57 protein-coding genes, 7 tRNA genes and 1 riboswitch (2 of these 65 only partly in view) are annotated in these 54955 nt (G+C 63.8%); of the genes, 26 read left to right on the forward strand and 38 right to left on the reverse strand.

Annotated elements, in window-relative coordinates:
• The 6 genes from trpB to hisI form a co-directional block, all read right to left on the reverse strand.
• Positions 1–607, reverse strand: the 5' portion of a protein-coding gene (gene trpB, locus ACIPY2_RS06675; protein WP_400265573.1) for a tryptophan synthase subunit beta. The gene continues 761 nt to the left of window position 1, outside the view; only the first 607 of its 1368 coding nucleotides appear in the window; its start codon is at positions 605–607; the stop codon falls past the left edge of the window.
• Positions 608–717: 110 nt separating this feature from the next.
• Positions 718–1536, reverse strand: a complete 819-nt coding sequence (gene trpC / locus ACIPY2_RS06680) for an indole-3-glycerol phosphate synthase TrpC (protein ID WP_400265574.1) — start codon at positions 1534–1536, stop codon at positions 718–720.
• A 2-nt stretch (positions 1537–1538) separates the two neighbouring features.
• Positions 1539–1811, reverse strand: coding sequence for an HGxxPAAW family protein (locus tag ACIPY2_RS06685; protein WP_400265575.1), 273 nt, complete (start codon positions 1809–1811; stop codon positions 1539–1541).
• Between the two features lie 128 nt (positions 1812–1939).
• The gene (locus ACIPY2_RS06690) at positions 1940–2545 is read right to left on the reverse strand and encodes a Trp biosynthesis-associated membrane protein (protein WP_400265576.1); all 606 of its coding nucleotides are present in this window, start codon (positions 2543–2545) and stop codon (positions 1940–1942) included.
• Positions 2542–4125 (reverse strand): anthranilate synthase component I, encoded by a 1584-nt coding sequence (locus ACIPY2_RS06695; RefSeq protein ID WP_400265577.1) that lies wholly within the window; start codon positions 4123–4125, stop codon positions 2542–2544. The genes ACIPY2_RS06690 and ACIPY2_RS06695 overlap by 4 nt, the downstream gene beginning before the upstream one ends.
• Before the next feature lie 54 nt (positions 4126–4179).
• Positions 4180–4596 (reverse strand): phosphoribosyl-AMP cyclohydrolase, encoded by a 417-nt coding sequence (hisI, locus tag ACIPY2_RS06700; protein ID WP_400265578.1) that lies wholly within the window; start codon positions 4594–4596, stop codon positions 4180–4182.
• Positions 4597–4685: 89 nt separating this feature from the next.
• Here hisI and ACIPY2_RS06705 point away from each other — a divergent pair, with 89 nt between their 5' ends.
• Complete coding sequence (locus ACIPY2_RS06705; RefSeq protein WP_400265579.1) at positions 4686–5330, forward strand: TIGR03085 family metal-binding protein; 645 nt, start codon at positions 4686–4688, stop codon at positions 5328–5330.
• Between the two features lie 77 nt (positions 5331–5407).
• Here ACIPY2_RS06705 and hisF read toward each other — a convergent pair whose 3' ends face one another.
• The 15 genes from hisF to ACIPY2_RS06780 all read right to left on the reverse strand — a co-directional run bounded on the left by hisF (position 5408) and on the right by ACIPY2_RS06780 (position 17249).
• Positions 5408–6184 (reverse strand): imidazole glycerol phosphate synthase subunit HisF, encoded by a 777-nt coding sequence (hisF, locus tag ACIPY2_RS06710; protein ID WP_400265580.1) that lies wholly within the window; start codon positions 6182–6184, stop codon positions 5408–5410.
• Positions 6185–6226: 42 nt separating this feature from the next.
• Positions 6227–7087: an ATP phosphoribosyltransferase gene (gene hisG / locus ACIPY2_RS06715; RefSeq protein ID WP_400265756.1), complete on the reverse strand. Its 861-nt coding sequence runs from the start codon at positions 7085–7087 to the stop codon at positions 6227–6229.
• Between the two features lie 114 nt (positions 7088–7201).
• Positions 7202–7465, reverse strand: coding sequence for a phosphoribosyl-ATP diphosphatase (locus ACIPY2_RS06720; RefSeq protein WP_018778638.1), 264 nt, complete (start codon positions 7463–7465; stop codon positions 7202–7204).
• Positions 7466–7572: 107 nt separating this feature from the next.
• Positions 7573–8058 (reverse strand): 6,7-dimethyl-8-ribityllumazine synthase, encoded by a 486-nt coding sequence (gene ribH, locus ACIPY2_RS06725; RefSeq protein ID WP_400265581.1) that lies wholly within the window; start codon positions 8056–8058, stop codon positions 7573–7575.
• Between the two features lie 18 nt (positions 8059–8076).
• Entirely contained in the window at positions 8077–8781 is a 705-nt protein-coding gene (gene ribA, locus ACIPY2_RS06730; protein ID WP_400265582.1) for a GTP cyclohydrolase II, read from the reverse strand.
• Positions 8778–9488: a 3,4-dihydroxy-2-butanone-4-phosphate synthase gene (ribB, locus tag ACIPY2_RS06735; protein ID WP_400265583.1), complete on the reverse strand. Its 711-nt coding sequence runs from the start codon at positions 9486–9488 to the stop codon at positions 8778–8780. Before ribB ends, ribA begins: the two co-directional genes overlap by 4 nt.
• On the reverse strand, positions 9485–10156 hold the full coding sequence (locus tag ACIPY2_RS06740; RefSeq protein WP_400265584.1) for a riboflavin synthase: 672 nt from the start codon (positions 10154–10156) through the stop codon (positions 9485–9487). Before ACIPY2_RS06740 ends, ribB begins: the two co-directional genes overlap by 4 nt.
• Entirely contained in the window at positions 10156–11232 is a 1077-nt protein-coding gene (gene ribD, locus ACIPY2_RS06745; protein ID WP_400265757.1) for a bifunctional diaminohydroxyphosphoribosylaminopyrimidine deaminase/5-amino-6-(5-phosphoribosylamino)uracil reductase RibD, read from the reverse strand. Before ribD ends, ACIPY2_RS06740 begins: the two co-directional genes overlap by 1 nt.
• 38 nt (positions 11233–11270) lie before the next feature.
• On the reverse strand, positions 11271–11963 hold the full coding sequence (pnuC, locus tag ACIPY2_RS06750) for a nicotinamide riboside transporter PnuC (protein WP_400265585.1): 693 nt from the start codon (positions 11961–11963) through the stop codon (positions 11271–11273).
• Positions 11964–12048: 85 nt separating this feature from the next.
• Positions 12049–12204, reverse strand: a riboswitch (FMN riboswitch).
• Between the two features lie 79 nt (positions 12205–12283).
• Positions 12284–12958, reverse strand: coding sequence for a ribulose-phosphate 3-epimerase (rpe, locus tag ACIPY2_RS06755; RefSeq protein ID WP_400265586.1), 675 nt, complete (start codon positions 12956–12958; stop codon positions 12284–12286).
• Between the two features lie 46 nt (positions 12959–13004).
• Entirely contained in the window at positions 13005–14546 is a 1542-nt protein-coding gene (locus ACIPY2_RS06760; protein ID WP_400265587.1) for an RsmB/NOP family class I SAM-dependent RNA methyltransferase, read from the reverse strand.
• A complete protein-coding gene (fmt, locus tag ACIPY2_RS06765; protein WP_400265588.1) occupies positions 14543–15463 on the reverse strand; it encodes a methionyl-tRNA formyltransferase in 921 nt (306 codons plus the stop codon). The genes ACIPY2_RS06760 and fmt overlap by 4 nt, the downstream gene beginning before the upstream one ends.
• The gene (def, locus tag ACIPY2_RS06770; protein ID WP_400265589.1) at positions 15460–16032 is read right to left on the reverse strand and encodes a peptide deformylase; all 573 of its coding nucleotides are present in this window, start codon (positions 16030–16032) and stop codon (positions 15460–15462) included. The genes fmt and def overlap by 4 nt, the downstream gene beginning before the upstream one ends.
• Before the next feature lie 92 nt (positions 16033–16124).
• Positions 16125–17015 carry a cytochrome gene (locus ACIPY2_RS06775; protein WP_400265590.1) on the reverse strand — a complete coding sequence of 297 codons (891 nt, stop codon included), beginning with the start codon at positions 17013–17015 and terminating at the stop codon, positions 16125–16127.
• 162 nt (positions 17016–17177) lie between these two features.
• Positions 17178–17249 (reverse strand) — tRNA-Val (locus ACIPY2_RS06780).
• Between the two features lie 261 nt (positions 17250–17510).
• Between ACIPY2_RS06780 and ACIPY2_RS06785 the strand changes: the two genes are divergently transcribed.
• From ACIPY2_RS06785 to ACIPY2_RS06825, 9 genes are all read left to right on the forward strand, one after another.
• Positions 17511–17583: transfer RNA gene (locus ACIPY2_RS06785), tRNA-Gly, on the forward strand.
• A gap of 45 nt (positions 17584–17628) precedes the next feature.
• Positions 17629–17699: transfer RNA gene (locus tag ACIPY2_RS06790), tRNA-Cys, on the forward strand.
• A 38-nt stretch (positions 17700–17737) separates the two neighbouring features.
• A tRNA-Val gene (locus ACIPY2_RS06795) sits at positions 17738–17812 on the forward strand.
• A 55-nt stretch (positions 17813–17867) separates the two neighbouring features.
• Positions 17868–17940: transfer RNA gene (locus ACIPY2_RS06800), tRNA-Gly, on the forward strand.
• A 24-nt stretch (positions 17941–17964) separates the two neighbouring features.
• Positions 17965–18039, forward strand: a tRNA-Val gene (locus ACIPY2_RS06805).
• A gap of 54 nt (positions 18040–18093) precedes the next feature.
• A tRNA-Gly gene (locus ACIPY2_RS06810) sits at positions 18094–18169 on the forward strand.
• Between the two features lie 172 nt (positions 18170–18341).
• A complete protein-coding gene (locus ACIPY2_RS06815) occupies positions 18342–19796 on the forward strand; it encodes an amino acid permease (protein WP_400265591.1) in 1455 nt (484 codons plus the stop codon).
• A gap of 85 nt (positions 19797–19881) precedes the next feature.
• Positions 19882–20115, forward strand: coding sequence for an antitoxin (locus tag ACIPY2_RS06820; protein WP_400265592.1), 234 nt, complete (start codon positions 19882–19884; stop codon positions 20113–20115).
• Positions 20116–20258: 143 nt separating this feature from the next.
• Positions 20259–21458, forward strand: a complete 1200-nt coding sequence (locus ACIPY2_RS06825; protein WP_400265593.1) for a benzoate/H(+) symporter BenE family transporter — start codon at positions 20259–20261, stop codon at positions 21456–21458.
• Between the two features lie 83 nt (positions 21459–21541).
• On the opposite strand, the gene zapE is transcribed toward ACIPY2_RS06825, so the two are convergent.
• Entirely contained in the window at positions 21542–22579 is a 1038-nt protein-coding gene (gene zapE / locus ACIPY2_RS06830; RefSeq protein ID WP_400265594.1) for a cell division protein ZapE, read from the reverse strand.
• A 209-nt stretch (positions 22580–22788) separates the two neighbouring features.
• Here zapE and ACIPY2_RS06835 point away from each other — a divergent pair, with 209 nt between their 5' ends.
• From ACIPY2_RS06835 to ybaK, 3 genes are read left to right on the forward strand one after another with little or no spacing between them, the layout of a single operon-like run.
• The gene (locus tag ACIPY2_RS06835; protein WP_400265595.1) at positions 22789–23715 is read left to right on the forward strand and encodes a sulfurtransferase; all 927 of its coding nucleotides are present in this window, start codon (positions 22789–22791) and stop codon (positions 23713–23715) included.
• Positions 23716–23752: 37 nt separating this feature from the next.
• Positions 23753–24220 (forward strand): SufE family protein, encoded by a 468-nt coding sequence (locus tag ACIPY2_RS06840; protein WP_400265596.1) that lies wholly within the window; start codon positions 23753–23755, stop codon positions 24218–24220.
• A gap of 4 nt (positions 24221–24224) precedes the next feature.
• Positions 24225–24722, forward strand: coding sequence for a Cys-tRNA(Pro) deacylase (ybaK, locus tag ACIPY2_RS06845; RefSeq protein WP_400265597.1), 498 nt, complete (start codon positions 24225–24227; stop codon positions 24720–24722).
• On the opposite strand, the gene ACIPY2_RS06850 is transcribed toward ybaK, so the two are convergent.
• A complete protein-coding gene (locus ACIPY2_RS06850; protein ID WP_400265598.1) occupies positions 24719–25984 on the reverse strand; it encodes an alpha/beta hydrolase family protein in 1266 nt (421 codons plus the stop codon). The two genes, ybaK and ACIPY2_RS06850, sit on opposite strands and share 4 nt — an antisense overlap.
• 122 nt (positions 25985–26106) lie before the next feature.
• On the opposite strand from ACIPY2_RS06850, the gene ACIPY2_RS06855 reads away from it, so the two are divergent.
• The 9 genes from ACIPY2_RS06855 (at position 26107) to ACIPY2_RS06895 (ending at position 36145) form a co-directional block, all read left to right on the forward strand.
• Positions 26107–26598: a hypothetical protein gene (locus ACIPY2_RS06855; protein ID WP_400265599.1), complete on the forward strand. Its 492-nt coding sequence runs from the start codon at positions 26107–26109 to the stop codon at positions 26596–26598.
• A gap of 14 nt (positions 26599–26612) precedes the next feature.
• Entirely contained in the window at positions 26613–27053 is a 441-nt protein-coding gene (msrB, locus tag ACIPY2_RS06860; RefSeq protein WP_400265600.1) for a peptide-methionine (R)-S-oxide reductase MsrB, read from the forward strand.
• 185 nt (positions 27054–27238) lie between these two features.
• Positions 27239–28606, forward strand: a complete 1368-nt coding sequence (locus ACIPY2_RS06865) for a DUF6421 family protein (RefSeq protein WP_400265601.1) — start codon at positions 27239–27241, stop codon at positions 28604–28606.
• Entirely contained in the window at positions 28606–29340 is a 735-nt protein-coding gene (locus ACIPY2_RS06870) for an SDR family NAD(P)-dependent oxidoreductase (protein ID WP_400265602.1), read from the forward strand. The genes ACIPY2_RS06865 and ACIPY2_RS06870 overlap by 1 nt, the downstream gene beginning before the upstream one ends.
• 22 nt (positions 29341–29362) lie before the next feature.
• Positions 29363–30463 carry a threonine aldolase family protein gene (locus ACIPY2_RS06875; protein WP_400265758.1) on the forward strand — a complete coding sequence of 367 codons (1101 nt, stop codon included), beginning with the start codon at positions 29363–29365 and terminating at the stop codon, positions 30461–30463.
• A 60-nt stretch (positions 30464–30523) separates the two neighbouring features.
• The gene (locus tag ACIPY2_RS06880; protein ID WP_400265603.1) at positions 30524–31183 is read left to right on the forward strand and encodes a DUF3000 domain-containing protein; all 660 of its coding nucleotides are present in this window, start codon (positions 30524–30526) and stop codon (positions 31181–31183) included.
• 59 nt (positions 31184–31242) lie between these two features.
• Positions 31243–32568: an HRDC domain-containing protein gene (locus ACIPY2_RS06885; RefSeq protein ID WP_400265604.1), complete on the forward strand. Its 1326-nt coding sequence runs from the start codon at positions 31243–31245 to the stop codon at positions 32566–32568.
• A 170-nt stretch (positions 32569–32738) separates the two neighbouring features.
• Positions 32739–34004, forward strand: a complete 1266-nt coding sequence (locus tag ACIPY2_RS06890) for a thiolase family protein (protein ID WP_400265605.1) — start codon at positions 32739–32741, stop codon at positions 34002–34004.
• Complete coding sequence (locus ACIPY2_RS06895; protein WP_400265606.1) at positions 34001–36145, forward strand: 3-hydroxyacyl-CoA dehydrogenase NAD-binding domain-containing protein; 2145 nt, start codon at positions 34001–34003, stop codon at positions 36143–36145. The genes ACIPY2_RS06890 and ACIPY2_RS06895 overlap by 4 nt, the downstream gene beginning before the upstream one ends.
• 128 nt (positions 36146–36273) lie before the next feature.
• Here the strand turns inward: ACIPY2_RS06895 and ACIPY2_RS06900 are convergent, their stop codons facing one another.
• The 8 genes from ACIPY2_RS06900 to ACIPY2_RS06935 all read right to left on the reverse strand — a co-directional run bounded on the left by ACIPY2_RS06900 (position 36274) and on the right by ACIPY2_RS06935 (position 47253).
• Positions 36274–37251 (reverse strand): aldo/keto reductase, encoded by a 978-nt coding sequence (locus ACIPY2_RS06900; RefSeq protein WP_400265607.1) that lies wholly within the window; start codon positions 37249–37251, stop codon positions 36274–36276.
• A 52-nt stretch (positions 37252–37303) separates the two neighbouring features.
• The gene (locus tag ACIPY2_RS06905; protein WP_400265608.1) at positions 37304–37537 is read right to left on the reverse strand and encodes a hypothetical protein; all 234 of its coding nucleotides are present in this window, start codon (positions 37535–37537) and stop codon (positions 37304–37306) included.
• A gap of 44 nt (positions 37538–37581) precedes the next feature.
• Positions 37582–38142, reverse strand: a complete 561-nt coding sequence (locus tag ACIPY2_RS06910) for a hypothetical protein (protein ID WP_400265609.1) — start codon at positions 38140–38142, stop codon at positions 37582–37584.
• A complete protein-coding gene (locus ACIPY2_RS06915) occupies positions 38139–38666 on the reverse strand; it encodes a DUF402 domain-containing protein (RefSeq protein WP_400265759.1) in 528 nt (175 codons plus the stop codon). Before ACIPY2_RS06915 ends, ACIPY2_RS06910 begins: the two co-directional genes overlap by 4 nt.
• A 38-nt stretch (positions 38667–38704) precedes the next feature.
• Positions 38705–40678 (reverse strand): 1-deoxy-D-xylulose-5-phosphate synthase, encoded by a 1974-nt coding sequence (gene dxs, locus ACIPY2_RS06920; protein WP_400265610.1) that lies wholly within the window; start codon positions 40676–40678, stop codon positions 38705–38707.
• Between the two features lie 205 nt (positions 40679–40883).
• A complete protein-coding gene (gene acnA, locus ACIPY2_RS06925) occupies positions 40884–43691 on the reverse strand; it encodes an aconitate hydratase AcnA (RefSeq protein ID WP_400265611.1) in 2808 nt (935 codons plus the stop codon).
• Between the two features lie 212 nt (positions 43692–43903).
• Positions 43904–45280: a class I SAM-dependent RNA methyltransferase gene (locus ACIPY2_RS06930; protein ID WP_400265612.1), complete on the reverse strand. Its 1377-nt coding sequence runs from the start codon at positions 45278–45280 to the stop codon at positions 43904–43906.
• Positions 45277–47253 (reverse strand): APC family permease, encoded by a 1977-nt coding sequence (locus tag ACIPY2_RS06935; protein ID WP_400265613.1) that lies wholly within the window; start codon positions 47251–47253, stop codon positions 45277–45279. Before ACIPY2_RS06935 ends, ACIPY2_RS06930 begins: the two co-directional genes overlap by 4 nt.
• 113 nt (positions 47254–47366) lie before the next feature.
• Here ACIPY2_RS06935 and ACIPY2_RS06940 point away from each other — a divergent pair, with 113 nt between their 5' ends.
• Entirely contained in the window at positions 47367–48038 is a 672-nt protein-coding gene (locus tag ACIPY2_RS06940) for a potassium channel family protein (RefSeq protein ID WP_400265614.1), read from the forward strand.
• Positions 48038–48769 carry a potassium channel family protein gene (locus ACIPY2_RS06945; RefSeq protein ID WP_400265615.1) on the forward strand — a complete coding sequence of 244 codons (732 nt, stop codon included), beginning with the start codon at positions 48038–48040 and terminating at the stop codon, positions 48767–48769. Before ACIPY2_RS06940 ends, ACIPY2_RS06945 begins: the two co-directional genes overlap by 1 nt.
• Here ACIPY2_RS06945 and ACIPY2_RS06950 read toward each other — a convergent pair.
• From ACIPY2_RS06950 to dut, 4 genes are all read right to left on the reverse strand, one after another.
• On the reverse strand, positions 48736–49500 hold the full coding sequence (locus ACIPY2_RS06950; RefSeq protein ID WP_400265616.1) for a DUF3159 domain-containing protein: 765 nt from the start codon (positions 49498–49500) through the stop codon (positions 48736–48738). The two genes, ACIPY2_RS06945 and ACIPY2_RS06950, sit on opposite strands and share 34 nt — an antisense overlap.
• Complete coding sequence (locus ACIPY2_RS06955; RefSeq protein WP_400265617.1) at positions 49497–49757, reverse strand: hypothetical protein; 261 nt, start codon at positions 49755–49757, stop codon at positions 49497–49499. Before ACIPY2_RS06955 ends, ACIPY2_RS06950 begins: the two co-directional genes overlap by 4 nt.
• 106 nt (positions 49758–49863) lie before the next feature.
• Positions 49864–50607, reverse strand: a complete 744-nt coding sequence (locus ACIPY2_RS06960) for a DUF3710 domain-containing protein (protein WP_400265618.1) — start codon at positions 50605–50607, stop codon at positions 49864–49866.
• Positions 50608–50739: 132 nt separating this feature from the next.
• Positions 50740–51261, reverse strand: a complete 522-nt coding sequence (gene dut, locus ACIPY2_RS06965) for a dUTP diphosphatase (protein ID WP_400265619.1) — start codon at positions 51259–51261, stop codon at positions 50740–50742.
• Between the two features lie 89 nt (positions 51262–51350).
• On the opposite strand from dut, the gene ACIPY2_RS06970 reads away from it, so the two are divergent.
• Positions 51351–51845 (forward strand): DUF3093 domain-containing protein, encoded by a 495-nt coding sequence (locus tag ACIPY2_RS06970; protein WP_400265620.1) that lies wholly within the window; start codon positions 51351–51353, stop codon positions 51843–51845.
• 31 nt (positions 51846–51876) lie between these two features.
• Here ACIPY2_RS06970 and ACIPY2_RS06975 read toward each other — a convergent pair whose 3' ends face one another.
• On the reverse strand, positions 51877–52176 hold the full coding sequence (locus tag ACIPY2_RS06975) for a DUF4193 domain-containing protein (RefSeq protein WP_400265621.1): 300 nt from the start codon (positions 52174–52176) through the stop codon (positions 51877–51879).
• Between the two features lie 290 nt (positions 52177–52466).
• Between ACIPY2_RS06975 and sepH the strand changes: the two genes are divergently transcribed.
• On the forward strand, positions 52467–53849 hold the full coding sequence (sepH, locus tag ACIPY2_RS06980; RefSeq protein ID WP_400265622.1) for a septation protein SepH: 1383 nt from the start codon (positions 52467–52469) through the stop codon (positions 53847–53849).
• Positions 53850–53860: 11 nt separating this feature from the next.
• Here sepH and ACIPY2_RS06985 read toward each other — a convergent pair whose 3' ends face one another.
• Both ACIPY2_RS06985 and ACIPY2_RS06990 read right to left on the reverse strand, forming a co-directional pair.
• Positions 53861–54568 carry a thymidine kinase gene (locus tag ACIPY2_RS06985; protein WP_400265623.1) on the reverse strand — a complete coding sequence of 236 codons (708 nt, stop codon included), beginning with the start codon at positions 54566–54568 and terminating at the stop codon, positions 53861–53863.
• On the reverse strand, positions 54561–54955 hold the 3' end of the coding sequence (locus ACIPY2_RS06990; protein WP_400265624.1) for an alkaline phosphatase family protein. Its footprint extends 805 nt past the window's final position; only the last 395 of its 1200 coding nucleotides appear in the window; the start codon falls outside the window, past its right edge — the gene reads right to left on this strand; the stop codon is at positions 54561–54563. The genes ACIPY2_RS06985 and ACIPY2_RS06990 overlap by 8 nt, the downstream gene beginning before the upstream one ends.

Genomic DNA, 54955 nt, shown 5'->3' on the forward strand with positions numbered 1-54955 from the left:
CAACCCAGTCGCGCAAGGCGTCGTTGATCGCGTCCTTCAAGGTCTGCGAACCGTTGGTCACGGGGACCACCGTGGCGCCCAGCAACTGCATGCGCGCTACGTTCAACGCCTGGCGGCGGCAATCTTCGGCCCCCATGTACACCACGCACTCAAGGCCCAGCAGCGCTGCGGCCGTGGCGCTGGCTACACCGTGCTGGCCCGCACCGGTCTCGGCGATCACGCGGGTCTTGCCCATGCGCTTGGCGAGGAGTGCCTGGCCAAGGACATTGTTGATCTTGTGCGAACCGGTGTGGTTGAGGTCTTCGCGCTTAAGGAAGATCCGAGCGCCGCCGGCATGCCGGGAGAACCGCTTGGCTTCCGTCAGCAGGGACGGTCGGCCGGAGTAGTTCTTGTTGAGGTCCTTCAGTTCCGCAAGGAAGTCAGGATCGGCCTTGGCCTTTTCGAAGGTGTCCTGGACTTCATCCAAAGCGGCGATGAGCGATTCGGGCATCCAGCGGCCACCGTACTTACCGAAGTACGGCCCGGCGGCGTTGCGCAGCGAAATGCCGCCTTGCAGGAATGCGTCAGCCGCATTCTCGTCCGAGCTGGCTGTTGGCGCGTCCACCATCAGTCTCACCGTCCTGTTCCAAGTAGTTCAATGGGTAGTCGCGTGCCACAGGGCAGCCGCAGGCGTGTGCCCGGGCTGCCTTGTGGCTGTCGCCGTGCTTCAGGTGGTGCTTAGTTCCTGACGGCGATGGCGGCAGCGCCTGCTGCCTTGAATTCAGTGATGCGTTCGCGCGGAGTCCGGTCGCTCACCAACGCCTCGCCCACCAGGATGGCGTTCGCGCCGCTGGCCGCGTAATGGGTAACGTCGTCGGCAGTACGGACGCCGGATTCGGCGACCACTACCGCCTCGGCCGGAATCAAACCGGCGAGCGACCCGAAAACCGAACGGTCGACGTCGAGCGTCTTGAGGTTCCGGACGTTCACTCCGATAATGCGGGCCTTCGCCGCCACGGCGCGTTCAATCTCCTGCTCCGTGTGGGTTTCCACCAGGACGTTCATCCCGAGTTCGTGGCTCAGGGCACTGTAGTCGGCAAGTTGGGCATCCGAGAGTGCAGCGACGATCAACAGGATCAGGTCCGCACCGTGGGCACGGGCTTCCCAGATCTGGTACTCGTCCACCGTGAAGTCCTTGCGAAGCAAGGGGATTTCGACGGCGGCGCGAACGGCATCGAGGTCCGGCAGCGAACCGCCGAACCGGCGCTGTTCGGTCAGCACGCTGATGACGGAAGCACCGCCGTCGGCGTACTGCACCGCCAGCGACGCCGGATCGGCAATCGGCGCGAGGTCGCCCTTGGAAGGGCTCCGGCGCTTGATTTCTGCGATGACTTTGAGCTCGTTGCGGACATCCGAGGGACCACCCAGGGCTGTCCAAGCGTCCAGTGCAGGGCTTACCGACGCAACTCGGTCCTTGAGCTCAACCGGCGAGACGAGGCGGCGCCGGGCGTCCATATCCTCCTTGACGCCGGCAATGATGTCATCAAGAACGGTCACGGTCAGTGGCCGTTGTTCTGCAGCTTGCTGCCACCCACTCCGTAGCCGGCCTTGCGCATGGCCCAGCCAACAATGAGGCCGATGACCATTACGACCAAACCACCAATGAAAATGGGGGTGCTGGCGATGACGAAAGCGATGGAGGAAATCAGGGCGCCAACGAGCATCACAATGACGCAGGTCCAGGCAGCCGGGCTGTTGCCGTGGCCAATGGCGTCAGCGTGGCTGGCCATCTTGGACTCTGCTTGGTTTGCGGACACGGTGGTTTTGCTCATGTGGAATCTCCTCAGGATGAATACTGCTTACATTCTGCCATTTATTGGCGCGACCCGGGACATCGCGCCACGTCACGGAAGGCGTGTGCTCTTTTGTTGCACTAGGCCTGCCAAACACCTGCCGCCCCCTAAGTGGGGTCTTCTCCGCGGGAAAGACTGTCCCAGCTGTCGATCTCGTCCACGGGACCTGCGCCGCGCTCCTTGCCGTTGCGGCCGGCGTCGTATTTGGTCCGCGTCTTCCAGTACCGCCCCGCGATGGGGAGCAGGACGCCGCACGCTGCAAGCAGGGCTCCGGCAACAACAGCCAGGACCGGGAAGACCGTGGTCGAAACAGCAGCCTGGCCGCCGGAGACGCCGGTGGCAGCTGCGATTGAACCTTGCGCTGCGCCCAGCGGATCTCCCAGGACCGTGGCTGCGGCGAGTATGGTCCCGGCAGCCGAGACGACGATGATGACGGCAATGATCCAGCGCGCTATTCGACCGGCGATGGACGCAGCCAGGCCACCTGCCAAGGCAACCAGGGCAAGGGCGGTCACCGCCGTCGCTGCCTTGTTGCCGGGGACATGGAGGTCGCTGTTGGAGACGGCGGTGGGGTCCAGCCGGACATCGATCCACGTTTGCGTGGTGGTGCCGAACAAAATGAACGCCAGCAGCACCATCGCCAGTACGAGCGTTGACTTCCTGGCCCACCGCGGTTGCCGTACCTCGGCTTTTGCCTGGGCTTTTGCGGTCATGGTGCCGGAGTCCCGCCCTCGGCCGTTCCCGCCTCAGCAACGGTGTCCGCCTTGAGGTTCTGCAGTGAACCGGCTGTGTGTACCGCGCGCAAGGGGGCAGCCGCCTTGTTGACAGTCTCCAAAGCCTCTGAAGGCTTATGCGAATCCGCCACGATGCCGCCGCCGGCCTGGACGTAGGCACGGCCTTCGCGCAGCAACGCGGAGCGGATGGCAATCGCCATGTCCATGTCGCCGGCAAAGTCGAGGTAGCCCACCACGCCGCCGTAGATGCCGCGGCGATGCGGTTCGAGTTCGTCCAACAAGCGAAGGGCGCGGGGCTTCGGTGCGCCGGAAAGCGTCCCTGCCGGGAACGTGGCCTTCAGGACGTCGTAGGCCTTTGCGTCGGGGGCCAATTCGCCCACGACGGTGGAGACAAGGTGCATGATGTGGCTGAAGCGCTCCACTTCCATGAACTGGGTGACATCCACCGTTCCAGCGACGCACACCTTGGAGAGGTCGTTCCGGGACAGGTCCACGAGCATGAGGTGTTCGGCCCGTTCCTTCTGGTCGGCCAGCAGCTCCGTGGCCAGCGCCTTGTCCGCCTCCACGGTCTTGCCCCGGGGGCGCGAGCCGGCGATCGGGTGCGTGATGACTTCGCCACCTGTGACGGTAACCAGGGCTTCCGGCGACGAGCCCACGATCGAGTACTCCCTGCCATCGGCATCGGCCAGGCTGAAGATGTACATGTACGGGCTCGGGTTCGTGTTGCGCAACACCCTGTACACATCCAGCGGATCCGCCGAGCATTCCATCTCGAAACGCCGGGAAATCACCACTTGGAACACTTCACCGTCCACGATCGCTTCCTTGCCGCGGTCGATGGCCTGAAGGTACTCGTTCTCGTCCCAGCGCTCCTGCACGCTGGAAGCGAAATCCAATGCCGCCGATTCCAGGACAGATACGGGCTGCGCCACGGGCGTGCGGATCTGCCCAAGGAGTGCGTTAACCCGTGCCACGGCGTCGTGCCAGGCCTCGTCAACGCGCTCGGAACTGTTGTCGAAGTTGATGGCGTTGGCGATGAGGAGGACGGTGCCGTCCACATTGTCGTGGACAGCCATGTCAGTGACCAGGTTCAGTGCCATCTCGGGAAGCTGGAGGTCGTCCTCGGGCGGCGTCGTCAGGCGTTCCCAGTGGCGCACGGCTTCCCAGCCGAGGAAGCCGACCAGGCCCGACGTAAAGGGCGGAAGGCCTTCAAAGCGGTCCGTCTGAAGGGCAGCTACGGTATCGCGGACTGCTTCCACGGGGTTCCCGCCAACCGGGACGCCCACCGGCGGTTCCCCGATCCAGTGGGCCTGGCCGTCCTTGGTGGTCAGCGTGGCGCGGGACTTGGCTCCAATAAAGGAATAGCGGGACCACGCTCCACCGACTGCCGCGGATTCCAGGAGGAACGTCCCGGGCTGGCCCTTGGCAAGCTTGCGGTAGAGCCCGATGGGCGTCTCGGCGTCGGCCAGGACTTTGAGTCGGACGGGGATGACACGGCTGTGGACGGCGAGTTCGCGGAACTCTTCCAGGCCCGGGCTGATGATTCCAAGGTCCTGCATGGCTATATTTCCGCCTTTGGTGTGAGGGGGTACGTCAGTGGAAGGGAGAGTGCCTCAGTCCCGGTGGCCCGTGACGACAGTGACGTCGCGCCCGTCGAAGCAGGTCCGGGTTCCGGTGTGGCAGGCAGCACCGACTTGGTCCACGCGGACCAGGAGGGCATCGCCGTCGCAGTCAAGGGCGAGCGACTTCACGAACTGCACGTGTCCGGAAGTGTCGCCCTTGCGCCAGTACTCCTGGCGGGAGCGCGAGTAGAACGTCACGCGTCCGGTGGTCATGGTGCGGCGGAGTGCCTCGTCATCCATCCAGCCGAGCATGAGTACCTCGTTGGTATCGTGCTGCTGGATGATGGCTGCTACCAGGCCGGCGGAATCGCGCTTGAGGGCGCTGGATATTTCCTGCGGCAGGACCGCTGAGGGGTCGCTGGATGGCTCCACGGCTGGAGTTGGGCTGGGGGCGGACTGCTCTGACATCAGATCAAGTCTAGTGCCTTCCGGGAGGCCTTGTTTCTGCGGCGGTTCCTCTGCGCAACAGAGGCCTGATCGTGCTAGTTTCACAAGTGATGCATTTCGTCGATCCTTCCCGAGAAGTACTGGCCGAAACTTTGCTGGCGGCCGGCCCTGACTCCCCCACGCTCTGCGAAGGGTGGCTTACGCGTGATCTTGCCGCGCATCTGTATCTGCGTGAACGCAAGGCTTCGGTGGGTATCGGCCTCCTGATTCCCCGGCTGGCCAAGGCATCGGACAAAGCAACGGCAAAGCTTGCGGCCAAGCTCAAGACCAGCGACGACTACGCCAAGCTCGTCAAGACTTTCAGGGCCGGCCCTCCGGCGCTGTCACCCATGAAGATCAAGGCCTTGGATGAGACTTCCAACCTGATCGAGTATTTCGTCCATACCGAAGACATTCGACGTGCCGGTGACCGCTGGGCGCCCCGCGCCCTCGACGAGGCCTACTCGGACGCCCTCTGGGACGATCTGATCAAACGCGCCGCCTTCCTTTACCGTGGCGTGGACCTCGGCATTGTCCTTGTCCGTCCCACCGGTCCCCGCCACGTCGCCAAACGGGCACCCGTATCCGTTGCCATAGTCGGCGAACCCGGCGAACTGATCATGCACGCCCACGGCCGGACCAACCAGGCGCTGGTCACCTTCGAAGGCCAGCCGGACGCCGTCGCCCTTTTGCAGTCCGCCGACATAGGCCTTTAAGCCACAACACGCAGGTCACGTATCGCCCATGGTCCCTGAGGGATGGGCGGTACGTGACCTGCGCGTTTTACGGGTACTCAGCGGACTTCGAAGCCCGCTTCGCGGATGGCGGTCTTGACCTGTGCGAGCATGTCGTCCGGTCCGAAGTGGAAAACGGACGCTGCCAACACGGCATCGGCTCCGGCTTCGATGGCCGGCGGGAAGTGCGCAGGCTCCCCTGCTCCCCCGGATGCGATGATCGGGATATTCACGGCCGCCCGCACCAGGCGGATCAGTTCCAGGTCGAAGCCGTCCTTGGTGCCGTCGGCATCGATCGAGTTCAGCAGGATTTCTCCTACACCTCGGTCCGCGGCCTCCTTGGCCCAGGCGATGGCATCGATTCCGGTGCCCTTGCGGCCTCCGTGCGTGGTCACTTCGAAGCCCGACGACGTCGGCGCGTCACCTTCACGGATCCGGCGCGCGTCCACGGACAGGACCAGGACCTGGGAACCAAAGTGCCGGGTGATCTCGTCGATGACCTCCGGGCGTGCCACTGCAGCGGTGTTGATGGAAGCCTTGTCCGCTCCGAAGCGGAGCAGCTTGTCCACCTCTGCCACACCACGGACCCCGCCACCGACGGTGAGCGGGATGAAGACTTCCTCCGCGGTCCTGCGGACCACGTCGAAGGTGGTTTCCCGGTTGCCTGAGGACGCGGTGACATCCAGGAACGTCAACTCGTCTGCACCGCCGTTGTCGTAGCGGTGTGCCAGCTCCACCGGATCACCGGCGTCGCGGAGGCCTTCGAAGTTGACGCCCTTGACCACACGGCCGGCATCAACGTCCAGGCAGGGAATGACGCGTACGGCTACTGCCATGTGCTTGCTCCTAGGAATTCTGCTCTGCGTAACGGAACCGGATCAGATACGGCAGGCGTGGATGCTGCTGACCAGGATGGCACGGGCGCCGAGGTCATAAAGCTCATCCATGATGCGGTTTGTTTCCTTCTTGGGAACCATGGAACGCACGGCCACCCATTCCGAGTCACGCAGCGGCGAAACAGTCGGCGATTCGAGCCCCGGGGTCAACGCAGCAGCATCTTCCACGAGGTCCTTGCGGATGTCGTAGTCCATGAGCACGTACTGGCGCGCAACAAGGACGCCCTGGAGGCGGCGGATAAGGACGTCGATCTCCTTGGCCGTGCCGTTCGCGGCGCCACCGGGCCCGGTCCGGCGGATCAGGACGGCCTCGGAGCGGAGGATTGGATCGCCGAAGATTTCCATGCCTGCGGCTTTGAGCGTGTTGCCGGTTTCCACGACGTCCGCGATGGCGTCCGCCACACCGAGCCGCACGGAGGATTCCACAGCACCGTCGAGGCGGACCACCTTGGCGTTGACGCCGCGCTCGGCAAGGTAGTCGCGCAGGAGGCCGTCGTAACTGGTGGCCAACCGCTTGCCTTCGAGCTGTTCGACGCCGGAAAAGTCACCGACGGGCCCGGCGAAGCGGAACGTGGAGGCTGCGAAACCCAGGGGCAGGAGCTCTTCGGCTTCCACCTGGGCATCGAGCAGGAGGTCGCGGCCGGTGATGCCGACATCCAACGTGCCTTGGCCCACGTAGACCGCGATGTCGCGGGGACGCAGGAAGAAGAACTCAATATCGTTGTCCGGATCAACCATGACCAGTTCGCGGCTGTCCCGGCGCTGGCGGTAGCCGGCCTCGGACAACATGGCGGAGGCGGCTTCGGAAAGGGATCCCTTGTTCGGGACTGCTACACGGAGCATTGGAGAGGCTTTCTGTTTGGAGTGGAGGTTTTCAGGCACATCGGCCACGCGTAAAGCTCCTGGCCCCGTTCCCGCGGATTCGCGCGGTGGAACGGGTCAACCGGAGTGGCGTGGCTAGAGATGCTTGTAAACGTCCTCCAGGCTGAGGCCCTTGGCAAGCATGAGGACCTGCAGGTGGTAGAGCAACTGGGAGATTTCCTCGGCGGCGGCTTCATCGGATTCATACTCCGCGGCCATCCATACTTCCGCGGCTTCCTCAACGACCTTCTTGCCGATGCCGTGGATTCCGGAGTCCAGTTCAGCCACCGTGCGCGAACCTGCCGGGCGGGTCGCTGCTTTCTCACTCAGTTCTGCGAACAGCGTCTCGAAATTCTTCACGCCCTCCAGACTACTTGCTTCGCAGCCGGCCCCGCTTGTCGGGGCGTTGCATGACGGAGGGGATGTGAGTGAAGACACACATCCCCTCCGTCGGTGCGCAGTCCGGATCAGCTGTACTGCTTGAGCGTTACCGCTGTAGCCAGGGCTGCCGTTACGGCTTCATGGCCCTTGTCTTCCTTGGACCCCGGAAGCCCGGCCCGGTCCAGGCCCTGCTGCTCGGTGTCGCAGGTGAGCACGCCGAAGCCCACCGGAACGCCGGTGCGGACACTGACATCGGTGAGGCCCGACGTCGCGGCTTGGCAGACGTAGTCGAAGTGCGGCGTCCCGCCGCGGATTACGACGCCGAGGGCCACCACGGCGTCGAAGTGCGGTGCCAGCCTGGCTGCTGCCACGGGGAGCTCGAAGCTGCCTGGTACCCGCAGCAGGGTGGGCTCTGCGATGCCGGCTTCCTTGGCAGCCCGCAACGCGCCGTCAACCAGGCCATCCATGATCTGGGTGTGCCAACTCGCCGCCACGATGGCCAGCTTCAGCTGTGAAGTTTCCTCGGGGTCGAGGGTAGTGAGGTCAATGGTGGGGGCGCCGTGTCCGCTCATTGTGTGTTGGTGATCCGTTCAGTCTTGGGTGGTGTCGAAAGTGTGGGGTACCGGCGCCTTGCCGTTGCCGGCCGGCTCGGTTTGGAGCGTCAGGAGGTGATCCATCCGGTCCTTCTTGGTCTGCAGGTACCGCAGGTTCTGCTCGCGTGAGGGCACCTCGGTGGGAACCATTTCCACCACCGTGACGCCCGCCTGCGCCAGGCGGTTCTGCTTGTCCGGGTTGTTGCTCAGCAGCCGTACCTCGTGAAGGCCCATTTCAGCCAGGATCTGCGCGGCCGCGTTGTAGGAGCGCGCATCAACCGGCAAGCCGAGTTGCTCGTTGGCTTCCACGGTGTCGAAGCCGGCTTCCTGCAGGGCATAGGCCTTGATCTTGTTGGCCAGGCCGATGCCGCGTCCTTCCTGGCCACGCAGGTAAAGCAGGGTGCCGCCTTCCGCGTGGATCTTTTCCAAGGCAAAGGCCAACTGTTCTCCGCAGTCGCAGCGGTATGACCCGAAAACGTCACCCGTGAGGCATTCCGAGTGCAGGCGCACCAAGGGTGCCCTGCCGCCCTTGGCCGGGATGGGTGAGCTCACTGCGAGGTGCTCCACTCCGGTCTCATGGTCAGTCCAGGCCTGGGCCACGAAGTCTCCGAAAGCTGTTGGCAATTGCACAATGGGACCACCCGATACAGGGTGGGGGGTGCGCTCCGAATCACTGCTCCGTTGCGTCGTGGATGCCGTCATCGCTTCTCCTCGTCTGCCACTGAAACGCGTACGTTGGGATTCTGTGCCTGCCGGGACTCTACCGCCTCCACGTAGGCCACCAGATCCTCAATGGAGATGAGGGGGCATCCGTGTTCGGCGGCGAACCCGCGCAGGCTGTCCAAGCGCATCATTTCACCGTCGTCATGTACCAACTCTGCGATCACACCCACCGGAGCCAGCCCGGCAAGGCGACACAAGTCCACGGCTGCTTCCGTGTGTCCCGGACGTTCACGCACTCCTCCCTTAACCGCACGCAACGGGAAAATATGCCCAGGCCGCGTGATTGCGGTCGGAGTGCTGCCCGGATCGGCGAGGATCCGCGCCGTCAATGCGCGGTCCGTAGCCGAGATGCCTGTGCTGACTCCGTGGGCCGCGTCGCATGAAACAGTATAAGCAGTACCCTTAGCATCTTCGTTGATTTCAACCATGGGAGGCAAAGCAAGCGCGTCGGCGCGGTCCGCTTCCAAAGGAACACAGATTACGCCGGACGAATAGCGGATGGTCCACCCCATCAAGGCCGGGGTGGCGTGCTGGGCGGCGAAAATGATATCGCCCTCGTTCTCGCGGTCTTCGTTGTCCACCACGATCACAGCCTTGCCGGCTGCCATGGCTTCGATGGCAGCCTGCACAGGGTCAAGGCCCTGCCTGGGGATGCTTACGGGATTTGCTTCAGTTGGCGTGCTCATCGGGCATCCTCCTTCGGTGCAACGGATTCCTCGCCGGCACGGTGGGCCGGGTTCCCTTGCGGGGCGAAGGACAGCAGGCGCTCGGTGTACTTGGCCAGCACATCCACTTCCAGATTCACCTTCGCGGCCAAGGGCTTGGCGCCGAGACCCGTTTCTTCGAGCGTTGTGGGGATCAAGCCGACTTCGAACCAGGGTTCGGTGGCAGAGGCCGCGCTGACGGCAGTGACAGTCAGGGAAACACCGTCGACGGCGATCGACCCCTTCTCGGCAATGTACCGGGCCAGCGGGGCCGGCACGCCGAACCTGAGCCGATCCCAATTACCCTGTGCCTCGCGCTCCAGCAATTCGCCCACGCCGTCCACGTGCCCCTGGACAACATGGCCGTCCAGGCGCCCGCCAGCAGGCACGCAGCGTTCAAGGTTCACGGTATCGCCTGGCGTCAACTGCCCAATGGTCGTCCGTACCAGGGTCTCCCCCATGACATCGACGCTGAATTCCTGTCCGTCAATGCGGGTAGCCGTCAGGCAAACGCCGTTGACCGCAATCGAACCCCCAAGGGGCAGCCCTTCGGCAGTCGTAGGCGCCTTGAGCCGCAGCGTGGCGCTTGTATCGCCGTCGTGTTCAATACCCAGGACGGTGCCCTGCTCAGCAACGATTCCGGTAAACATCAGTGTCCTCCTGAGACGTATTCCGCAGCTTCTGCGCCGGGAAGGAAGTTTTTGTAGGTGGGGGTTGCGGGACGGGTGGGCCTGAGGTGCAGCCGAAGGTCATTGCCGAGGGCCCGGACTGCCCCGCCACCGGCTTCGTCCCACTCCCAGTGCTGCGCCTCGGCCAAGGTGGTGATGCCGAGGTCGTGCAAGGCGGCCGTACCTGAGCCCAGCAGGGTAGGCGCCAAATAGACAATCAGTTCGTCAACCAGCCCCGCGGCCAGGAAGGTGCTGAGAATACTGGAACCGCCTTCCACCATGACGTGCCTGACACCCTGGTCGAAAAGCAGGGACAATGCCTCTGCAGGATCCCTGGTGGGCAGATGCCGGAACCTTCCGTCCGTGCCGCGCACAGCAGCGTCAGCGGGAACGTCACGCAAACCCATGACCGCCCTGAGAGGCTGGCGGCTGGAAAGGCCACCCTCAGCATCCCTTGCAGTCAGCCGGGGATTGTCGATCAGCACGGTCCCTGTTCCCACCAGGATGGCGTCGATAAGTCCTCGCAGGCCGTGGTTGTCGGCCAGGGATTCCGGGCTCGAAATCCACTGGCTGGTACCGTCAACAGCGGCAATGCGACTGTCCAGCGTCTGCGCTATGTGCAGGGTGACGAACGGTCGCTTGGCGGCAACGGCGTCGAACCATTCCCGGTTGAGGCCGAGCGCCTCACGGCCGGCGAGTCCCGAACGGACGTCGACCCCGGCCGCGCGCAGGGTGCGTGCACCGCCGGCGGCGGGATCGTGCGGATCGTCCACGGCATAGATCACCCTGGTTATTCCGGCAGCAATGATCGCTTGGGCACATGGTCCGGTCCGGCCCACGTGGTTGCAGGGCTCAAGGGTCACCACCATGGTGGTCCCGGCCAGCTCCACACCGCTTTTTCGCGCTTCGCGAATGGCATCCGCCTCGGCATGCGCCGTTCCGGCGCCTCGGTGATACCCGACGGCGAGTTGCTCGCCTTGGGGGCTCAGGATGACCGCTCCCACCAGGGGGTTCGCACCGCGTGGTCCCGCGAGGGCGGCGGCCAACGCCGTCTCCATGGCCGCCGCTTCCTGTGGGGCGAATTCGTTTGTGCTGCTCACGGGGCGGCTCCCACGGTGGCCGGAACAACCGGCGCCTGGCGATGTTCACGCCGGTCCGCCCGCCACCACACGAAGAATCCGGCGAGGGTGAAGAAACCGTAGAAGAGGTACATGACAGCGCTGGCGTAGTAGCCGGCGCTGAAGAGCAGCGGGACACCCACCACGTCCACGGCAACCCAGATGAGCCAGAACTCCGTCCAGCCACGGGCCATGCCGTACGTGGCCAGGAGCGAACCCATGAAGGTCCAGGCATCCGCCCACACCGGAGGGTAGGAGCCGAGCGAATCAAAGACGGGTGTCAAAGCGGCAGTGCCTGCCACCATCGCGGCGACCAAGGCAATGCGGACTTTGGCGCTTGCCCAGCCAGGCACGATTGCCCGCCCTTGGATTCCTTCGCTTTGGGCCTGCCGCCAGCGGTACCAGCCGTAGACGGCAACAGCAATGAACATTATCTGCCGCGCCGCCTGGCCCCAGAGGGTAGCCGGCGCAGCGGCACCGAAAACATTTCCGAGGAAAACGGTGAGGAGCAGGAGGTTGCCGAGGATGCCAACAGGCCATGCCCAGACTTTGCGGCGCATTCCGCCGAGGGCGCTGGCGAGCCCGAAGATGTTACCAAGCACTTCGCGTAGAACAAGCGCAGACCCTCCAACGGGAATCTGTGCTTCGAAGAGCCATCGCAGAAAATCCATGCCGTTCCTTCCCAGTCAGCCGCGATGGCTCCGGGGGTGTACGACAATGACCACCACGCGCGCTGCTGGCGCACACGGCATCACTGAACGTGCTTCTCCCATCCAGACTTTAACTGTCGGTACCGGAATTCCACCGGTTCAACCGTCTGCCTCCGGGATCCAAAATTCTTGGACACCGTCAGCTCGCGGGTCGCGGACTATGACCGCCGGTTCGGACTTACACCGACCCCGGAGCACGTATGTGTGTTTTGCTATTCTGCCACAACCTTTACGAGGCCCTGCCTATTCCCGGCGAACTTCGTAACATGCGGCGCGGATGCTCACGCGACCGCTTTGGCGGCGTTCGATCCGGCGGCACGGAGCCTATCGATCGCTGCGGCGGGATCCTCGTGGCCGTAAACAGCTGATCCGGCAACAAAGACGTTGGCCCCTGCTTCGGCGGCACGCACGATGGTCTCTTCGGTGATGCCGCCATCCACCTGGATAGCCACTCCGATTCCTGATCCATCCACGGCAGCACGCGCCCGGCGGATCTTGGGCAACGTGAAGTCCAGGAACGCCTGCCCCCCGAATCCCGGTTCCACAGTCATGATGAGCAGCATGTCCAGTTCGCCCAGCATGTCCAGGTACGGCTCCACGGGAGTCGCCGGCCTAAGGGCCATTCCCGCTTTCGAGCCACGTGCCCGGAGTTCCCGGGCCAGTTTCACCGGGGCAATGGCGGCCTCCGCGTGGAAAGTGACCGATGCTAACCCGGCGTCCGCGTAGGCAGGCGCCCACCGGTCGGCGTCGGAGATCATCAGGTGCGCGTCCAGGGGAACCGGGCTGACTGCCTGGATTCGCTGCACCACCGGCAAGCCGAGCGTCAGGTTCGGCACAAAGTGGTTGTCCATGACGTCCACGTGCACGGCGTCGGCGTTGCTGATCCGATTAAGCTCCGACTCGAGGTTGACGAAGTCCGCGGACAGGATGCTGGGGTTGATGCAACACTGAGACAAGCTGGTCCCCTTAGGTCGGTAGTGAAGGAATACGGGTTGAGGCCTCTTACGGCTTCTTCCGGATGAGCGCAAGGAACATGGCGTCCGTTTGGTGCACGTGCGGCCACAACTGTGCCGTCAGCTCATGTCCGGCGTTGAGGTTGCCGGTGAGGCTGACAGCATCGAGGGCCTTGCCGGCGTCGAGCAACTCAAGGTCGTCACGCTTTGCCACGACGTCCTCGACGACGGCGGTGGTTTCGGCGGGATGCGGCGAACACGTAACGTAGCCCACCACGCCCCCTGGCTTGACAGCATCAATGGCGGACTTCAGGAGCTCACGCTGCAGCGGCCCAAGGTCCGCAACGTCCTTGGGGGCACGGCGCCAGCGGGACTCGGGTCGCCTGCGGAGGGCACCGAGGCCACTGCAGGGCACGTCCACCAGAACACGGTCGAAGGACTCCGGCTCTTCTGTCCCCACTTCCCTGCCGTCACCCGTCCGAACAGTCCAGGAATCATCCGGCACTGCGGAGAGCGCCTGCTGCACGAGCTTGGCCCTGTGCGGGGCAGGCTCATTTGCCAGGAGTTTGGCGCCGTCGCGATGTGCCAAGGCAGCGAGCAGGGCTGCCTTGCCACCAGGGCCGGCGCAGAGGTCCAGCCAACGTTCGCCTCCCCCGGAAGAAGACGGCAGCGGCACTCCGGCCACGGCCCGGGCTACCAGCTGGGACCCGACGTCCTGGACGCGCGTGGTGCCCTTCCGCACTGATTCGAGGCGCCCGAGATCACCACCGGCGGACAGGGCGGAACCCTCAACCAATTCCCCCGGGGTGGCGCCCTGCTCAAGTGCTTCAGCCAGGTCGCCGAGACCCGGCAAGGCCACCAGGTTAACCACCGGGGCAGCGTTGTCAGCTTCGAGCAGTGCATCAATTTCCGAGGCGGGCCGCCCATGGTTCACCAGGGACTGGCGCAGCGCCCTGACAATCCAGTCCGGGTGGGCATGCCGGAGCGCCGCGATTCTGGTGGCGTCCGTTTCCTCCGCGAGGAGCAGGCCCAGCCATTCGTCCATGCTGTGGGCGGTAACCTTGCGAAGCACCGCGTTGATGAGTGCGGACGGTCCCGCACCGATCACGGCGCGTGCGAGGCCGACCGTTTGGTCCAGGGCTGCGTGTGCAGGAACGCGCATGGACAACAACTGGTGCGCCCCGATCCGCAGGGCGTCGAGGACAGCGGGATCGAGCTTCGCCAGGGGGCGGTCAACGCAGCGGGCAAGGATGGCGTCATAGGTTCCTTGCCCCCGCAATGCTCCGTAACTCAGCTCCGTGGCAAAACCAGCATCCCGCCGGTCGAGGCGGTGTTCGCGGATACGGGCGGGGAGTACAAGATTCGCGTAGGCGTCTTCGGAGGCGACGGCGCGCAGGACCTCGAAGGCCACCAGGCGGGCAGGATCGGCGCGCCTGGTCCGCTGCGACGGTGCACTGGCAGAGAAGCCCCTCTGGGGTCCCCTGTTCCTTTCGCGGCCTTGTGCATTGCGCCTGCTTGCATCCCGGTTGCTGCGGCCGCCGCCCTGGCTTTCGGTGCCGTTGTTGGGGCCGCGCCGGCCTGACTCGCTCATTCGAAGACCACTTTCCCGGGTTCTGCCAAGCCGCGGGCCCAGTCAGCCGGCGACATCATTTTCTTGCCTGCGGGCTGGATCCGCCCCAGTTGCACCGCATGCGAGCCTGTACCAACCAGGACGGCCTTTCCTGCAGTGCGGACCGCTCCCGGAGCCAAATCCGTGACGTCCGAACGCAGCGATACGGGTTCCAGTTTGATCCTTTGGCCTTCAAACGTGGTCCAAGCGCCAGGCTCTGGCGTGACGCCCCTGGAGCGTCGATGCAAGGCCAAGGCCGGCTGCAGCCAATCCAACCTGCCGTCCTCCAGCGTCAGCTTCGGCGCCAACGTAACCTCGCCGGCTTGGGGCCGGGGAACTGCCTGGCCGGCGTCGATGGCGGACAGCGTCTGGCACAGCAGCACTGCGCCACTGACCGACAGGCGTTCCAACAGGTCCCCCGCCGTGTCCTCGTCGCGCACGGTTTCAGTGAGGGTCCCGAAGACGGGGCCGGTATCCAGCCCTTCTTCCAACTGGAAAGTCACCGCTCCCGTGACGTCGTCACCGGCTATGAGCGAGCGCTGCACTGGCGCGGCTCCCCGCCAGGCGGGCAGCAGTGAGAAATGCAGGTTGATCCAGCCATGCTTTGGTACTTCAAGGGCCGCAGGCGGAACGATCCCGCCATAGGCCACGATTGCGGCCACATCAGGAGCGAAGCCTGCAATCTTTGCCGTGGTTTCTGCATCCACCTTTGCGGCACGGATGACGTCAATACCCAATTCTTCAGCACGCGCAGCCACAGGCGACGGCGTCATGATCCGCTTGCGTCCGAGCGGCGCGTCAGGCCTGGTCAGCACCGCCACTACATCGAAGCCCGCCTTGACCAGTGCATCCAGAGAAGGCACGGCAACGGCCGGCGTGCCGGCAAAAAGAACCCTCACTCGGGAATCCCGAAGCTGCCGCCGCCAAAGCTTGAACCTACCGAAGAGGCCCGTTTGGCAGTGGTTTTCTCAGTCACGGCGTGGTAGTTGGCGTTCCGGATGGCACGCAGGGCAGCCTTCCGGTCTTCGCCTTCAAGCCGGTCCGTATAAAGGATGCCGTCAAGGTGATCCGTTTCGTGTTGGAAACAACGCGCAAGCATGCCTTCGGCCTCAACGGAAACCGGGTTGCCATGCAGGTCCACTCCCGTAGCCTTGGTAGCCCGGTAACGCCGGACCGGGAACCCAAGGCCTGGAATGGACAAGCACCCTTCCACCTCATCGGGCTGGTAATCGTCGCTGTTTTCGAGCACCGGATTGATGATGTGACCTTCCACTCCCCCAATACGGTATGTGAAAAGGCGCTGGCTGACGCCGATCTGGGGGGCAGCGAGCCCTGCGCCCTCCACGTCCTCCATGGTGTCCATCATGTCTGCGACCAACTTGGCGAGCTCCGGACCGAATTCGGTCACGGGATCCGCAACGGTGCGCAGCACCGGATCCCCAATAATTCGGATACTCAAAATTGCCATCGGTTGTCAGTCCTCACGATCGTCTGCCATGGTCCGGCTGTTACGGAGCCTAAGCCAGTTTAGTGGAGAGGAGTGGACCGGCGCTGGCCGGGCTAGGCGCCCGGCGCACCAACACCTGCCGCGACCCTCGCTCCGGAAGAAACAAACGCCGGGGGCGCGACGGGCAGGAGCGCCTGGCCTGCAGAGGCCACGTCGGCTGACATCTCCCAGACCCGGCGCAAAGCGCAGAACTTCCACCAGTGGTGTTTAAGGACCTCGGGGTTGGCCCGCTGGGGACGAACCTCGGTTTCGCCAATGGCGACGGCGAGGAGCATCGGGGAATCCCCGTACTTCCATGCTTCCCATTCACCGGCAACCGGGTCCACCAGGCTTTCCTCGGCCTTCATGCCCGCCACCAGCTGCATCACCACTTTGTCATCGAGGGCCTTCACTGTGCCGTCGCGGGTGGTGCCCTTGGTTTTGTAGTCGATCAGGCAGATACGGCCATTAATGCGCGCCACCAGATCCAGCGTCCCGGCATAGCCGACGGAATGGTTCCAGACCGTAATCTCGGGTGCCAGCGGCTCCACCCTGTAGAGGTCCCACCACTCGTCAAAACGTGCCGCGAAAGCGTCCTCGCCATGGGCAGCCAGCTGCTCCCGGCATTCCTGCATCCGGTGCGGCCGCCCGAGCGCCCTGAGGGCTACTTGCTCGCAGTATGTATGGACACGGTCCCCGCGGGCGGCAGCCTCATCCCTGTATGCCTCCGCTGCCTTGGATGCTTTATTGACTGCTTGCCGGATTCGGGCCGGGCTTCCGATCACGGCAGGAAGCTCAGGATCGGCCGCCAGGCTGCTTGCCCCCATGAAACTGAACCACCCATCCAGGGCATGCGCCTGCTGCGCGATGACGGTGGTGATGGAAGGAACAGCGAACTGCTCCGTGGTGGAACGGGCGTACATGCGCCCGTAATCAGTGGCATGGGCAAGCAGTGGAGCGGTCATACAAAAACTCTGACACAGACCACCGACAGAATCCCATCGGTCGCGGCGTCACGTGGATTCCGCTTCCCAAAACAGCCCTCCGGCCCTGTCCACAGGCGCAGGGGCCACCAGGACACAAAAAACCCCGCCGGACTGTGTTGCCAGTCCGGCGGGGTTTGCCTGTGGGCGATACTGGGTTCGAACCAGTGACCTCTTCGGTGTGAACGAAGCGCGCTACCACTGCGCCAATCGCCCGCGGGATCGGGCATCAACTGCCCGGTGCATATAGAAGACTAGCCCACCGCGCCACGAATGCAAAACGCATCAGGCACCCCGAACTACATATGTGGAATTACATGCTTGCAAGTAGTCAAAAACCGCGTGAAATCAACGATCCGGCGGCAAAGGCCCTCGGCGGCGCCCTGCCGATTTGGAGATTGCCCGAACCTCCTATAGAGTTCTTACTCGTCGGAAAGCGACGGAATGCCTGAAAGGCGCTCCGGAGTGAACCACAATGCGGACGTAGCTCAGCTGGTAGAGCACCACCTTGCCAAGGTGGATGTCGCGAGTTCGAATCTCGTCGTCCGCTCGCAAGGCACTGTCAGGCAAGAATTCCCCGGAATCCTGCTTACACGGTGGGTTGGCCGAGAGGCGAGGCAGCGGCCTGCAAAGCCGTATACACGGGTTCGAATCCCGTACCCACCTCGGTGAAAACCATGCCTTCCGGCAATTGCCGGATGCATGGGCGATTGGCGCAGCGGTAGCGCGCTTCCCTGACACGGAAGAGGTCACTGGTTCGATCCCAGTATCGCCCACCAAAACAAGGCAACTTGTTTGATGTTGAATGCCATGAACACCGGGCATGCAGCAAATGCGGACGTAGCTCAGCTGGTAGAGCACCACCTTGCCAAGGTGGATGTCGCGAGTTCGAATCTCGTCGTCCGCTCTCCTTGAAAAAGGACCCGGAAACGGGCGATTGGCGCAGCGGTAGCGCGCTTCCCTGACACGGAAGAGGTCACTGGTTCGATCCCAGTATCGCCCACCAAAACAAGGCAACTTGTTTGTTGCTGGATGCCTGGAACACCAAGGCAACCGGCATGCGGACGTAGCTCAGCTGGTAGAGCACCACCTTGCCAAGGTGGATGTCGCGAGTTCGAATCTCGTCGTCCGCTCCAAGAAAAAAAGCAGCTCTTCGGAGCTGCTTTTTTTATGCCCGAATTCAGGAACCGGCAATTCGTCAGCAACGGTAATGGATATCCCTAAGAAAAAGTCGCTTTATCCATTGTGATCGGGCTCGCATAATGTACTGCGAGTTCATCACCGATACACGCACCATCAGGAGGACCCATGACTCAACAGACGGCTTCCCAATCCGTCATGCGACGGAAACCCATCGACGACATCGAGGAAGAAAGCAAACACAGCGGGCTTTTCAAGAGCCTCGGCCTTTGGCAACTGACGGCCATCGGCGTAGGCGGCATCATCGGCGTCGGAATCTTCTCGCTTGCCGGCCTCGTGGCGCACGGCGATGCGAGCAACCCGGGCGTTGGCCCGGCAGTCCTGATCTCGTTCCTGGTGGCGGGCCTCGCTTCAGGCGCGGCGGCACTTTCCTACGCTGAATTTGCCGGCATGATCCCCCGCGCCGGATCTGCTTACACCTACGGATATGTTGCGCTCGGCGAAATCATCGGCTGGTTCATCGGCTGGGACCTGCTGCTCGAATACATCGCAATCGTCGCGGTAGTCGCCATCGGCATTTCGGGCTACTTCGATGCCTTCCTGTCCGGCATCGGCATCCATATGCCCACTTGGATGACTTCTACGGCAGATGAAGGCAAAGGGGGCATCATCAACCTGCCCGCAATCCTCGTCTGCCTCCTGGTCACGTGGATCCTGAGCCGTGGAACCAAGGCATTCGGACGGTTTGAACTGGTGGCAGTCGCCATCAAGGTGGTGCTGATCCTCTTCATCATCGGGCTTGGCATTTTCTACATCAACACCGAAAACTTCAACCCGTTCATGCCCAGCGGCTTCGGTCCGGTTCTGGCGGGCGCTGCCACCGTGTTCTTCGCCGTTTTCGGTTATGACGCCATGAGCACTGCAGCGGAAGAGGCCAAGGACGGCAAGAAGCACATGCCCAAGGCAATCGTCCTCTCACTCATCATCGCCATGCTCCTCTACGTAGCTGCCACCTTGGTCCTTACCGGAATGCAGAACTACAAGGACATCGACCCCAAGGCAGGCTTTGCCTCCGCCTTCACCGGTGTTGGCCTCCCCGTCATCGCCACGATCATTTCCGTGTTTGCCGTGCTCTCCATCCTCACGGTGATGCTGACGTTCCTTCTGGGCGTGACGCGTGTCTGGTTCTCCATGAGCCGCGACGGACTGCTGCCGGGCTGGTTCGCCAAGACCGACCGCACCGGGACTCCGCAGCGCGTCACCTGGATCGCCGGCGTGGCTTCGGCCTTCCTCGCGGGTGTGTTCCCCATCAAGGAAGTCGCAGACCTTACCAACATCGGCATCCTCGCCGCCTTCGTAGTTGTCTGTGTTTCGGTCATCGTGTTCCGCTACACCAAACCCAACGCACCGCGCACCTTCCGCTTGCCCCTCATGCCGGTCGTGCCTGCCTTCGGCGTCCTGGCTTCGGCCTTCCTCATGGCCCAGTTGCACTGGCAGACCTGGCTGCGCTTCGGTGTCTGGCTCGTCGTCGGGCTCCTCATCTACTTCCTCTACGGCAGGAAGCACTCCCTTATGAACCCGGACAGCCCACGGCACTTGGAAGCAAGTAAGCCCTTGGCGTAGAGGCCTGCGCGATCCTTGGCACCGCATTCCGCCGGTGTTAGTCTCGGACGCGGAGGAGCGATCCGGCTCCCGCGAAGGAAAGGAGGTGCCCGTGGGATTAATTGACGACCTGAAGGGCAAGGCTCAGGGTCTCATTCAGGGCAACGAAGAAGCCATCCGTAATGGCATCGAGAAGGCCGGGGATTTCGTTGACGAGAAGACTGGCGGCAAGTTCGCCGGTCAGGTTGATGCAGTCCAGAATGCCGCTTCCGACTTCGTAGCCAAGTCCGACGGAGACGCCGTCCAGGCTCCCGCCGAGGATGGGACTCAGCAGCAATAGCTGCCTGAGCCGCCGTACCCAGATACGTCAAGGGGGCACCGGTCCCGCCGCGAGGCGCCGCCGGTGCCCTTGGCGTTTAACCAGGACTTTCACGCAGCCCGCAGTTTCAACCGGACAAGCCGCGTTCCGGTAGTTTGGTTACCATGCACTCCCCCTCAGCCGCCGTCCAAAGCCGTACGGACAAAGAGGGGTTGGGGCCTCCGATCGGCGCCGGGATCGTTACAGCCTTAGTTGGCTTCACGTCCTCCTTTGCCGTGGTTCTGGCAGGACTTAAGGCTGTGGGAGCCAACCAACTGCAGGCTTCCAGCGGACTCCTTGCTTTGACACTGACGTTCGGTGCCGGCACCCTCTGGCTCTCGTGGCGATCAAGGATGCCGATCACCCTGGCATGGTCTACTCCGGGAGCAGCCCTCCTGGCCTCGGCGGGAATGGTCGACGGCGGGTGGCCGGCAGCCGTTGGTGCTTTCCTCGTCGTCGGGGTGCTGATCCTCCTGACAGGGCTGCTTCCCGTCCTTGGCCGCCTGATGAACCGCATCCCCACCGCGCTGGCCCAGGCAATGCTTGCCGGAGTGCTTCTCCCGCTCTGTCTGGCACCCTTTAAGTCCTTGGGATCAGCCCCGCTGCTGGTTGCCCCGGTGATCCTGTGCTGGCTGCTGGTGATGAAGTTTGCCTCCCGCTGGGCCGTCCCCGCCTCCCTTGTGGTCGCCTTGGCTGTCATCGGCATCCATTTGGGGACCAACGGTGTCCAGTTGTCCATGGGCTCCCTGCTGCCCCGCTTCGAGTGGACCACCCCGGCTTTCAGTGCGGAGGCGATGGTGGGACTTGCCCTGCCTTTGTTCATCGTCACCATGGCCTCGCAGAACATTCCCGGGGTTGCCGTCCTGAAGTCCTTCGGTTTCGCTGCCCCGTGGCGTTCGTCCATGACGGTTACAGGCATCGGAACAGTAGTGGGAGCCCCCTTCGGCGGCCACGCCATCAACCTTGCCGCCTTGAGCGCCGCACTGGCGGCAGGGGAAGAGGCAGGAAGGGACCACAGCCGTCGCTGGATCGCGGCGTTCGTGTCAGGCCTCGCCTACTTGGTACTCGCAGCTTTCTCCGCAGCCCTTGTCACGGTGGTCGCGGCTGCGCCACCGGGGCTGCTGGAGGCCGTGGCCGGACTGGCGCTGCTCGGCACCCTGGCCGCCTCCATCTCCTCGGCGCTGGAAGCGGCTGAGGACCGGATTCCCGCCTGCATCACGTTCCTGCTCGCCGCATCGGGACTCAGCTTCGCCGGCGTCGGAGCGGCGTTCTGGGCCCTGGCCGGCGGACTAGCTGTCCGCTGGTTGCTGAAGCCACGTTCCTAGGCTCCAGCGGCGCAGGCAGCCGATAATGCAGATGGCGGGTTGAACCCGGTTCAACCCGCCATCTGCATGGAGCGAGGCCTGAATCAGGCAGGCTCGTGATTCTGGCCTTCACGGGCAAGTGCCGTCAGCCTCGATACTGCGCGGAAATACTTCTTCATGTAGCCGCCAGCCATCATCTCTTCCGTGAAGAGCTTGTCGAAGGGAACACCGCTGGCGAGGATCGGGACATCCTTGTCGTACAGCCGATCCGCCAGAACCACGAACCGCAGGGCTACGGCTTGCTCGGTGATCGTTTCCACGTCGCGCCAGACCACAGCCTCGATGCCGGAAATCAGCTGGCGGTAGCGGCTTGGGTGCACCCCTGCCAAGTGGTCCACGAGGGTCCGGAAATCGTCCACTGCCACAGTTTTGCCGGCGAACTCGCTCTGCATCCGGTGCTTGAGTTCTTCGGTCTTCAAGGGTGCCGGAGCTGCAGGGAGTCCACGGTGCCGGAAGTCCTCGCCGTCGATCCTCACAACGTCGAACTGGTCCGCCAGGACCTGTATCTCGCGTTGGAAGTCGACGGCCGCAAAACGCCCTTCCCCGAGCGAGCCGGGCAAGGTGTTGGACGTGGCAGCGAGTTTCACCCCGGCGTCGGCAAGTTCACGCATGAGCCTGGACATCAGGACGGTATCGCCGGGATCGTCCAGTTCGAACTCGTCGATGCAGACCAATTTGTAGTTGCTGAGGGCCTCAACGGTCTTCCGGAAGGAGAGGGCACCTACGAGGTTGGTGTACTCGACGAACGTCCCGAACGCTTTGGGACCCGGGGACCTGTGCCAGAGAGAGGCCAGCAGGTGGGTCTTCCCGACACCGAATCCACCATCCAGGTAGATTCCCGCCCGGCTGGTGGACTTCTTTGCAAAAAGCTTCTTGAAGATTCCCCCGCCATCGTCGGCACCCACGCTGTCGGCAAAGGCGGACAGCAGTTTGACGGCGTTGGCTTGGCTTGGCTGCGAGGGGTCCGGCCGGTAGCTGTCGAACGACACCTCGCCGAAGCGCGGCGACGGGTAGAACCCCTTCAGGAGTTCTTCCACTGAAACTGCCGGCGTACGGGCAGCCAATTGTTCGATTTGTACCACGGTGGTCCGTTCTTCCGGTTCTGGGTCCCCAGCAAGAATACCGGCTACTGGAGCTCCACGAGCGGGCACGTGACCAAGGCCATGTTTCATCATGTGACCAGCGCCGGAAGCATTTCCTACGGCCCGTGGTTACTGTTGTGAGAACGCCGGGCCGGCAACCACGGATACATGGGCCTGGCATCCTCCGTTGTCAGTGAAAGGCCATCACCATGTCCTACCCCGTTGAACAGAACAACAAGTTCGCCGCCTACGCGAACCCCGAACGCCTGGTTTCCACCGAATGGCTCGCTGCCGCACTTGCGGACGGCGCCCTCGCCGATGGCAAGCTCGTAGTAGTGGAATCCGACGAGGACGTCCTCCTCTACGAAACCGGCCACATCCCCGGAGCCGTCAAGATTGACTGGCACACGGACCTTAACGACGAGGTCACCCGCGACTACGTCGACGGCGCGGCTTTCGCGGCCCTCGCCGCGTCCAAAGGCATCTCGCGCGACAGCACCGTGGTCATCTACGGAGACAAGTCCAACTGGTGGGCCGCCTACGCACTCTGGGTCTTTACCCTGTTCGGCCATGAAGACGTCCGCCTCCTCGACGGCGGCCGTGACAAGTGGATCGCCGAAGGACGCGAACTGACCACCGATGTCCCTTCCCCGGCTGCAGGAACCTACCCTGAGGTGGAGCGGAACGACGCACCCATCCGCGCCTTCAAGGAAGATGTCCTTGCACACTTGGGCAACCCGTTGATCGACGTGCGCTCTCCCGAGGAGTACACCGGACAGCGAACCCACATGCCCGCCTACCCCGAAGAAGGCGCCCTCCGCGGAGGCCACATTCCCACCGCTGCTTCGGTGCCGTGGGCGAAGGCTGCCGCCGAAGACGGCACCTACCGCTCCCGCGAAGAACTCGAGGCACTGTACCTCGGCGAGGCCGGCCTGCACGCCGGCGACGACGTCGTTGCCTACTGCCGCATCGGCGAGCGTTCCAGCCACACGTGGTTCGCGCTGAAGTACCTCCTGGGCTTCGAGTCGGTGCGCAACTACGACGGTTCATGGACCGAGTGGGGCAACGCAGTACGTGTCCCGATCGTCAAGGGCGCCGAGCGCGGCTCGGTCCCCGCTGCACTGGTCCGTAACTAGCGCGTCATCCGGTGGCACTGTGCGTAAGCTGGAAGTGATGAGTACCAACACTTTGCCTACCGCATTGGCGGAAATCGTCGACGACTTCCAGGCCCTCAGTGAGCCTGAACGCCTTCAACTCCTGCTTGAGTTTTCGCGGGGTCTGCCGGAACTTCCTGAGCGGCTGAACGATCACCCGGAGCTGCTGGAACAGGTTGTCGAATGCCAGTCGCCGCTGTTCCTCACCATCGAGTCCGAGAAGAACGCGGCGAACCCTGAAGGGGCCCGTGCCTACAGGCTCTTCTTCAAGGCGCCGCCCGAAGCTCCCACCACCCGTGGCTTCGCCGGAGTCCTGCATGAGGGACTGGATGGTTTGACCGCAGAGGAAATCCTGGCGGTTCCGGATGACATGCCGGAACTGCTGGGGTTGACCCGCGCCATTACCCCCCTGCGCATGCGCGGCATGACCGCAATGCTCGGGCGCATCAAGCGGAAAGTGGCTGCGGCGAGCAGGCTGGAGCGCTAAGCCCATGGCCAGGAAAATGGCTTCACAAGGAACGCCGGCAACAGCAGTTTTGGCTGCGGCCGGCGTTCCTTTTGTTGCACACCCCTATGCACACGATCCCTCTGCTGCCAGCTACGGGCTGGAGGCGGCGGAGGTACTGGGCATCGACCCGGCAAGGGTGTTCAAGACTTTGATGGTCGAAGTCGAGGGCAGGCTAGCCGTGGGGATCGTGCCCGTCTCCGGAACCTTGGATCTCAAGGCCGTGGCCGGAGCCCTCGGGGCCAAGAAAGCGGCCATGGCCGATCCCAAGGCCGCCGAGCGCCGCACCGGCTATGTCCTTGGTGGAATTTCCCCGTTGGGCCAACGCCAGCCCTCCCCCACAGTGCTGGACCAGACTGCGTTCGACTTCGAGACCATCCTGGTTTCCGGAGGCCGTCGAGGGCTGGATATCGAGCTCTCCCCTGTCGATCTCGCCCGCCTGACAAAGGCGGTCCGAGCCCGGATCGGCAGCGTGAAACCCTAGGCTTGGGCGGGCCCGGAGGCGTCCCCGGGGTTTCTGCGTGGAGCGAGTTGGCGTTGCAGCCACGAGCCCACCAGGCGTTCCCATTTTTCAGGATCCACGTTCCATTCCTTGGTGTGCCTGGCACCGTGGAACGGCTCGAATGTCACCATGTCCGGGTTCTTGTCCGCCAGGCTTGCCGATGGCTCGAATGGAACGTAGTCGTCGTCGACGCTGTGGATCAAAAGGGTCGGAGTCCGCAATTCCACCGCCCTGGCTTCCCAGTCCATGGCCTTCAGGTCAACCGGCGCTGACAACCCGGTGAGCCTCCTGCCCAGAGGGTGGCTGAGCATCAGCTGGCCGTATCTGCCCACGTTGTAGGGGATCCTGTTCATTTCGGCGTGGTGTGCCATGACATTGACCCAGTTGATGACGGGTGCGTCCAGCACCAAGGCACGGATCAGGTGGCGGTGCCGGGAGAGGTCCGCTGCCTGCAGGCTGATGGCACCGCCCATGGACCAGCCGAACAGGACTACTTCCTCTGCTCCGTGGGCCAAGGCATAATCGATCGCCGCCTCGAGGTCCCGCCACTCCGTGGAACCCAGTCCGTAGCGTCCGTCCAGTGCCGAGGGGGCCAGCCCGTCGTTGCGGTATGAGATCAGGAGGCTGTCCAGCCCCAGTTCCCTGGCCGTCCGGACGGCGCGGAGCCCTTCCAGCCTGGTGGCACCGCGGCCGTGGACCATGATGGCCCAAATGGCCGCCGAAGCCGCCGGGTCGGCCCGGACCAGCCAGGCCGGAGCCTTGCCTCCTTCGACGTCGATGTCCACGTCTTCGGCAGCCAAGCCGATGGCGGCCGGGTCCGGGTACACGGCCCCGCTCCACCATCCGCGCCGCGCCTCGGACAGATTCCCGCTGTAAACCTCCTCGACCTCCCGGAGGACCGTCTGCTCCGCCGGCGAGTAGGAGACAATCCTGCCGATCCTGGCGTGCCCCCTGCCACCTTCGAAGAACAGGCTGAACACACCATCGATCGTTGTATCCGGGGTGGCGGCGAGGATTACCTGCAGGCCCGGGCCGTCCTTGATGACGGCCAGGACTTCCTGGTCCTCGTGCCTGGCGGCGGGAGTGATGACGCGCCGGGCAAAGTAGACGGCGAGCGCGGACGAGCCCGCACCCACCAGCGCAGCCAATGAACTTCCGGTAAGAACCCCCGCAACGGCCCACTTGGTGCCCACGGAGAGCTTGTTCTCAGCGGCCCCTCCGGCCGGTCGGTTCTTGCTTGCCATGGTTCCATTCTCGCTGCTCGCCGGCCTTCCCCCGGCCAAGGGCATGCCAGCGCGGCGCCGCAGGCGGGGAACGGGGGCTGAAAAGCCTGCGTTGAGCACTTCGGCGGGTCTACGCTGTAGCCATGAGCGATCCCATTGTCATCCTGACAGAAGAGCCTTTGGGCCCCGACGACCGCGCGAACATCGCCAAACTGCTGGACGGGGGTGACGCACCATTGGTCGTCCTTGTGCCTGCCAACACAGAGCGCCATCTGCTGGTGGACTTCCTGGAGAACCTATCGCTGCTGGATATCGCGAAGGCCTTCCGGGAACTGGCACCGCAGTCCCACGATCCGCAGGTTGAACGTGCTGAGGCTTCGCAGGCACTTGCGGCTTCCCTGGTGGCCTTGGAGGGACTGGGGGGCGGCGTCACCGGGGAAATCGTCGACGGCGGCGCGGTTGCGGGCCTTGTCTCAAAGGTACGGTCCCTCGATGCTGCTCAGGCGGTTGTGATCACCCGCCCGCATGCCATTGCCGATACCTTCCACACGGACTGGGCGAACAAGGCCCAGGACCAGCTGGGCCTGCCCGTCCTGCATTTATACGCCGGTTCGGGATTTATCGGCGACTCGTGAGCGTTGGACAAGACATGAGCTCTCCTGAGAACACTGCCCCCACCACCAACGTGCCCGTAGAGAAGTCCGACGCCCAATGGCGCGAGGAGTTGACGCCCGATGAGTATCGGGTGCTGCGCCAGGCGGGGACCGAGAGACCGTATACAGGGGAATACTGGGACACGCATACGGAGGGCGTGTACCAGTGCCGCGCTTGTGGTTCGCGGCTATTCACAAGCCGGGAAAAGTTCGATTCCCACTGCGGCTGGCCGTCGTTCTGGGCCCCGCTGGCGGAGGGAACGGTGCGATACCTGCATGACCGCACATTGGGCATGGAGCGGATTGAGGTTCGGTGTGCCAACTGCGATTCGCATCTGGGCCACGTCTTTGAGGGTGAAGGGTATGACACCCCAACGGATCAGCGTTACTGCATCAACTCCATCTCCTTGCGGCTTGTCGAGTCCGAGGCCGGCTGAACTGTTCCGCACGGGTTCGCTTGGTGAACCCGTGCGGAGTCCTGCCTCCTGCTGGAGCTTGGGAAACGTGTTCGGCACTTATGCCCCAGAGTTTCTTATGCTCAGCCCATTTTTGAATTAGCAAACCTTTTTACGTTGCTACGCTCGCCTCAGAAGCACTACCTACTTCGAAAGGGCTGAGTTCCATGACAACCATCACCGCCTCCACCCTTCCGCTCGTCACTGCCGACAACGCGGATTGGAAGTCCCTCAAGGCAGCAGCAACGGCGCTGCAGGCACACCAGCAGCAGGACGGCTCCATTACGGATCCGGCCTCCCACGCAGAAGCTACATCCCTCGTCGTCACCATCCAGGAAGCCATCACCCGCCTGGCTCCCAGCTTCCCGCACGATGCCCGGTACCTGGACCTCCTGGTGACGGACTTCGAGCGCTGGGCCGCGTCCGGTTTCGGCGTTCCGGACTTCCTGGATTCCCTCCAGGCTTTCCAGCCCCAGGAACAGCGGATCGATGGCCTCCAGCACCTGGTGGTCTTCCCGATGTACACGCAGAACGGGAGCACCAACCGCTTGGTCGAGGCTGTCCTGATCGAGGTCATCTGGCCGGAGTTCATTGGCGGACTCGAGGCCGGGGACTACTCCAACAAACTCTTCGTCCCTATCCGCTTTGTCGACTTCACGGCAGGCTATGACACCAACTCGGCCGTCCTCTTCCCCGAGACGGTTGCCGTTCGTGAGACCCCGACGTTCACGTGGGGCGCCATCTTCGCAGATCGGGAAGCTGCCCGTTTCCGCCGCGTCCTGAAGGCCGCCGCGGAAACAACTTCGCTGGAACTCCCCGAGGACGCCGCCCAACTGCTCGAGGACCAGGAACTGACGCAGCGCACGTTCGTCATGTGGGACCTCATCCACGACCGCACGCACATGCGCGGCGATCTTCCCTTCGATCCGTTCATGATCAAGCAGCGCATGCCCTTCTTCCTGTACTCCCTGGAGGAACTCCGCTGCGACCTCACGGCCTTCCGCGAGGCAGTCCGCATTGAGAAGGACGAGGAAGCAGACCCGGACGCCCGGAGCCACGCCAAGCTTGTCCAGTACGCGGTGATCTTCGACCGTATTTTCCGCTTCGCCATCACGGGAAGCCGGGTCCGCAACTACGACGGACTGGGTGGGCAGCTTCTGTTCGCCTGGATGCACCAGCACCGCGTGTTGCACTGGACCGACAGCAAACTCAGCATCGACTGGGAGGAAGCTGCCGCCGTCGTGGTTGAATTGGGTGCCCGTATCGAGGACCTGTACTGGCGCTCCATTGACCGGCCAAAGGCTGCCCACTGGCTTGCCGCCTATGAACTCATTTCGGAGACCGTCACCCCGCACCCGGCATCCGTCTGGGCGAAGGGCCCCGACGCCCTTCCGCTCGCTGGTCCCCCGCGGGCTCTGACGGACCAGGTGCTGGACGATGAGTTCCCGCTGTCCATGTTCTACGAAGCACTGGAGAAGAAGATGCGCCCCGTGATCGAGTCCACCACCGGCATTACGGGTGCGACGGCGGCCTGATGCCGGAATTGACTGTCCTTGTGACCGGCGGAAGCAGCGCTTCCGGCGTCGCGGCAGCGCGGGCGTTGGGGGCCGCCGGTCACAGGGTTTTCACCATCGGCTCCCGCCAGGACCGGATTGAGGCAGCCGCCCTTGAGGCAGGCCACGGTGCAACGCCGCTGGTCTGCGACCTTGCCCGGCTGGACTCCGTGCGCCAACTCGCCACGACCCTGAGCGGACTCGGCGCGGACCACGTGGACGGCGTCATCCACCTGGTAGGCGGCTGGCGGAGCGCCACCGGAATCGAAGACCAATCCGATGACGACTGGGACGCCCTTGAAACGGGCGCCATCACAACGCTCCGCAATGTCTCCAGGGTCTTCTACGGCCAACTGGCTGCCTCGCCCAGGGGACGCCTCGCCATGGTGTCATCGACGACGGCGGCAGCCCCCACAGCTGCGGCGGCCAGCTACGCTGCAGCCAAGGCCGCCGCCGAGGCATGGACCTTGGCGGTGGCGGACGGTTTCCGCCGCGACCAGGCCGGGAGCCGAGGTACCGACCACCCCCTGGAACAACACAGCGCGGCAGTGGTCTTCGTAGTGAAGTCCCTCGTTGATGCATCGATGCGCCAGGCCCACCCCGAACGGAAATTCCCCGGCTACACGGATGTCGAAGAGTTGGCCGCGGCCGTAGCCCGCCTTTTCGACCAGCCGGCAGCAACACTGAACGGCCAGCGGATCCTGCTGGCCAAATAGACTTGAAAGCGTGAATGAACAAGTGACGAGCACTACACAGGCTGTCCACCTTGACAGCAGCACCACGGATCACGGCCGGCTGCACGACCCATCGATCCGGGGTTTCGCCTCCGATAACTACTCCGGTGTGCATCCCGAAATCCTTGCCGCCCTCGCTGCGGCCAACGGCGGTCACCAGGTTTCCTACGGGGAGGACGTCTACACGTCCCGGCTCCAGGAAGTCATGGAGCAGCAGTTCGGCACCGCGATCGAATGCTTCCCCGTTTTCAACGGCACCGGAGCCAACGTCCTGTCCCTGCAATCGCTGCTGCCCCGTTGGGGAGCCGTGGTCTGTGCATCCACGGCGCATATCAACATGGACGAGAACGGTGCGCCTGAGCGGATCGGTGGCATGAAGCTGCTTCATGTACCCACGGAAGACGGGAAGCTGACGCCCGAACTCATCGACCGCGAGGCGTGGGGATGGGGAGACGAGCACAGGGCCCAGCCGCTGGCAGTTTCGATCACCCAAACCACCGAACTGGGCACCTGCTACACCGCCGAAGAGGTACGCGCGATCGCCGACCACGCCCATTCCAAGGGCATGAAGCTCCACATGGACGGGGCCCGGCTTGCCAATGCCGCAGCCCACCTTGGGGTTCCCCTGCGTGCATTCACCCGGGATGCAGGCGTGGACATCCTCTCGTTCGGCGGCACCAAGAACGGTCTCCTCTTCGGCGAAGTGGTCATTGCCTTGAACCCCGAGGCCGCCCATGGACTGAAGTTCCTTCGAAAGATGAACATGCAGCTTGCCTCGAAGATGCGGTTCATCTCAGCCCAGTTCATCGCCCTCCTGGAAGACGGCCTGTGGCTTCGATCAGCGGAGCACGCAAACGCGATGGCAACCCGGCTGCGCACGGCCGTGGAGGGCATCGACGGCGTCGAGCCTACCCAGGCAACCCAGTCCAACGGCGTCTTCGCCATTCTTCCGGAAGGCGTCGCCGACAGGCTCCGCGCCTCGTTCGCGTTCTACGACTGGGACGCCGCACGCCGGGAGGTTCGCTGGATGTGCTCGTTCGACACAACCGAGGCAGATATTGACGGGTTCGTTGCCGCCATCAAGCGGGAGTTGACCGCCGGATAATGCCTGCATTCCGGGGCGGCGAGCCTGCATGGAAACGCCGCCCCGGGCGCATAACCTGCGATGGTGAACGCCCTCGCACAGGTTCCCGCGGATTTTCTCCACGCGTTGGGAACGCTCCGAAAAGCACAATGCCGCAGCGAATTGCGGCTGGACGAGATCCCCGCTCCGGCCCGTTTGGCTCCCTACGCCGTTGCCCTCGGCGCAGAAGTCTTCCGGCCCACCGCGGCCACCCGCCGGGTCCCGGTGCACGGCCCCGCTGCCAAAGCATTCGTGGAAACCCAGGGAACCGCGCCGGCCGATGACGAGGACGACGAACTCGCCACGGGCCGGTTCATCCTGCTTTACGACCCTGAGGGCTCGGCCGTCTGGGAGGGCGAATTCCGGATTGTTACGTATATCCGCGCCCAGATGGACGCCGAGATGGGAAATGACGCCATGCTGGGCTCGGTGGCCTGGACCTGGCTGGTGGACGCCCTTGAGAACCATGCGGCGCAGTACCGTGCAGCAGGCGGGACGGCCACACGGGTCCTGTCAGAAAGTTTTGGCACCTTGTCCGAACGCCCCGACACCATAGACATCGAGCTGCGGGCGTCGTGGACACCGGCAACTTCCGACATCCAGGCCCACCTCGAAGCGTGGTCAGACATGGTCTGCACGTTCGCCGGCCTCCCGCCTTTGCCACCTGGCGTCACCGGATTGCCCAACAGGAGGCTCAATTGAAAGCACCGCAAACCCATCTCCCGGCCTGCAGTGGCGGAAATCGGTAAGCTTAAGCCATCATGACCCCTGAAAACCTGGAAAAAACCACAGCCGGCGATCCGGTTGCTGATCCCACTGCACACATCAAGGTTGAAGGCTTCGACAGCCACGTTCCCGAAGTCATCGAACTCGACTCCCCACGCGAAGGCGTCCCCCCTGTCATAGATACTCCTGCGGGCCTGGAAAGGTGCGCTGCGGCCATCGCAGCGGGTACCGGACCGGCTGGCGTTGATGCGGAGCGGGCCTCCGGTTTCCGTTACGGCCAGCGCGCGTTCCTGGTCCAGATCCGCCGTGAAGGATCGGGGACCTGGCTGATTGATCCCGAACCGTTCGGCAACCTGGGCATCGTCAATGATGCCCTGCGGGGCGTTGAGTGGATCCTGCACGCTGCAACGCAGGACCTCCCTTGCCTCTCCGAACTGGGGATGTGGCCGGACAAGCTCTTCGATACCGAACTCGCAGCCCGCCTCGCAGGACTCCCGCGGGTGGGGCTGGCAGCCGTAATCGAGCAACTGCTCGGCTTCGGCCTGGCCAAGGAGCATTCCGCTGCGGACTGGTCCACCCGGCCGCTGCCTGAACCGTGGTTGCGCTACGCAGCCCTCGACGTCGAAGTCCTTGCCGAATTGCGCGAAGAACTCGTCGAACTGCTGGAGGCCGATGGGAAACTCGACTTCGCGGAACAGGAATTCGCAGGCATCCTGGCTGCTGGAATCGCACCTCCGCGTGTCGATCCTTGGCGCAAGACCTCCGGCCTGCACCAGATCCGCGACCGTCGGCAACTGGCCGCAGTCCGCGAATTGTGGCTCGAGCGGGATCAATTGGCTCGCAAGCGCGACGTCGCCCCCGGCCGCCTCATTCCGGATGCGGCCTTGGTGGCCGCAGCCAAAGCACTGCCCACCACCGTTCCCCAACTGCTGGCCACCAAAGGCTTCCACGGGAGGTCCGCCCAGCGCGAGGCACCCCGGTGGCTTCGCTGCATCACTACCGCCCGCACACTGACGGATTTGCCGCCGCTTCACCTCCCCACCAACGCCCCGCCGCCCCCGCGGGTATGGGCGGACCGGGATCCCGAGGCTGCGGCCCGCCTGGGTACGGCCCGTCCGGCCCTGCAGGAGAAAGCCGACGAGCTGAAGCTGCCCGTGGAAAACCTGCTCACCCCGGACTTCCTCCGGCGCGTGGCGTGGCGGCCGCCGTCGGAAGTCACCTTGGACAGCATCGCGGCCGAACTGCGCGCGCTCGGCGCCCGCGAGTGGCAGATCTCCTTCGCGGCACCCATCCTGGTCGAAGCCTGCTTGAACCCCAAGCCGCTCCCGGCAAAGGAGCCAAAACCCAAGGAAACAGCTTGAAGCCGGAACGCCGGCGCCAAGGCCCGCTTCCCCGAACCACCGGTTCGAGGAAGCGGGCCTTCTGCTTATCTCCTTGTTGCATGGAAAGTTACTGGTGAGTAACATTGCATCAATGCCATCCGGTGGCCGCGTTGCGGCTCCGGTACCCATGTCTCGATGAGGAGTACTCCATGAGTCCTACACCCAATGCGCCAAGGAACATCCGGGACGTCGTCTTCGTGGACGGCGTGCGCACACCCTTCGGCAAAGCTGGCGAGAAGGGGATCTACGCCGGTACGCGGGCAGACGACCTCGTGGTGAAATGCCTTCGGGAACTGATGCGCCGTAACCCCACGCTCCCGCCCGAACGTGTCGACGAGGTAGCCATTGCGGCAACCACCCAGACAGGGGACCAAGGGCTCACCATCGGCCGGACCGCGGCGCTCCTGGCCGGCCTCCCCCGCACCGTTCCCGGCTTCGCGATCGACCGCATGTGCGCCGGCGCGATGACCGCAGTGACGACGACGGCGAGCGGCATTGGCTTTGGCGCCTACGACGTCGTGATCGCCGGCGGCGTGGAGCACATGGGCAACCACCCCATGGGGGCGGGGGCGGATCCCAACCCGAGGTTCATGTCAGAACGCCTGGTGGACCCGGCTGCGCTCAACATGGGCAACACCGCCGAGAACCTCCACGACCGGTTCCCGTCCATCACCAAGCAGCGTACAGACGCCTACGCGGCAGCTTCGCAGGCCAAGCTGGCCGCAGCCTACTCAGAGGGCCGGATCCAGGAGGACCTGGTACCGGTGGCTACGCTGAAGCCGGGCCAGGGCTGGACCGTCCATAGCGTTGACGAACCACCGCGTCCGGGCACCACGGTGGAAGACCTCTACGGGTTGAGGACACCCTTCCGGGCCCATGGGCGGGTCACCGCCGGCAACGCCGCCGGGTTGAACGACGGTGCCACAGCGGCACTGCTTGCCTCCGCTGACGCAGCGGAGGAACTTGGACTACCCGTAAAGATGCGCCTGGTCTCCTATGCATTTGCCGGCGTCGAACCGGAAGTCATGGGCATCGGTCCCGTGCCCGCCACTGAAAAGGCCCTCAAGAACGCCGGGCTATCCATCGAGGACATCGGCCTGTTCGAAATCAACGAGGCTTTCGCCGTCCAGGTGCTGAGCTTCCTGGACCACTTCGGAATCGCCGACGACGATCCGCGCGTCAACCGCTATGGCGGTGCCATCGCAGTGGGACACCCGCTGGCCTCCTCAGGTGTTCGGCTCATGACGCAACTGGCCCGCCAGTTCGAAGAAGACCACTCGGTTCGGTTCGGCATCACCACCATGTGCATCGGCCTCGGCATGGGCGCGACCGTGATCTGGGAAAACCCGCACCACGCGGACTACGCATCCGCTTCCGCCACTTCCGTTACCAATGCAGAAGGAGACGCAGCATGAGCGCCAGCGACTTCACGAAACTTGCCGCTTTGTTCCCCGACGAAGTTGTGACGCACTCGTACGTGCAGGATGTCGAGCTGCCAGGCGGCGCGGGCACGTTTGCGCTGATCACCCTGGACAACGGGCTCGACCACAGCAAGCCCACCACCCTGGGGCCCAATACGCTGGTGGAATTGGGCACCGCCCTTGAAGGGTTGAAGGAACGCGCCGAACGCCGGGAAATCGTGGGCGTCGGTGTGACCGGCAAACCGTACTTCCTGGTTGCCGGGGCGGACCTGTCCGCCGTCAAGGGCCTCAAAGAGCGTGAGCACGGCCTTTGGATGGCGCAGCTGGGACACGATGTCTACGCCACCCTGGCCAATCTCGGAGTGCCGAGCTTTGCCTTCATCAACGGCCTGGCACTGGGCGGCGGACTCGAAATCGCCCTTCAGTCGACCTACCGGACCGTCTCCACCGGCGCCGGTGCCCTGGCCCTCCCCGAAGCTTTCCTTGGGCTTGTTCCCGGCTGGGGCGGCGTCTACATCCTTCCACGGCTGATTGGCCCGGAAAACGCCGTCAAGGTCATGATCGAGAACCCGCTAAGCAACAACAAGACCCTGACCGGACCACAGGCCTACCAGCTCGGAATTGCCGACGCGCTCTTTGAGCCGGCCGACTTCCTCGAACAATCGCTGGCCTGGGCCGGAAGCGTAATCTCCGGCCAGACCGTGCCCGAGCGGAAGAACGCCGTCGACCCCTCTCATGAGGCGGCAGCTGCCCGCTGGACCTCAGCTGTCTCCGCCGGAAGGGCGTTCGTCGAATCGAAGACTTCCAACGCCTCCCCTGCACCGGCCAAGGTGCTGGACATCATGGAAGCCAACCGCACCATGAGCCAGGCCGAATCGGCTGCACTTGAGTGCGAAACCCTCGCGGACCTCATGCAGACCGACGAATTCCGCTCCACCGTGTACGCCTTCCTGGACCTGGTTCAGAGGCGCTCGAAGCGGCCGGCCGGCGCGCCGGACCGCAAGCTGGCCCGGCCCGTCACGAAGGTAGGAGTGGTGGGCGCCGGCCTGATGGCCAGCCAACTGGCGCTGCTCTTCGCCGGCCAGTTGAAGGTTCCCGTGGTCATGACGGACATCGATCAGGCCCGCGTGGACAAGGGCGTGGCCTACGTTCACGCCGAGGTGGACAAACTGCTGCAAAAGGGCCGTATCAAGCCTGACGCGGCAAACCGGACCAAGGCGCTCGTCACGGGCTCAGTATCCAAGGACGCGTTCCGCGACGCCGACTTCGTGATCGAGGCTGTCTTTGAAGAACTGCAGGTCAAGAAGCAGGTTTTCGCGGAAGTCGAAGCAATCGTCTCACCCGAATGCATCCTGGCAACCAACACATCTTCACTTTCGGTCACCGCCATGGCCGAGGATCTGGAACACCCTGAGCGACTGGTGGGCTTCCACTTCTTCAACCCGGTTGCAGTCATGCCGTTGCTTGAAATCGTGCGCGCACCCAAGACGGAGGACGCCGTCCTCGCTACCGCATTCGAGTTGGCGAAGGGACTCAGGAAAACTGCTGTCCTGGTCAAGGATGCCGCCGCTTTCGTGGTCAACCGCATCCTGCTGAGGCTTATGGGCGAGGTCATCGCAGCCTTTGACGAAGGTACGCCGGCCGAAATTGCGGACAATGCGCTCCGCCCCATGGGACTTCCCATGACCCCCTTCACGCTGAGCGCCATGGTGGGGTTGCCGGTGGCACAGCACGTACAGGAATCCCTGCACGCTGCTTTTGGGGAGAGGTTCCCTGTTTCCCAGAACCTGCAGAAGCTCATTGACAACGGCGTGAAGACCCTGTGGCAGCCGGGGCCGGACGGAAAACCGGTCATTCCGGCGGAGACCCTGGCCATCCTGTCCTTTGGCAACAGCCCGTCTTCCGGGGAAGAGGTCCTCCGCCGCACACAGGACGCCTTGGCCGAAGAGATTGGCCTGATGCTCAGTGAAGGCGTGGTGGCCGGTCCGGAGGACATCGACTTGTGCATGATCATGGGTGCCGGGTGGCCCATGTTCCTGGGCGGGATCACGCCCTACCTTGACCGGGTCGGCGCCTCTGAACGCGTCAACGGCAAGCGGTTCCTTGCTCCCGGCATTGCCTCCGCACCGGCATAGACCACACCCTCTCTCACATCCCGGCGGCCTAAACGGAACGCTCTCTCACTGACGTGAGAGAGCGTTCCGTTTTAAGGCCTGTCTTGTGCGAGAGCGAGGCATCAAAGGGGGCAGGGTGTGAGCGGAGGCTAGAAGAGTGCCACCTTGGGTGACTTCGGGAAGATCGCATCGAGTTCGTCACGTTCCTCTTGCGTGGGCACCCACCTGACAGCCTCGGCATTCTGGCGTACCTGCTCCGGCCGGGTGGCCCCGGCGATGACGCTGCCGACGCCGGGCTGCGCGGCGAGCCAGGAGAACGCCACCTCCAGCTCCGTGAGGCCCCGTTCCTTCGCGAACTGTTCGAAGCGGCCCAACTGTTCCCAGTCTGCGTCGTGCACCAGGTTCGTCCGGGTGTGGCTCAGCCGCGACCCTTCAGGAGCCTTGCCCGGGGAGTATTTTCCAGTCAGCAGACCGTTGGCCAGCGGGAAGTACGGAAGCATGCCCAATGAGAACGCATTAGCCGCAGGCAAGACCTCCAGTTCCGCACGGCGGTCCAGAAGGTTGTAATGGTTTTGCGTCGAAATGAACCGGGCACCGCCCAACTGGCGGGCCACATACTCTGCCTCGGCAATCTGCCAACCAGCAAAGTTCGAATGCCCGATGTAACGGACCTTGCCGCTGCGCACCAGGTCATCCAGTGCCGCGAGGGTCTCGTCGATGGGCGTTGCGTGGTCCGGTGTGTGGTACTGGTACAGGTCGATCCATTCGGTGCCCAGGCGTCGCAGCGAAGCCTCCACGGCCTGGACAATGTAACGGCGGGAGCCACGGGCTCCGAAGTCATTGCCGTTGGCGCCGCGCATGTCCATTCCGAACTTCGTTCCGATGACTACGTCGTCCCGCTGACCACGGAGCGCCTTCCCGAGCATCGTCTCGCTGAGTCCGGGCTCGCGTCCGTAGACGTCGGCGACGTCGAAAAGGGTCACGCCTGCCTCGATCGCGGCGTGCACCACGGCGTCGGTGCCCTCCTGCGATTCGGTAGGCGTATTGGCGCGGCCAAGGTTGTTGCACCCCAGCCCCACAGCTGAAACAGTCAGTCCGGAGCGGCCAAGGCGTCGATATTCAGTCATGGTGCCACCCTACAACGCAACCCCTGAACGATCGTCACCCAAGGCAACAAGATCAGGCTTCGCCGCCCCCTGCGGAGGCGTAGCTGATACCCGACTCCTCCATGGCTTCCTCCAGCTGTGCGATGGCTACAGGGCCCATGCCGTGCAGCTTCGACGCTTTGAGTTCGCCGAACTCCGCCAATTGCTCGAGCGTTTCAATTCCCTGGTGAGCCAAAGCCCGTCTGGCAGGTGCGGCCAGCCCCTTCGGCAGCGGCGTGTGTCCTGGCCAGTTGCTCTTGTGCGGCATGGAAACTCCCCTTTTGTGCAATAGCTGCTTGCCATGGCTGGTACTTAGAGGGTAAAGCCAGCGCCTGCCTTGGGCGAGTGCTTGACCTTGAAAGCGGTCGGATCATCATACGGTGCCGCAGCAATGCTGAGCTTGGTGAAGTCAAGATCCTCGTTGCGGACACAGACTTTGATCGCGTTGACAGCCTTGTTGACGTCGGGACAGAGGCAGAAGATGTTGAGCCGGGAGTTTCCCATCTCTGAGCGGTCCACGACGCCGAGGCCCCGCCACGCAAGTTCCGTGGTCAGTGCGGACTTGGCCTTGCGCTCCAGGTGCTTGTCGCGTTCTGTCCCGTCTTTGGTCTTCAAGGCAAACTGGGCCACCACCCAGAACTGCTGCGAAGGGGCAATCTCGGCGTAGCCGTCATCTTCGCATTGGGCCGCGAAGGCCGCCATGAGGCCCTCGGCTGTCGTGTCGTCGTCGACCCCGGATTCTTCGGTACTGCTTTGGTGTCCCACCACACCGTGGTTGACCACGAAGTGCTGGTCCTCGTCGTCGAACCAGGCTTCCCGGAAGTGCAGGACTCCCCCGTCATCGCGTTTGTACATGCGGATGAGTCCGCTCATGACCGTCCTTTCCTGAACCACTCGACGCTGGCGGCGGCAGGCGCCGCGACGTCAAAGGGTGCTTCCATATTCTCCACAGCCTGCAGGAGCGCGGCACATTCGGTGCGCATGCTCTCCACCGTTTCCGGCGGATAGTCCATCCTGAGGCGATGATCTTCGAACTCGTCCACGTCGTCGACAAAGACGCCACGCGTCGTGGAGCGGATGACGTCCAGGTCCATATCGATCATGTGGAACTCGGTAACTCCCGGCCGGATCGTCTTCCACTCATGCGCGGTGGCCAGGTCAACGTAGATCCGGAAATCGCCGGGATAGGAATCGTCGTAGAACGTGGCGACGAACTCGCCGCTGCGGGGTACCAGCAGCACTGCATCGGAGGCGGTATAGAACGCTGCACCGGGGCGGGAGCAGAATTCGCCGGCGCCCTGGAAGATCCACCACCCGTGGATGTCCTCACCCAGGTACAGTCCAGGTACCACCCAATGTGCCTTGCCGTTCCATTTCCTGTTCCGGGCAACCACCATGTCTCCCGGTTGCAGTGCACCGGGATGCCGGGCCGTGCTCACAACTTGGGCAGACTGCCGGTGGTCGGGTGTTCCTGGCCCGGCAACGGCCTGGCAAAGGGGACCTTGGTCCCCAGAACCTGGGCAACGACGTCGTGGGTGATCTTCTGGGCCGTAAGGCCCACCCTCTCAAGGACCTGGCTCCGCGAACCATGAACCAGGAACTCCACGGGCAGTCCTACTTCATTCAGTGCCGTATCCACTCCTGCGGCCCGCATTTCCTGGCGGATGCGTGAACCCACGCCTCCAGCGCGGACACCGTCCTCGATGCAGATCACCAGTCGGTGGCGGGCGGCCAAGGCAATAATGGACTTCCGGACCGGCAGGACCCACCGCGGATCCACCACGGTCGAGCTGATGCCTTGTGCGCCAAGCCGGTCGGCGACATCCAGGGCAAGCTCGGACATGGCCCCAACACTGACAATCAGGACGTCATTCTCAGTGGATCCTTCCGGGCGCCGGGCCAAAACGTCCACGCCGTCCTTGAGCCGCTCGATCGCCTCGATTTCGGTTCCGACGCTTCCCTTGGAGAAACGCACAACCGTGGGCGCATCATTGACGGCCACGGCTTCCCGCAACTCTTCGCGCAACCGGGTGGCATCCCGCGGAGCCGCGAGATGGAGTCCGGGAACAATCTGGACCATGGCCATATCCCACATGCCGTGGTGGCTGGGCCCGTCCGGGCCGGTCACCCCTGCACGGTCCAAGACCACGGTGACTCCGGCTTTGTGCAGGGCGACGTCCATCAACAACTGGTCAAAGGCACGGTTCAGGAAGGTGGCGTAGACGGCCACCACGGGATGAAGCCCACCGTAAGCCATGCCCGCAGCCGAAGTCAGCGCGTGCTGTTCCGCTATACCGACGTCGATGACGCGTTCGGGGTGGCGCTCGGCAAACTTATGCAGGCCCACGGGGATCAGCATCGCCCCTGTGATGCCGACGATGTCTTGCCGCTCATCTGCGATGTCCGCGATTTCTTCCGCGAACACCGATGTCCAGGAGCGGGCGCCCGGCATCTCAGTGGACTCGCCTGTTTCCGGGTCGATGATCCCCACGGCGTGGAATTGGTCGGCTTCGTTGGCGAGGGCGGGAGCGTAGCCGTGGCCCTTCTCCGTCATGGCATGCACGATGACCGGACCACCGTAAGCCTTCGCAGTGCTCAAAGCGTTTTCCATGGCCTGGAGGTTGTGCCCGTCCACAGGTCCGATGTACTTCATGCCGAGGTCCTCGAACATGCCCTGCGGGGCCCACCAGTCCTTGATGCCCTTCTTCATGGCATGCAGGCTCTTGTAGGTGAACTGTCCCACCGGGCCGCCGTTCTGGAGCCGCTTTTTCCACCAGTCGAGCATGCCTTCGTAGGCCGGCGCAGTCCGTAGGGAATCGATGGTGGGGCGAAGGGAAGCAAGGTAATCGGCCAAGCCACCCACCGTAGGCGCATAGGAACGCCCGTTGTCGTTGACCACGATCACCACGCGGCGGCGCTTGTCCGCTGCGATGTTGTTGATGGCTTCCCAGGTCATGCCGCCGGTCAGGGCGCCATCACCCACAATCGCGACGACGAACCGGTCGCCTTCCCCGGTAAGCTGCCGGGCCCGGGAAATGCCGTCCGCCCAGGAAAGGGACGACGACGCGTGCGAGCTTTCCACGATGTCATGCTCGGATTCCGCCCGGTCCGGATAGCCGGAGAGTCCACCTTGCTGGCGCAGAGTGCTGAAGTCCTGCCGCCCGGTCAGCAGCTTGTGCACGTAGGACTGATGGCCGGTATCGAAGACGATGCTGTCGCGAGGGGATTCGAAAATCCTGTGCACTGCCATGGTCAGTTCCACGACGCCCAGATTGGGCCCCAAGTGGCCTCCCGTTGCGGCCACATTGGTGATCAGGAAGTCCCTGATCTCTCCTGCCAGCTGGTCCAGCTCGGAACCGGACAGCTTGCCCAGGTCCTGCGGATCCTTGATGGATTCCAAGAGTCCCAAGGGCCCTCCTTACGGTGAATGACGTGCTCGTTAACTTTAGCGCGTTGCCCGGCTGACCGTGTCTACGGCGTGCGGCCGGGCCGAGTCTACGGCGTGCGCCGGCCCCGCGGGGCCGCCGCTCGGATAAAACACAGGCAGCCCCGGCTGGTCTGGCGACCAGCCGGGGCTGCCTTTGCATCGGAATCAGCTGAGGCCAGCCGGGTCCTTATGCGGAGATCTGCCGAAGCACGTACTGCAGGATGCCGCCGTTGCGGTAGTAGTCCGCTTCACCCGGTGTATCGATGCGCAGCACGGCGTCGAAGGACTTGGACGAGCCATCCTCAGCCGTTGCCGTGACCTTGAGGGTCTTGGGCGTGGTGCCGTTGTTCAGCTCGGTAACGCCTTCCACGGAGAAGGTCTCCGTGCCGGTGAGACCGAGGGTCGCAGCGGTTTCACCTGCGGGGAACTGCAGCGGAAGAACACCCATGCCGATCAGGTTCGAGCGGTGGATACGCTCGTAGCTTTCGGCGATGACTGCCTTGACGCCCAGGAGCGCCGTACCCTTGGCTGCCCAGTCGCGGGACGAGCCAGAGCCGTACTCCTTGCCGGCGAGGACAACCAGCGGTGTTCCTGCGGCCTGGTAGTTCTGCGCGGCGTCGTAGACGTAGGCCTGCGGGGCGCCTTCCTGGGTGAAGTCGCGGGTGAAGCCACCTTCGACGCCGTCCAGGAGCTGGTTCTTGATGCGGATGTTGGCGAAGGTGCCACGGATCATGACTTCGTGGTTGCCACGGCGCGAACCGTAGGAGTTGAAGTCCTTGCGCTCCACACCGTTTGCCAGCAGGTACTGGCCCGCAGGGGTGTCCGACTTGAAGGAACCGGCCGGGGAGATGTGGTCCGTAGTGACGGAGTCGCCGAGCTTCAGCAGGACGCGGGCACCCGTGATGTCCTGGACGGGATCCGGCTGTGCCTTCATGCCTTCGAAGTATGGGGGCTTCCGGACGTAGGTGGAGTCCTCGGCCCAGGCGAAGGTGTCACCGGCGGGGGTGTCGAGTGCCTTCCAGCGCTCGTCGCCGTCGAAGACGCCTTCGTAGCCCTTGGCGAACATGCCCTCGTCGATGGAGGAGTCAATGACTTCCTGCACCTCGGTGGGGTTCGGCCAGATGTCCTTCAGGAAGACTTCGTTGCCTTCGGCGTCCGTGCCGAGGGCATCGGTGTCGAAGTCAAAGTCCATTGAACCGGCAAGGGCGTAGGCGATGACCAACGGCGGGGAAGCCAGGTAGTTCATCTTGACGTCCGGGTTGATGCGGCCTTCGAAGTTACGGTTACCGGAAAGGACAGCCGTCACGGAGAGGTCGTTGGCCTGGATCGCCTCGGAGATTTCCGGCTCGAGCGGGCCGGAGTTACCGATGCAGGTCGCGCAGCCGTAACCGACGATGTAGAAGCCGAGCTTCTCAAGGTACGGGGTCAGTCCGGACTTCTCGTAGTAGTCGGTGACTACCTTGGAGCCGGGAGCAACGGACGTCTTGACCCACGGCTTGGAGGTGAGGCCCTTGTCAACGGCGTTGCGTGCAAGCAAGGCTGCAGCAAGCATCACCGAGGGGTTGGACGTGTTGGTGCAGGACGTGATCGATGCGATGGACACCGCACCGTGGTCCAGTTCGAACTCGCGGCCATCGGCCGTGGTGACCTTGACCGGCGCGGACGGACGGCCGTTGGCGCCGTTGGCTGCCGAGAAGACGCGTTCAGTCTCCGTGGTGTGGGAGTCCGCGTGGGTGAAGGACGGAGCATCCGAAGCCGGGAAGGTCTCGTCGAGGGACTCGTCCACGCTGCCGTCTTCGATGGCGACGTAGTTGTGGATGTCCTTGCGGAACTGCTCCTTGGCGTCCGTGAGCTCGATGCGGTCCTGCGGACGCTTCGGGCCCGAAATGGACGGCACAACGGTGGAGAGGTCCAGCTCGAGGAACTCGGAGAAGCGCAGTTCGCGGGAAGGATCGTGCCAGAGGCCCTGTTCCTTGGCGTAGGCCTCCACGAGGGAGACGTTCTCCTCGGAGCGGCCCGTCAGGCGCAGGTAGTCGAGGGTGACGTCGTCGATCGGGAACATGGCAGCCGTGGAACCGAATTCCGGGCTCATGTTGCCGATCGTGGCGCGGTTGGCCAGCGGCACGGCTGCAACGCCTTCACCGTAGAACTCGACGAACTTGCCAACCACACCGTGCTTGCGGAGCATCTCGGTGATGGTCAGTACGACGTCGGTAGCCGTGGCGCCTGCGGGGATGCTGCCGTTGAGCTTGAAGCCGACAACGCGGGGAATCAGCATGGAGACGGGCTGGCCGAGCATGGCTGCTTCGGCTTCGATACCGCCAACGCCCCAGCCCAGGACACCGAGGCCGTTGACCATGGTGGTGTGCGAGTCGGTGCCGACACAGGTGTCCGGGTAGGCGCGGAGCACGCCGTCAACTTCGCGGGTCATGACCGTGCGGGCCAAGTACTCGATGTTGACCTGGTGGACGATGCCGGTTCCCGGAGGAACTACCTTGAAGTCGTCGAAAGCGGTCTGTCCCCAACGCAGGAACTGGTAGCGCTCACCATTGCGCTGGTATTCGATCTCCATGTTGCGCTCCAGCGCGCCGGAGTTACCGAAAGCATCGATCTGGACGGAGTGGTCGATGACCATTTCCGCCGGTGCCAGCGGGTTGACGCGCTTGGGGTCACCGCCGAGTTCCTTCACTGCCTCGCGCATGGTGGCGAGGTCAACGACGCACGGAACGCCGGTGAAGTCCTGCATGATGACGCGTGCCGGGGTGAACTGGATTTCGGTATCGGGCTCCGCATTGGGGTCCCAACCGGCAAGGGCGCGGACATGGTCAGCCGTTATATTGGCGCCATCCTCAGTCCGCAGGAGGTTTTCAAGCAATACCTTGAGGCTGAACGGAAGGCTGTCTGCGCCCTCTACGGAGTTCAACCGGAAAATTTCATAGTCGGTGCCGGCTACATTCAGTACGCCTTTGGAACCGAAGCTGTCCACAGTGCTCATGGCAGGACTCCTCTCGCAACAGTTTCATCTTTGTCGCGTGGTTGGCCGCTAGCCAGTTAGGCACACCTTACTTAGCCCTGCGGCACTTTCTTATTGGTTGCCCCGGTCCGCGGGCACCGGGGGGCCATGCGGAGCAGGACTTCTACGCCCATCGTAGTGGCATACGCCTCCTCTACAGCAGTACCCGCCGGCCCCCGTACCCGCGCCGGGCCCTAAGCGTCCGGCACGAGCAACCCCACCGTTTCCAGATGGTGGGTGTGTGGATAGAGGTCAAAGGCCCGCAGCGCTTCGAGACGCCAGCCGCCGTGGTGGAAGTAACCCAAATCACGCGCAAAGGAAGCCGGGTCGCACGACACATAAGCAATGGCACGCGGGTTGGTCTCAATGAGTTGCCGGACTACGGCTTTCCCGGCTCCGGCACGGGGCGGATCAAGAACCAGGGAATCGAAGCTCCGGGCGCGTTGATGCAATACCCGTTCAACCCTGCCCTGGACGATCTCCACGTGCGGCTCGCCGTGCAGGTTCTTGCGTGCATCGCGACTGGTCCCCGGCGCGCCTTCCACCGAAAGCACCGAGCCCGTCACGCCTACGGCGTCGGCCAACGGCGCAGTGAAAAGTCCGGCGCCGGCATAGAGATCCGCGACAGTAGCACCAGGCAGCAGGTAACCACCGCCGGCGAGGTAGCCTGTCACGGCGTTGACCAGGGTCTCCGGCGCATCCTTGTGGATCTGCCAGAAGCCCTCCCCCGTGACCCTGTATTCGTGGCCCGCCGCTGACTCCTGCACCCAGGTACGGCCGCGCAGCTGCAGCACCTGGCCCGTCCCGGGATCAAAGCTCGCCACCGAGATGTCCTGCGGCATCCGGGACAAGATGCCGTGCAGGCGCTTGGGGCTGGTCCCCTCAGCCGGCGCCAGCAATACCAGGGGTCGCGACCCGTTGGCCGGCACGGCCACTTCCACGCGTGCAATTCCGGTCAGGTCCAGGTCCCACAAACGAAGTTCGTTGATCCCCGGATGCGCCAAAGGCATGTCCCGCACGGGAATCACGACGTCGGACCGGTGGGCGTGCATTCCGAGCCGCCCCTTGGAGGTCACGGCGAAGCTGGCGCGCGTGCGCCAGCCCAGCCCGCCGTCGTCGTCGTGCCCGACGGCTTCCACCTCGGTGGCGAGGTCTAGTCCGGCAAGGCGCTTGAGTTGTTCGGCCAGTACCTCTGCCTTCAACCCGCGCTGCCGCTCAAGGGAAATGTGGCCCAGTTCCGCACCGCCTACGGGCGGTCCGCCGCGCCGCCAGGCGGAAAGCGAATCGGCCGGTTGCCAGAAGTGGGGTACGCGGTCCGGCGAGGCTTCGAGGACCTCGACGACGTCGGCACGCCAGAAACGCGAGGAGTCCCCGGAGTCGGTCAGCCGGATCCGCACCTTTTCACCCGGGAGCGCATGACGGACAAAAATAACCCGGCCTTCATGCCTGGCGACGAAGTGTCCGCCGTGTGCGATTGGTCCAACGTCCACCACCAATTCCCTGCCGGCCCCTCCTGGCGTACCGGAGTCGCCGGCGGCGTGTGCGGTGGAGAAAGTGCTGTTGAAGGTCATTGGGTATCCTGCAGTGCCTTTGCTTCTTCGGAGGATTTCAGCTGCCAGGGAACGCTGGCAACCATGACGCCGGGTTCAAAATGGAGCCGCGTCTTGATTCTGAGGGCGGTTTGGTTGTGGACCAGTTGCTCCCACCACTTCCCCACCACATATTCGGGGATGTAGACCACGATCAGGTCCCGCGGCGAATCCCGCCGCATGTTCTTGACGTACTCCATGATCGGCGTGACGGTTTCGCGGTACGGGCTTGCCAGGACGGTCAGTGGCACGGGGATTTCCAGCTTTTCCCAGTCACGTACCGTGTGCTCGGTCTCCTCCGGGTTGATGTCCACAGTGATGGCATCAAGCCGCGAAGGCCGCGAAGCCCGCGCATAGGCCAGCGCCCGGAGTACGGGCTTGCGTACGTGCGAAACCAGCAGCACCGCGTGGACCCTCGTGGGGAGCGCGCGCGGCGAAGAGTCCTCGTCCACGGCCAGTTCCTTTGCCACGTTGTCGTAGTGGGCCCGGATACTCCACATGATCAGGAACAGGATGAACATGGCCAGCAGGGCAATCCACGCGCCTTGTTCGAACTTGGTGATCAGGACAATCACCAGCACCAGCGCAGTCATCCCGAAACCCACCATGTTGATGGTTCGCGACTTGATGATCCTGCGGCGCACGGCCTTGTCCCTGGCCAGTTTCAGTTCACGGCCCCAGTGCCTCACCATCCCGAGCTGGCTGGCGGTGAAGGAGATGAAGACGCCAACGATATAGAGCTGGATCAGCTTGGTCACGTCGGCGTTGAAGGCAAGGATCAACACCAGCGCACCGGCCGCGAGTGCCAGGACACCATTGCTGTAGGCAAGCCTGTCGCCGCGTGTCCGGAGCTGCCTGGGCAGGTAGCCGTCCTGCGCGAGGATCGAGCCCAGCACAGGGAAGCCGTTGAAAGCCGTGTTCGAGGCGAAAACCAGGATGATGCCCGTGGCGGCAACCACGACGTAGAACGGAATGGAGCCGGCACCGAAGATCGTGTCCGCTATCTGGCTGATCGCGGGGTTCTGGGTATAGCCCTCAGGCAACGGCTTTCCGTCAACGAGGAATTCCTTTGCCGGATCGAGGACGATGTGCACCTTGGTGGCATTGGCCAGATAAAGGATGCCGGCGAGCATGGCGGCCGCGATGGCGCCGAGCAGCAGCAGCGTGGTGGCTGCGTTCTTGCTTTTTGGCTTCTGGAAGTTCGGCACGCCGTTGCTGATGGCTTCCACACCCGTGAGGGCTGCAGCGCCGGAAGAGAACGCACGCAGCAAGAGGAAAGCCCCTGCCAGGCCCACGAGTCCTTGGTCGAAACCGGCCTCGGGAACAATCGTGAAGTTGGCCGACGGCGCTTCACCCAACTGGCCCGTGAGGGCCTGGAAGATCCCGACCAAAGTCATACCAAGGATCGAGGCCATGAAGATATACGTGGGAACAGCGAAGACCGTTCCTGCTTCCTTGATGCCTCGAAGGTTCACCAGCGCGAGGATGACGACGCCGATCGTGGCAATGAGCGCCTGTTGGCCGTGCAGGGACGGCACCGCGGTGGTGAGGTAGGCGGCAGCGGAAGACATGGACACGGCAACAGTCAGGACATAGTCCACCAGCAAGGCGGACGCGACCGTGAGTCCGGCGAACTTGCCCAGGTTGACGTTGGCAATCTCGTAGTCGCCACCGCCGGAGGGATAGGCGTGCACGTTCTGCCTGTAGGAGGCCACGACTGTGAGCAATACCACCATGACGGCCAGGCCGACGAGGGGCGAGAATGCCACGGCGCTGACGCCGGCGAGGGCAAGGGTCAGCAGGATTTCATCGGGCGCATAAGCTACGGAAGACAGGGCGTCCGAAGCGAAGATCGGCAGTGCAATGCGCTTTGGCAGCAGCGTGTGGGACAAACGGTCGTTCCGGAACGGCCGGCCCACCAATACGCGTTTCACTGCATTCAGTATTGTCAGCACTCCGCAAAGCTACTCTGAATAGGCTGCGATGTCATGACGGCGGTCCCCTCCTTACGCCCGTTGCACCGGTAAAGTCATACGAAGCTGCAGGGACAACAACAAAAGGAGACACGGTGGCTCACTTCGTGATCATGGGTTGTGGCCGTGTCGGCGCCACCCTTGCCCACACCCTCGAGGATGCTGGTCACTCGGTGGCCATCATCGACCAGGACGAGCGTGCGTTCCGCCGCTTGCGTAATACGTTCACCGGACGCAAAGTAACCGGCGTCGGCTTCGACCGGGACACCCTCAAGCAGGCCGGCGTGGAAGAGGCGTACGCCTTCGCCGCGGTGTCCAGCGGCGACAATTCGAATATCCTCGCCACCCGCGTGGCCAGGGAGACGTTCCACGTTGCGCATGTCGTCGCCCGCATCTATGATCCAGGGCGCGCCGAGATCTATCAGCGCCTCGGCATTCCCACGGTAGCTGCCGTGCGCTGGAGCGCTGACCAGGTCCTGCGGCGGATCCTGCCCGAGCAGCACCTTGCCGGCGACTACCGCGAACCGTCAGGGCGCTTGGTCCTGGCCGAAGTTGATCTTCACGAAGGTTGGATCGGACGCAGCATCGACGCCATCGAAGCCGCTGCCGATATCCGTGTCGCGTTCCTGACCCGTTTCGGCGAAGGCCTGCTGCCCGGCCGCGGTACTGCGTACCAGCAGGGCGATACCGTACATGCCATGCTGAGCCTGGACCGGTCTTCGGAGATCAGCCGGATCCTCGCCAAAGCCCCTGCCAAGGAGATGTAGTGAAAGTTGTCATCGTTGGCGCAGGCAGCGTCGGATCGTCGATCGCCCGTGAGCTGCTGGCCCACAACCATCAGATCCTTTTGATCGACTTGAAGCCGGAAGTGATCGGCCGCAGCGGGCTTCGGGGCGCGCGCTGGCTGGTGGGTGATGCCTGTGAGTTGAGCACGCTGCAGGACGCCAAGCTTGAGGATGCCGACGTCGTGGTTTCCGCCACGGGCGACGACAAGGTCAACCTTGTTGTTTCGCTGCTTGCCAAGACCGAATTCGGCGTAGGCCGCACAGTTGGCCGCGTCAACAACCCCAAGAACGACTGGATGTTCAACGACTCCTGGGGGGTGGACGTCGCCGTCAACACCCCGCAGCTGATGACCGCGCTGGTGGAAGAAGCCGTGGAGATCGGCGACATCGTGCGCCTGCTGACGCTTCAGACAGGCGTTGCCTCGATCGTTGAATTCACCGTACCCCACGACTCACACGTCATTGGCAGCACCGTGGGAGACATCGAATGGCCCGAAGACGCCACCCTCGTTGCCATCCTTCGCGACCAGGCGCCCATCACCCCCAGCCGGGACGACGTCCTGGACGGCGGTGACGAACTGTTCTTCGTCACCACCATCGCGGCGGAGGACGGCCTCAGGGCGCTGCTTTCACCGGCTGCCACGGCTGGCCGGGAACCCGCGGAAGCAGGCGTGCCGGATCAGTCCGCGGAAGACGACGGCTTCGACGGTTGAGGGGCGGGCTTGGTGACGAGCCAGGCCACCCACAACCCAAGGATGTACAGCGGAGCGCCCATGAGCAGGCGCGTGGTGGCCAATGCCGTCAGGCCTGCTTCTCCCATGTAGTACAGCGGTACTTGCACCACCAGTCGCAGCGCGAGCACCGCCACCACTATCCAGGTGCCGAGGCGGTACGCCCGCAGCCGCTCCGGATCCTTACGCCAGTCCAGGCCTTCGTTGCGGACAAAGCCGAAGAGCAGGCCGGCTATGGGCCACTTCAGCACGATGGAAAGCACCATGCCGGCGATGTAGGCGATGTTCGTGAAGAAACCCAGGACGTAGAAGTCTTCGGCTTTGCCGGTGGTATTTGCCAACCACGCCGAAATCCCGACGCCGACCACTCCTGCCAGTGCTTGCGTCAACGGCCGCTTTTGGACGAGCCGGGCAACGGTGAAGACAGCTGCGGCCGCCAGCGCCCCGATGAGGGAAACCGCGAGGTCGCGGGTAATGGTGAAAGCCACCAGGAACACGAGTCCGGGGACGATGCTTTCGGCTATGCCCTGGACACCGCCGGCGGACTTCAACATGTCCACGTGGCCCGAGCTGTTGCGGTGGAGCCCGGCCTTTTGTGCGTACTCCGCAGCCAGCCCGGCCATCGTTTGGCTTTCGGGGGTGCCGTTGGGGTTCGGCAGGTCAGCTGACTGCCTGCCGTTGTCCTTTGGTTCCTGCCCGTTGGACACGGTCATCGGTTCTCCTGACGGGAAAGTATCTCGTAGCGGGGATTGAACATTGCAGGCAATCCGTCCTGCTGCGTGACCATGCCTTCCAGCCGCAGCTCCACTCCGGCCTCGATGCCTGGCACCCGGTTCCGGCCCAACCAGATGACGCGCAGGCGGTCGTACGGCTTCTTGGCTACCGACCCGGTGGCCATGGAGCTGTGCTCGAGCGCGTCGACCACGATGGCCGAGAAAAAGGGCTGCTCGCTGGGAGGCTGATGCGTCACGGACTCGATATATCCCGTACACGTCGCCCGTCCCCGCGCCGGCAAGTCACGGACACCGCGGTGCAACGCTTGTGAGGGCCTGGGGCCTCCCGGGGACGTCGCGCTATCAGCCAATCTGGGTGATCTCCGGGCCACGCTCCGGACGCTGGACCGGGCCGTCCTGCGCCGCACCGGTCGGGGCTGCCGGTGTTCCGGCTGACGTTGCGTCCTTGGGCAAACGCAGTTGCAGAAGCTCCCGCGGCGGCATCGGGCTTTCGCCGCGCACCACCACAACCTGCCTGAACAGTTCTTCAAGTCCTTCGGCTGCGTCCTTTTCCAGGGCAGCGGCTCCTCCGAGCACTCCACGGAGGAACCACCGTGGTCCGTCCACACCCATGAAGCGTGCAGCACGGTACCCGCGGCTGCCGTCCGTACCCTCCGCGGGAAGCTTGGCTACAAGTTCGGTACCAAACGCCCCGGCAACTTCTTCCGTCTCGCCACCCTGGCTGGCAACGGACTGGCCGATCTGCTCCCGGATTTCGTCCCATAGGCCCTCCGAGCGTGGAGCGGCGAAAGCCTGGAGTTGGAGGCTCGAGCCGGCGAGGTCCATGGTGACGGCCACTACGCGTTGCGTGGCTTCCTCCACTTCCAGCCGCAGCTGCAGGCCTTCGGCAGGCGCAATCAGCAGTGCGCCCAGATCGACGTAGCCGTCACGGTCCTCGATCTCGTCAATGTCCCACGGACCCTTGGCGAGCCGGAGGTCGCCCTTGGCTGCGATGCCTTCTCCGGCGTCGGGGGTTGCCGTGTCCGCCTCGGTACCGGCGGGTTCAGGCTGCTCAGCCTTGGACTTCTTGCCGCGCCCAAAAACCATTGGGTTGTCTCCTTAGTAGTGGTCTATCCCCAAGTAAACCGCAACCGGATCGAACCAGGGCAATGCGCAGAAGCAGGCAGCTGCGCTAATGCCCGGGTCGAACCGGAATGGGCCTTGTCAGTTTGGAAACAGTCAGGCCACAGGTGCGTTGAAGCCGCCCGTGGAACCGAACCCTCCGGTCCCACGAACGGAATCGGACAGCTCTTCAACGGCAACAAAGCGTGCATGTTCCACGCGCTGGATCACCATTTGTGCAATTCTATCGCCGCGCTTGAGTTCGATGGCGTGGTGTTGATCCGTGTTGAGCAGGGTAACCGCAATTTCCCCGCGGTAACCTGCGTCCACCGTTCCGGGAGCATTCACCACCGTGAGCCCATGCTTCGTGGCGAGCCCCGAGCGCGGGTGGATCAACGCCACGAAACCGTCCGGAAGGGCAATGGAAACACCGGTGGGAACCAGCCGTCGCTCACCGGGAGCCAACCGGACATCCTCGCGCGAACGGAGGTCTGCCCCGGCGTCGCCCGGGTGCGCATAAGACGGGGCTTCCAGCCCGTCGTCGAGCATTTTCAACTGAACGTCGAGGGTGGGTGCGCCGAAGCCTTGTACTTCTGCTGCGACGGGGTCATTGCTGGTTACTGCGGTCTCATTGCTCACAGTCCACCATTCTACGGTCCACCCTTGCGGGCCCGGCAGCCCATGGCCACGCGACGGCAGCACGCCCCGGCGCCCGATAAGCTTGACCCATGCCTACGCCAGACCAGTCCTCCCCCGTGCCTGCCCCGAAAACCCCCGCGGCCCCGGAGGTCCTCTTCAGCGAAAAGTTGTGGCCAAGTCCCTGGATCTGGATAGTCGTGGTAGGCCTCTCCAGCGCAGGCATCCTGATGTTCGCCCCTATCAGCTTTGCAGCGGGCATCATTGCGGCACTGGTGCTCCTGGCGATCATGACCACCCTGCTGGTCCTCTCGACTCCCACCATTTCCGTCACCCGGGACACCCTGCGCGTGGGGCGTGCGAGCATTGACCGGAAATTCGTGGGTAGCGTGGAAGCGTTCACCAAGTCGGAGGCGACCGCCGAGCGTGGACCGCGTTTGAATGGCCTGGCCTACATGTGCTTCCGCGGTTGGATCGATCCCGTGGTCAAGATCCAGATCACCGATCCCGCGGACCGCACCCCTTATTGGATTGCCTCTTCGCGGCGACCCTTGGAACTGGTCACCGCCCTCACCGGGCAGAAGTAACCCGCACGGGAGGACATGAACGGGACGGGGACTAGCTTTCGCACTCCGTGCAGTAGAGGTGCCCGTTGCGTTCAGCCGCGATCTGCGATCGGTGCTTGACCAGGAAGCAATTGAAGCAGGTGAACTCGTCCGCCTGCGGCGGCATGACCTGGATCAGGAGCTCTTCTCCTGAGAGGTCGGCACCAGGCAATTCAAAACCGTCGGCGAGTTCGGTTTCGTCGACGTCCACAGCCGAGGATTGCTTTCCCGACTGACGTGTCTTGAGCTCCTCAATGGAGTCCTCGCTGACGTCTTCCTCGGTCTTCCGAGGGGCATCGTAATCCGTGGCCATGGTCCTTCTTGGTCCTTGCTGCTCGATCCGGCTGGGAGGCGCCCGGGGCGGACGCGAAGCCCGTTGCCGGCCTGGTGGTCTAACAACGGACGCCCGGTATTTGTGCCCGGTATCGGCCAGATTTTCCTCCGCGGGCCACCGTTTGTCCATAGTCCTCCTGTTGGTCGCTCGGGGCATCTTGCGCCCCATTTTCACCGCAATATCACGGCACGCCCTTCCTCCTAATAGGAAATGGACACCACGGGTGGCAGAGTTTCGAATGTCAGTTATGCCATGTGGTGGAGGGTGTTATGCAGGATCTACGGCTGGTAGGCGTCCACGACGACGGCGGGCATCTGCTGCTGAGCGGACCCGGCGGTGCGATGTTCCAGCTTCCGATCGACGAAGCCTTGCGGGCCGCGGCAAGCCGGACCCCTGCCCAGGTTGCCGCGCGGGCGGCCATAACCCCCGTGGCCATGTCCCCGAGGGACATCCAGGCCAGAATCCGCAGCGGCGCAACAGCGGCTGAGGTGGCCGAACTCTCGGGCCTGCCCTTGGCAAACGTTCAGCGCTACGAAGGTCCTGTGCTGGCAGAGCGCGAATACGTCGCCCGGCAGGCCCGCAACATCGAAGTTGCAGCCCCCGCGCCCGGGCAGGATGCGTACAGATCGGTCTTCGGCGACAACCCTGCCACCCTTGGCGACATGGTGGCACACCGTTTGTCCGCCCACGGCATTGACCCCGCGACTGTGGAATGGGATTCGTGGCGCCGTCCGGACGGTTCCTGGACCGTCGTCGCCCGTTTCGAAGCCGCACCTGCTTCCGATGCCAGCATCGGCGAAGAACCTCCTGCCATGTGGACCTTCAGTCCACAGCGGAGGTCCCTGCAGAACGCCAACCGTTGGGCGCAGCAGCTCAGCGAACTCGAACCTCTTGATGGTCCCGTGCCGGCCCGCCGCCTCACCGCCGTTTCGGACAGGCCCTTTGACTTTGAAACCGACGCCGGAGCTGCCGCCCGTACTTCGGCCAAGGAATCGGACAACCTCCTGGAGATGCTCCGCTCCCGCCGGGGTCAGCGCCTCGGGGTGGACGAGGATGCCGACGACGCCCTCGCCGTCCTGCTGAGCAACGTTCCTGCAGCCCATCCCCGTCCCGACGCGGCGGAAACGGAGCCCGGGTCGGCGTCTGACCTTGAGACCACCACGGCAGAAACTCCCGCCCCGCAGGAGCCGCCGCGGAAAGACGGCCGTCCTTCCATGCTTTCCCGGCTGAGCCTTGCCCCGCGCCATTCGGACCAGGACGACGCCGATGACTCGCTGAAGCTGCACCAGGGCGTCAGCACCGAAACACGTGAGATCACGGTCGTGGCCAGCCCGCTCCGGCCCGTGCCACCACTCAACGGACACACGCCGGCACCCGTGGGCGAAGCGGTCCCTGAAGAAGAGCCTGCAGCTGAACCCAACGGCCGCAATCCCCTACAGCGCCCGGGTCTTGACGAACTGCTTGGCGGCGCCGCCGGAGCACGGCACCAGGCCGAGCCCGGGCAGGCCTCGGAGGAGACTCCCGGGGCCGGATCCCGGGAACGTTCACCGGGCAAATCAGACGACGCACCAGTGGAGCGGCAGCCTTCGCGCCCCAAGCGCTCCAGCATCCCCAGCTGGGACGAGATCGTGTTCGGTGCCCGCGGCGATTAAGCCCGCCGCGCTTAAGCCCGCCGCGCTTCCCCCGCGCCCGGCCACAGGCAGGCGTCCACGTCAAAGGGAAGTGTCTGGTCCGAGCCTGCCATGAGGTTGGCACCATGGGCCGTTACCCGCCGCATGTAGTGCCTCCGGCAGAGGGTCTCATAGCCCACCACTCCTGCGGGTTCGCGGGCATCTTCGCTGGAAGCCACATCCCCCACCATGACCTGTTCGCCTTCCACCACCATGATCCCGTCCAAGGTCCGGGCATTCTGCGTGGCACGGCGGCCGCACCAGCACAACGCCTCCACCTGCAGCACTTGTACCTTGTCAGCCAATTCAATCAGCCGCTGGGAACCGGGAAACAGCCTGGTACGGAAATCGGACGTGATACCGAAGGCAAACACGTCCACGTCCATTTCGTCCACCAGACGGGCAAGTTGCTCCACCTGGACAGCGGAGTAGAACTGCGCTTCGTCGCAGATGAGGTAGTCCACCCGGAAACCACTGGTGCGCCGAACAACCACCTCGTCCCAGAAGTCGGTGGTGGGGTGCACCTCCACGGCGTCCGTCTGCAAGCCGAGCCTGCTTGAGATCGTGGAGTCACCGGCGCGGTCGTTGCAACTGAACCGAACGCCTCCCCTGCCACGCGCCCGATGGTTGTGGTCCATCTGAAGTGCCAGCGTCGACTTCCCGCAGTCCATGGTTCCGGAGAAAAAAACCAGTTCAGCCACGGGCGCCCTTTTTGCCGCCTGCGGAGAAGCAAAGCAGCGGCACTTCCCGTTCCGCCTTGGTCAGCGACCCGTGCTGTCCCACTACTTCCAGTGCGGTGGGGCGCACCCTGCGGGTGTCGTAAAGCGCCAGCGTGTCCCGCGCAGCGATCATCACGTCACCGATCCTGGGAGCTACGTTGTCCTTGACCTCGCCGAAAAGCCCGGCCTCCATGGCTTGGCTGCGCGTGAACACCCAGACGCGTTCGCCAAAACGCTTGCGCCACGCCCCCATGAGCGAATCCCGAACGGAGTCACCGGCATCCGGCTCGAGGTACAGGTGGACCATCCGGGGCTCGCCAGCCGTGTGCCTGACTCCGGCCACCAGTGCCGGGTCTGCGGAGTAGTCAA

Source organism: Paenarthrobacter sp. NPDC089675 (genome assembly GCF_044749185.1).
Classification (GTDB): Bacteria; Actinomycetota; Actinomycetes; order Actinomycetales; family Micrococcaceae; genus Arthrobacter.

Excerpts from the sequence above, each read along its gene's own strand:
- ACIPY2_RS06685 (WP_400265575.1), bottom strand. The coding sequence starts at position 1,811 with ATGAGCAAAACCACCGTGTCCGCAAACCAAGCAGAGTCCAAGATGGCC.
- ACIPY2_RS06690 (WP_400265576.1), bottom strand. The coding sequence starts at position 2,545 with ATGACCGCAAAAGCCCAGGCAAAAGCCGAGGTACGGCAACCGCGGTGG.
- ACIPY2_RS06695 (WP_400265577.1), bottom strand. The coding sequence starts at position 4,125 with ATGCAGGACCTTGGAATCATCAGCCCGGGCCTGGAAGAGTTCCGCGAA.
- hisI (WP_400265578.1), bottom strand. The coding sequence starts at position 4,596 with ATGTCAGAGCAGTCCGCCCCCAGCCCAACTCCAGCCGTGGAGCCATCC.
- ACIPY2_RS06705 (WP_400265579.1), top strand. The coding sequence starts at position 4,686 with ATGCATTTCGTCGATCCTTCCCGAGAAGTACTGGCCGAAACTTTGCTG.
- hisF (WP_400265580.1), bottom strand. The coding sequence starts at position 6,184 with ATGGCAGTAGCCGTACGCGTCATTCCCTGCCTGGACGTTGATGCCGGC.
- hisG (WP_400265756.1), bottom strand. The coding sequence starts at position 7,087 with ATGCTCCGTGTAGCAGTCCCGAACAAGGGATCCCTTTCCGAAGCCGCC.
- ribH (WP_400265581.1), bottom strand. The coding sequence starts at position 8,058 with ATGAGCGGACACGGCGCCCCCACCATTGACCTCACTACCCTCGACCCC.
- ribA (WP_400265582.1), bottom strand. The coding sequence starts at position 8,781 with ATGACGGCATCCACGACGCAACGGAGCAGTGATTCGGAGCGCACCCCC.
- ribB (WP_400265583.1), bottom strand. The coding sequence starts at position 9,488 with ATGAGCACGCCAACTGAAGCAAATCCCGTAAGCATCCCCAGGCAGGGC.
- ACIPY2_RS06740 (WP_400265584.1), bottom strand. The coding sequence starts at position 10,156 with ATGTTTACCGGAATCGTTGCTGAGCAGGGCACCGTCCTGGGTATTGAA.
- ribD (WP_400265757.1), bottom strand. The coding sequence starts at position 11,232 with ATGGAGACGGCGTTGGCCGCCGCCCTCGCGGGACCACGCGGTGCGAAC.
- pnuC (WP_400265585.1), bottom strand. The coding sequence starts at position 11,963 with ATGGATTTTCTGCGATGGCTCTTCGAAGCACAGATTCCCGTTGGAGGG.
- ACIPY2_RS06760 (WP_400265587.1), bottom strand. The coding sequence starts at position 14,546 with ATGAGCGAGTCAGGCCGGCGCGGCCCCAACAACGGCACCGAAAGCCAG.
- def (WP_400265589.1), bottom strand. The coding sequence starts at position 16,032 with ATGGCAATTTTGAGTATCCGAATTATTGGGGATCCGGTGCTGCGCACC.
- ACIPY2_RS06775 (WP_400265590.1), bottom strand. The coding sequence starts at position 17,015 with ATGACCGCTCCACTGCTTGCCCATGCCACTGATTACGGGCGCATGTAC.
- ACIPY2_RS06815 (WP_400265591.1), top strand. The coding sequence starts at position 18,342 with ATGACTCAACAGACGGCTTCCCAATCCGTCATGCGACGGAAACCCATC.
- ACIPY2_RS06825 (WP_400265593.1), top strand. The coding sequence starts at position 20,259 with ATGCACTCCCCCTCAGCCGCCGTCCAAAGCCGTACGGACAAAGAGGGG.
- ACIPY2_RS06835 (WP_400265595.1), top strand. The coding sequence starts at position 22,789 with ATGTCCTACCCCGTTGAACAGAACAACAAGTTCGCCGCCTACGCGAAC.
- ACIPY2_RS06840 (WP_400265596.1), top strand. The coding sequence starts at position 23,753 with ATGAGTACCAACACTTTGCCTACCGCATTGGCGGAAATCGTCGACGAC.
- ybaK (WP_400265597.1), top strand. The coding sequence starts at position 24,225 with ATGGCCAGGAAAATGGCTTCACAAGGAACGCCGGCAACAGCAGTTTTG.
- ACIPY2_RS06850 (WP_400265598.1), bottom strand. The coding sequence starts at position 25,984 with ATGGCAAGCAAGAACCGACCGGCCGGAGGGGCCGCTGAGAACAAGCTC.
- ACIPY2_RS06855 (WP_400265599.1), top strand. The coding sequence starts at position 26,107 with ATGAGCGATCCCATTGTCATCCTGACAGAAGAGCCTTTGGGCCCCGAC.
- msrB (WP_400265600.1), top strand. The coding sequence starts at position 26,613 with ATGAGCTCTCCTGAGAACACTGCCCCCACCACCAACGTGCCCGTAGAG.
- ACIPY2_RS06865 (WP_400265601.1), top strand. The coding sequence starts at position 27,239 with ATGACAACCATCACCGCCTCCACCCTTCCGCTCGTCACTGCCGACAAC.
- ACIPY2_RS06870 (WP_400265602.1), top strand. The coding sequence starts at position 28,606 with ATGCCGGAATTGACTGTCCTTGTGACCGGCGGAAGCAGCGCTTCCGGC.
- ACIPY2_RS06880 (WP_400265603.1), top strand. The coding sequence starts at position 30,524 with ATGGTGAACGCCCTCGCACAGGTTCCCGCGGATTTTCTCCACGCGTTG.
- ACIPY2_RS06885 (WP_400265604.1), top strand. The coding sequence starts at position 31,243 with ATGACCCCTGAAAACCTGGAAAAAACCACAGCCGGCGATCCGGTTGCT.
- ACIPY2_RS06890 (WP_400265605.1), top strand. The coding sequence starts at position 32,739 with ATGAGTCCTACACCCAATGCGCCAAGGAACATCCGGGACGTCGTCTTC.
- ACIPY2_RS06895 (WP_400265606.1), top strand. The coding sequence starts at position 34,001 with ATGAGCGCCAGCGACTTCACGAAACTTGCCGCTTTGTTCCCCGACGAA.
- ACIPY2_RS06900 (WP_400265607.1), bottom strand. The coding sequence starts at position 37,251 with ATGACTGAATATCGACGCCTTGGCCGCTCCGGACTGACTGTTTCAGCT.
- ACIPY2_RS06905 (WP_400265608.1), bottom strand. The coding sequence starts at position 37,537 with ATGCCGCACAAGAGCAACTGGCCAGGACACACGCCGCTGCCGAAGGGG.
- ACIPY2_RS06910 (WP_400265609.1), bottom strand. The coding sequence starts at position 38,142 with ATGAGCGGACTCATCCGCATGTACAAACGCGATGACGGGGGAGTCCTG.
- ACIPY2_RS06915 (WP_400265759.1), bottom strand. The coding sequence starts at position 38,666 with ATGGTGGTTGCCCGGAACAGGAAATGGAACGGCAAGGCACATTGGGTG.
- acnA (WP_400265611.1), bottom strand. The coding sequence starts at position 43,691 with ATGAGCACTGTGGACAGCTTCGGTTCCAAAGGCGTACTGAATGTAGCC.
- ACIPY2_RS06930 (WP_400265612.1), bottom strand. The coding sequence starts at position 45,280 with ATGACCTTCAACAGCACTTTCTCCACCGCACACGCCGCCGGCGACTCC.
- ACIPY2_RS06950 (WP_400265616.1), bottom strand. The coding sequence starts at position 49,500 with ATGACCGTGTCCAACGGGCAGGAACCAAAGGACAACGGCAGGCAGTCA.
- ACIPY2_RS06960 (WP_400265618.1), bottom strand. The coding sequence starts at position 50,607 with ATGGTTTTTGGGCGCGGCAAGAAGTCCAAGGCTGAGCAGCCTGAACCC.
- ACIPY2_RS06970 (WP_400265620.1), top strand. The coding sequence starts at position 51,351 with ATGCCTACGCCAGACCAGTCCTCCCCCGTGCCTGCCCCGAAAACCCCC.
- ACIPY2_RS06975 (WP_400265621.1), bottom strand. The coding sequence starts at position 52,176 with ATGGCCACGGATTACGATGCCCCTCGGAAGACCGAGGAAGACGTCAGC.
- sepH (WP_400265622.1), top strand. The coding sequence starts at position 52,467 with ATGCAGGATCTACGGCTGGTAGGCGTCCACGACGACGGCGGGCATCTG.